Origin of the sequence: uncultured Comamonas sp. (genome assembly GCF_964277875.1) — a bacterium.
GTDB classification, from domain to species: Bacteria; Pseudomonadota; Gammaproteobacteria; order Burkholderiales; family Burkholderiaceae_C; genus Comamonas; species Comamonas sediminis.
Window position 1 is genome coordinate 113,713 of record NZ_CAXYJV010000044.1, and the last position, 55,189, is coordinate 168,901.

At 65.3% G+C, this 55,189-nt stretch carries 54 protein-coding genes (2 of these 54 running past the window's edge); 27 read left to right on the forward strand and 27 right to left on the reverse strand.

Annotated elements, in window-relative coordinates; all coding sequences use genetic code 11:
• A protein-coding gene (locus ACHWUQ_RS18105) for a sigma-54-dependent transcriptional regulator (protein ID WP_394681975.1) crosses the window boundary here: on the forward strand, positions 1-2 show a 2-nt sliver of it. Its footprint begins 1,450 nt before the window's first position; just 2 of its 1,452 coding nucleotides fall inside the window; the start codon falls outside the window, past its left edge; the stop codon is cut by the window's left edge — 2 of its three bases fall inside, at positions 1-2.
• A 54-nt stretch (positions 3-56) separates the two neighbouring features.
• Here ACHWUQ_RS18105 and ACHWUQ_RS18110 read toward each other — a convergent pair whose 3' ends face one another.
• Genes ACHWUQ_RS18110 through ACHWUQ_RS18130 form a run of 5 tightly spaced genes read right to left on the reverse strand, consistent with a single transcriptional unit; the run spans position 57 to position 4,613 of the window.
• Positions 57-1,049: a glycosyltransferase family 4 protein gene (locus ACHWUQ_RS18110; protein ID WP_394681976.1), complete on the reverse strand. Its 993-nt coding sequence runs from the start codon at positions 1,047-1,049 to the stop codon at positions 57-59.
• Positions 1,027-2,178: a glycosyltransferase family 9 protein gene (locus ACHWUQ_RS18115; protein WP_394681977.1), complete on the reverse strand. Its 1,152-nt coding sequence runs from the start codon at positions 2,176-2,178 to the stop codon at positions 1,027-1,029. The genes ACHWUQ_RS18110 and ACHWUQ_RS18115 overlap by 23 nt, the downstream gene beginning before the upstream one ends.
• Positions 2,175-2,735, reverse strand: coding sequence for a D-glycero-alpha-D-manno-heptose-1,7-bisphosphate 7-phosphatase (locus ACHWUQ_RS18120; protein ID WP_394681978.1), 561 nt, complete (start codon positions 2,733-2,735; stop codon positions 2,175-2,177). Before ACHWUQ_RS18120 ends, ACHWUQ_RS18115 begins: the two co-directional genes overlap by 4 nt.
• Complete coding sequence (locus ACHWUQ_RS18125) at positions 2,732-4,084, reverse strand: glycosyltransferase family 1 protein (RefSeq protein WP_312462295.1); 1,353 nt, start codon at positions 4,082-4,084, stop codon at positions 2,732-2,734. Before ACHWUQ_RS18125 ends, ACHWUQ_RS18120 begins: the two co-directional genes overlap by 4 nt.
• A 34-nt stretch (positions 4,085-4,118) precedes the next feature.
• Complete coding sequence (locus ACHWUQ_RS18130) at positions 4,119-4,613, reverse strand: hypothetical protein (RefSeq protein WP_239812480.1); 495 nt, start codon at positions 4,611-4,613, stop codon at positions 4,119-4,121.
• A gap of 96 nt (positions 4,614-4,709) precedes the next feature.
• Here ACHWUQ_RS18130 and ACHWUQ_RS18135 point away from each other — a divergent pair, with 96 nt between their 5' ends.
• On the forward strand, positions 4,710-5,537 hold the full coding sequence (locus ACHWUQ_RS18135) for a L,D-transpeptidase (RefSeq protein ID WP_394681979.1): 828 nt from the start codon (positions 4,710-4,712) through the stop codon (positions 5,535-5,537).
• Positions 5,538-5,938: 401 nt separating this feature from the next.
• On the opposite strand, the gene ACHWUQ_RS18140 is transcribed toward ACHWUQ_RS18135, so the two are convergent.
• Positions 5,939-6,871, reverse strand: coding sequence for a hypothetical protein (locus tag ACHWUQ_RS18140; protein WP_394681980.1), 933 nt, complete (start codon positions 6,869-6,871; stop codon positions 5,939-5,941).
• Between the two features lie 338 nt (positions 6,872-7,209).
• Between ACHWUQ_RS18140 and rpoN the strand changes: the two genes are divergently transcribed.
• A complete protein-coding gene (gene rpoN / locus ACHWUQ_RS18145; RefSeq protein ID WP_394681981.1) occupies positions 7,210-8,586 on the forward strand; it encodes an RNA polymerase factor sigma-54 in 1,377 nt (458 codons plus the stop codon).
• A 70-nt stretch (positions 8,587-8,656) separates the two neighbouring features.
• On the opposite strand, the gene ACHWUQ_RS18150 is transcribed toward rpoN, so the two are convergent.
• From ACHWUQ_RS18150 to ACHWUQ_RS18160, 3 genes are read right to left on the reverse strand one after another with little or no spacing between them, the layout of a single operon-like run.
• A complete protein-coding gene (locus ACHWUQ_RS18150; RefSeq protein ID WP_394681982.1) occupies positions 8,657-9,679 on the reverse strand; it encodes a hypothetical protein in 1,023 nt (340 codons plus the stop codon).
• A gap of 12 nt (positions 9,680-9,691) precedes the next feature.
• Entirely contained in the window at positions 9,692-12,508 is a 2,817-nt protein-coding gene (locus ACHWUQ_RS18155) for an ATP-binding cassette domain-containing protein (RefSeq protein WP_394681983.1), read from the reverse strand.
• Positions 12,501-13,328 (reverse strand): mechanosensitive ion channel family protein, encoded by an 828-nt coding sequence (locus ACHWUQ_RS18160; protein ID WP_239812486.1) that lies wholly within the window; start codon positions 13,326-13,328, stop codon positions 12,501-12,503. The genes ACHWUQ_RS18155 and ACHWUQ_RS18160 overlap by 8 nt, the downstream gene beginning before the upstream one ends.
• Positions 13,329-13,526: 198 nt before the next feature.
• On the opposite strand from ACHWUQ_RS18160, the gene ACHWUQ_RS18165 reads away from it, so the two are divergent.
• The 4 genes from ACHWUQ_RS18165 to ACHWUQ_RS18180 are packed head-to-tail and all read left to right on the forward strand — an operon-like array spanning position 13,527 to position 16,602.
• On the forward strand, positions 13,527-14,270 hold the full coding sequence (locus tag ACHWUQ_RS18165) for an SDR family oxidoreductase (RefSeq protein ID WP_239812487.1): 744 nt from the start codon (positions 13,527-13,529) through the stop codon (positions 14,268-14,270).
• Complete coding sequence (waaF, locus tag ACHWUQ_RS18170) at positions 14,261-15,442, forward strand: lipopolysaccharide heptosyltransferase II (RefSeq protein WP_394681984.1); 1,182 nt, start codon at positions 14,261-14,263, stop codon at positions 15,440-15,442. Before ACHWUQ_RS18165 ends, waaF begins: the two co-directional genes overlap by 10 nt.
• A gap of 21 nt (positions 15,443-15,463) precedes the next feature.
• On the forward strand, positions 15,464-15,955 hold the full coding sequence (locus tag ACHWUQ_RS18175) for an adenylyltransferase/cytidyltransferase family protein (RefSeq protein WP_239812489.1): 492 nt from the start codon (positions 15,464-15,466) through the stop codon (positions 15,953-15,955).
• The gene (locus ACHWUQ_RS18180; RefSeq protein WP_394681985.1) at positions 15,952-16,602 is read left to right on the forward strand and encodes an SIS domain-containing protein; all 651 of its coding nucleotides are present in this window, start codon (positions 15,952-15,954) and stop codon (positions 16,600-16,602) included. Before ACHWUQ_RS18175 ends, ACHWUQ_RS18180 begins: the two co-directional genes overlap by 4 nt.
• Before the next feature lie 21 nt (positions 16,603-16,623).
• Here ACHWUQ_RS18180 and galE read toward each other — a convergent pair whose 3' ends face one another.
• The 4 genes from galE to ACHWUQ_RS18200 form a co-directional block, all read right to left on the reverse strand.
• A complete protein-coding gene (gene galE, locus ACHWUQ_RS18185) occupies positions 16,624-17,688 on the reverse strand; it encodes a UDP-glucose 4-epimerase GalE (protein ID WP_394681986.1) in 1,065 nt (354 codons plus the stop codon).
• 215 nt (positions 17,689-17,903) lie between these two features.
• A complete protein-coding gene (locus tag ACHWUQ_RS18190; RefSeq protein ID WP_312461324.1) occupies positions 17,904-18,383 on the reverse strand; it encodes a YetF domain-containing protein in 480 nt (159 codons plus the stop codon).
• A 19-nt stretch (positions 18,384-18,402) separates the two neighbouring features.
• Entirely contained in the window at positions 18,403-18,972 is a 570-nt protein-coding gene (locus ACHWUQ_RS18195; RefSeq protein WP_239812492.1) for a cysteine hydrolase family protein, read from the reverse strand.
• Between the two features lie 16 nt (positions 18,973-18,988).
• Positions 18,989-19,597: a hypothetical protein gene (locus ACHWUQ_RS18200; RefSeq protein WP_394681987.1), complete on the reverse strand. Its 609-nt coding sequence runs from the start codon at positions 19,595-19,597 to the stop codon at positions 18,989-18,991.
• A 406-nt stretch (positions 19,598-20,003) separates the two neighbouring features.
• On the opposite strand from ACHWUQ_RS18200, the gene ACHWUQ_RS18205 reads away from it, so the two are divergent.
• The 6 genes from ACHWUQ_RS18205 (at position 20,004) to ACHWUQ_RS18230 (ending at position 25,546) form a co-directional block, all read left to right on the forward strand.
• Complete coding sequence (locus ACHWUQ_RS18205; protein ID WP_256460976.1) at positions 20,004-20,840, forward strand: STAS domain-containing protein; 837 nt, start codon at positions 20,004-20,006, stop codon at positions 20,838-20,840.
• 10 nt (positions 20,841-20,850) lie between these two features.
• Entirely contained in the window at positions 20,851-21,225 is a 375-nt protein-coding gene (locus tag ACHWUQ_RS18210; RefSeq protein WP_239812494.1) for an STAS domain-containing protein, read from the forward strand.
• A complete protein-coding gene (locus ACHWUQ_RS18215; RefSeq protein ID WP_239812495.1) occupies positions 21,203-21,619 on the forward strand; it encodes an anti-sigma regulatory factor in 417 nt (138 codons plus the stop codon). Before ACHWUQ_RS18210 ends, ACHWUQ_RS18215 begins: the two co-directional genes overlap by 23 nt.
• Entirely contained in the window at positions 21,610-22,626 is a 1,017-nt protein-coding gene (locus ACHWUQ_RS18220; protein ID WP_239812496.1) for an ATP-binding protein, read from the forward strand. The genes ACHWUQ_RS18215 and ACHWUQ_RS18220 overlap by 10 nt, the downstream gene beginning before the upstream one ends.
• 65 nt (positions 22,627-22,691) lie before the next feature.
• The gene (locus tag ACHWUQ_RS18225) at positions 22,692-23,567 is read left to right on the forward strand and encodes a sensor histidine kinase KdpD (protein ID WP_239812724.1); all 876 of its coding nucleotides are present in this window, start codon (positions 22,692-22,694) and stop codon (positions 23,565-23,567) included.
• A gap of 5 nt (positions 23,568-23,572) precedes the next feature.
• Positions 23,573-25,546 (forward strand): response regulator, encoded by a 1,974-nt coding sequence (locus ACHWUQ_RS18230; protein ID WP_394681988.1) that lies wholly within the window; start codon positions 23,573-23,575, stop codon positions 25,544-25,546.
• 34 nt (positions 25,547-25,580) lie between these two features.
• On the opposite strand, the gene ACHWUQ_RS18235 is transcribed toward ACHWUQ_RS18230, so the two are convergent.
• Both ACHWUQ_RS18235 and ACHWUQ_RS18240 read right to left on the reverse strand, forming a co-directional pair.
• Complete coding sequence (locus tag ACHWUQ_RS18235) at positions 25,581-25,952, reverse strand: response regulator (protein WP_239812498.1); 372 nt, start codon at positions 25,950-25,952, stop codon at positions 25,581-25,583.
• Between the two features lie 199 nt (positions 25,953-26,151).
• Positions 26,152-26,895 carry a sulfite exporter TauE/SafE family protein gene (locus ACHWUQ_RS18240; protein WP_394681989.1) on the reverse strand — a complete coding sequence of 248 codons (744 nt, stop codon included), beginning with the start codon at positions 26,893-26,895 and terminating at the stop codon, positions 26,152-26,154.
• Positions 26,896-27,349: 454 nt separating this feature from the next.
• Here ACHWUQ_RS18240 and ACHWUQ_RS18245 point away from each other — a divergent pair, with 454 nt between their 5' ends.
• A complete protein-coding gene (locus ACHWUQ_RS18245) occupies positions 27,350-27,493 on the forward strand; it encodes a hypothetical protein (protein WP_239812500.1) in 144 nt (47 codons plus the stop codon).
• A 180-nt stretch (positions 27,494-27,673) separates the two neighbouring features.
• Here ACHWUQ_RS18245 and ACHWUQ_RS18250 read toward each other — a convergent pair whose 3' ends face one another.
• The 7 genes from ACHWUQ_RS18250 to ACHWUQ_RS18280 form a co-directional block, all read right to left on the reverse strand.
• Positions 27,674-28,114 carry a DNA-directed RNA polymerase subunit alpha C-terminal domain-containing protein gene (locus ACHWUQ_RS18250; protein ID WP_394681990.1) on the reverse strand — a complete coding sequence of 147 codons (441 nt, stop codon included), beginning with the start codon at positions 28,112-28,114 and terminating at the stop codon, positions 27,674-27,676.
• Positions 28,115-28,724: 610 nt separating this feature from the next.
• Complete coding sequence (locus ACHWUQ_RS18255) at positions 28,725-29,954, reverse strand: hypothetical protein (protein ID WP_394681991.1); 1,230 nt, start codon at positions 29,952-29,954, stop codon at positions 28,725-28,727.
• Positions 29,947-31,584, reverse strand: coding sequence for an AMP-binding protein (locus ACHWUQ_RS18260; protein WP_394681992.1), 1,638 nt, complete (start codon positions 31,582-31,584; stop codon positions 29,947-29,949). The genes ACHWUQ_RS18255 and ACHWUQ_RS18260 overlap by 8 nt, the downstream gene beginning before the upstream one ends.
• Positions 31,571-32,323 (reverse strand): SapC family protein, encoded by a 753-nt coding sequence (locus ACHWUQ_RS18265; protein WP_394681993.1) that lies wholly within the window; start codon positions 32,321-32,323, stop codon positions 31,571-31,573. Before ACHWUQ_RS18265 ends, ACHWUQ_RS18260 begins: the two co-directional genes overlap by 14 nt.
• A gap of 6 nt (positions 32,324-32,329) precedes the next feature.
• Entirely contained in the window at positions 32,330-33,571 is a 1,242-nt protein-coding gene (locus ACHWUQ_RS18270; RefSeq protein WP_394681994.1) for a cytochrome P450, read from the reverse strand.
• Positions 33,572-33,588: 17 nt separating this feature from the next.
• Positions 33,589-33,837 carry an acyl carrier protein gene (locus ACHWUQ_RS18275; protein ID WP_239812506.1) on the reverse strand — a complete coding sequence of 83 codons (249 nt, stop codon included), beginning with the start codon at positions 33,835-33,837 and terminating at the stop codon, positions 33,589-33,591.
• Between the two features lie 65 nt (positions 33,838-33,902).
• On the reverse strand, positions 33,903-35,114 hold the full coding sequence (locus ACHWUQ_RS18280) for a hypothetical protein (RefSeq protein ID WP_394681995.1): 1,212 nt from the start codon (positions 35,112-35,114) through the stop codon (positions 33,903-33,905).
• 288 nt (positions 35,115-35,402) lie between these two features.
• Here ACHWUQ_RS18280 and ACHWUQ_RS18285 point away from each other — a divergent pair, with 288 nt between their 5' ends.
• On the forward strand, positions 35,403-36,767 hold the full coding sequence (locus tag ACHWUQ_RS18285; protein WP_394681996.1) for a DUF6923 family protein: 1,365 nt from the start codon (positions 35,403-35,405) through the stop codon (positions 36,765-36,767).
• A 5-nt stretch (positions 36,768-36,772) separates the two neighbouring features.
• On the opposite strand, the gene ACHWUQ_RS18290 is transcribed toward ACHWUQ_RS18285, so the two are convergent.
• Complete coding sequence (locus ACHWUQ_RS18290; RefSeq protein WP_394681997.1) at positions 36,773-37,348, reverse strand: DinB family protein; 576 nt, start codon at positions 37,346-37,348, stop codon at positions 36,773-36,775.
• Positions 37,349-37,590: 242 nt separating this feature from the next.
• Between ACHWUQ_RS18290 and ACHWUQ_RS18295 the strand changes: the two genes are divergently transcribed.
• Complete coding sequence (locus ACHWUQ_RS18295) at positions 37,591-38,889, forward strand: PLP-dependent aminotransferase family protein (protein WP_394681998.1); 1,299 nt, start codon at positions 37,591-37,593, stop codon at positions 38,887-38,889.
• A 205-nt stretch (positions 38,890-39,094) separates the two neighbouring features.
• On the opposite strand, the gene ACHWUQ_RS18300 is transcribed toward ACHWUQ_RS18295, so the two are convergent.
• Positions 39,095-39,316 carry a hypothetical protein gene (locus tag ACHWUQ_RS18300; protein WP_394681999.1) on the reverse strand — a complete coding sequence of 74 codons (222 nt, stop codon included), beginning with the start codon at positions 39,314-39,316 and terminating at the stop codon, positions 39,095-39,097.
• Positions 39,317-39,622: 306 nt separating this feature from the next.
• On the opposite strand from ACHWUQ_RS18300, the gene ACHWUQ_RS18305 reads away from it, so the two are divergent.
• From ACHWUQ_RS18305 to ACHWUQ_RS18330, 6 genes are all read left to right on the forward strand, one after another.
• Positions 39,623-40,660 carry a DNA topoisomerase IB gene (locus tag ACHWUQ_RS18305; protein WP_394682000.1) on the forward strand — a complete coding sequence of 346 codons (1,038 nt, stop codon included), beginning with the start codon at positions 39,623-39,625 and terminating at the stop codon, positions 40,658-40,660.
• Between the two features lie 132 nt (positions 40,661-40,792).
• Entirely contained in the window at positions 40,793-41,098 is a 306-nt protein-coding gene (locus ACHWUQ_RS18310) for an excalibur calcium-binding domain-containing protein (RefSeq protein WP_239812517.1), read from the forward strand.
• A 112-nt stretch (positions 41,099-41,210) separates the two neighbouring features.
• Positions 41,211-41,903: a LuxR C-terminal-related transcriptional regulator gene (locus ACHWUQ_RS18315; protein WP_394682001.1), complete on the forward strand. Its 693-nt coding sequence runs from the start codon at positions 41,211-41,213 to the stop codon at positions 41,901-41,903.
• Positions 41,801-43,747: an ATP-binding protein gene (locus ACHWUQ_RS18320; RefSeq protein ID WP_394682002.1), complete on the forward strand. Its 1,947-nt coding sequence runs from the start codon at positions 41,801-41,803 to the stop codon at positions 43,745-43,747. The genes ACHWUQ_RS18315 and ACHWUQ_RS18320 overlap by 103 nt, the downstream gene beginning before the upstream one ends.
• 5 nt (positions 43,748-43,752) lie before the next feature.
• Complete coding sequence (locus ACHWUQ_RS18325; protein WP_394682003.1) at positions 43,753-44,019, forward strand: HEPN domain-containing protein; 267 nt, start codon at positions 43,753-43,755, stop codon at positions 44,017-44,019.
• A 469-nt stretch (positions 44,020-44,488) separates the two neighbouring features.
• Positions 44,489-48,475, forward strand: a complete 3,987-nt coding sequence (locus ACHWUQ_RS18330; RefSeq protein WP_394682004.1) for a DUF1566 domain-containing protein — start codon at positions 44,489-44,491, stop codon at positions 48,473-48,475.
• Positions 48,476-48,720: 245 nt separating this feature from the next.
• Here the strand turns inward: ACHWUQ_RS18330 and ACHWUQ_RS18335 are convergent, their stop codons facing one another.
• Positions 48,721-49,176, reverse strand: coding sequence for an Lrp/AsnC family transcriptional regulator (locus ACHWUQ_RS18335; protein ID WP_394682005.1), 456 nt, complete (start codon positions 49,174-49,176; stop codon positions 48,721-48,723).
• A gap of 104 nt (positions 49,177-49,280) precedes the next feature.
• On the opposite strand from ACHWUQ_RS18335, the gene ACHWUQ_RS18340 reads away from it, so the two are divergent.
• Both ACHWUQ_RS18340 and imm45 read left to right on the forward strand, forming a co-directional pair.
• Positions 49,281-49,901 carry a LysE family translocator gene (locus tag ACHWUQ_RS18340; RefSeq protein ID WP_394682006.1) on the forward strand — a complete coding sequence of 207 codons (621 nt, stop codon included), beginning with the start codon at positions 49,281-49,283 and terminating at the stop codon, positions 49,899-49,901.
• A gap of 121 nt (positions 49,902-50,022) precedes the next feature.
• Entirely contained in the window at positions 50,023-50,430 is a 408-nt protein-coding gene (gene imm45 / locus ACHWUQ_RS18345) for an Imm45 family immunity protein (RefSeq protein ID WP_394682007.1), read from the forward strand.
• A gap of 49 nt (positions 50,431-50,479) precedes the next feature.
• Here imm45 and ACHWUQ_RS18350 read toward each other — a convergent pair whose 3' ends face one another.
• A complete protein-coding gene (locus ACHWUQ_RS18350; RefSeq protein ID WP_394682008.1) occupies positions 50,480-50,917 on the reverse strand; it encodes a hypothetical protein in 438 nt (145 codons plus the stop codon).
• Positions 50,918-51,030: 113 nt separating this feature from the next.
• Positions 51,031-51,984, reverse strand: coding sequence for a LysR family transcriptional regulator (locus tag ACHWUQ_RS18355; RefSeq protein ID WP_312461214.1), 954 nt, complete (start codon positions 51,982-51,984; stop codon positions 51,031-51,033).
• 143 nt (positions 51,985-52,127) lie between these two features.
• Here ACHWUQ_RS18355 and ACHWUQ_RS18360 point away from each other — a divergent pair, with 143 nt between their 5' ends.
• From ACHWUQ_RS18360 to ACHWUQ_RS18370, 3 genes are all read left to right on the forward strand, one after another.
• Positions 52,128-53,339, forward strand: a complete 1,212-nt coding sequence (locus ACHWUQ_RS18360) for a muconate/chloromuconate family cycloisomerase (protein ID WP_394682009.1) — start codon at positions 52,128-52,130, stop codon at positions 53,337-53,339.
• 96 nt (positions 53,340-53,435) lie between these two features.
• Positions 53,436-54,371: a catechol 1,2-dioxygenase gene (gene catA, locus ACHWUQ_RS18365; protein WP_313333061.1), complete on the forward strand. Its 936-nt coding sequence runs from the start codon at positions 53,436-53,438 to the stop codon at positions 54,369-54,371.
• A 133-nt stretch (positions 54,372-54,504) separates the two neighbouring features.
• A protein-coding gene (locus ACHWUQ_RS18370) for a Rieske 2Fe-2S domain-containing protein (protein ID WP_394682010.1) crosses the window boundary here: on the forward strand, positions 54,505-55,189 show its 5' portion. Its footprint extends 680 nt past the window's final position; only the first 685 of its 1,365 coding nucleotides appear in the window; its start codon is at positions 54,505-54,507; its stop codon lies beyond the right edge, outside the window.

The following is a 55,189-nucleotide window of genomic DNA, read 5'->3' on the forward strand; positions in this document are numbered from 1 at the left end:
GAGCGCGCTGCACAGGGCGGGTGGCCTGTCCGCGTGGCCGGGTAACCGCCCCCCGGTCATGCGGTCACTTCCTGCAACACCCGGCTCCAGTCGCTGGCAAAGCGTTCGATCGCAAAGCGCTCGCGCGCCAGCCGGCGGCCCTGGCTGCCCCACTCCGCCGCCAGGCCACGGTCGAGCAGCAGGAGCTGCATGGTCTCGACCAGGCGGTCCATCCGGTTGTCGATAAAGCCGTTCTTGCCACTGGTGATGACCGTGGCCAGCTCGGTGGTCGCCAGCCCGACGACCGGCAAGCCCATCATCATCGCCTCGATGACGGCCAAGCCCAGGCTGGTGTAGCGCACGGGATGGAAGAAGAAGCGGTGGCGCGCCATCAGTTCGGGCAAGGCCTGCTGCGCCACCTCGCCAGCGCCTCCCACTTCCTTGCTGCCCATGCCCACCAGACACAAGGGCACCTGCGCTGCAGCCTGCTGCCATATATCCAGCCCCAACCGCCTGCCGCGCCGCCCGATGTTGTTGACCACCACCAGCCCCTGGGCCAGCTCGCCGCTCCAGACATGCTCGGCCAGCGGCTTGACGCCGTGCTCCACCACCCGGAAAGGCGTGACGCCGTTGTCCCACATCAGCGCATTGAAATGGGTCACATGGACCAGCAAGGCCTGCGGGTCCTGGCACCAGTGCAGCGTGTTGGTAGGGCTGTCCTGCGGCGGGTCATGCTCCAGCACGATGCGGGGCAGGCGCTGCTGCGCCGCGCTCAGCAGATGGCGGTCCGTCTCCCAGGCCTGTCTGGACTGGTACAGCACCACGTCGAACTCCATCGACTGGATCTGCGCCAGCGGCGCTTCATGGACATCCGGCCCCCAGGGCAAGCTGCCACTGCGGCCACTGTGGTGGGTGCTGCGCGCCGTATCGGTGACGAGCCAGAACGCGTGCGGCACCTGCGTCAGGTTGTAGAGATAGTTGCCGTGGACGTGCCAGGTCAGCACCCGCAGTTTTCTGCGCGGCTGCAGCAGTACGGGCACGGTCCGCTCAGCGGAGAGTTGCATGCTCATGGTGTTCCTTGTAAGGCCAGGCGGGCACTTGCGGTGCGCCTGGCGAGGGGCCGGTGTGCCATCGGCCGGTGGTGAGCAGCTCCAGAGCGGACCGCGCCACCGTATCGGCCGACAGCCCCCAGGCACAGGGATGGCCGATGGGACAGACCCGGTGCGCACAGGGCCGGCACTCGAGCGCATGGGCCAGCACCCGATGGCGGGAACGGTCCAGCGGCGCCCAGCGGCCGGTGTCACTGCCGCAGGCCGCCACGACGCTGGGCGTCTGCAGTGCAGCGGCGATATGGGAGACGCCGGTGTCATTGCAGACCAGCAGCGCGGCGCTGTCGATCAACGTGCCCAGGGTCCACAGATCGGTCTGGCCGCAGAGGTTGGTGCACGGCGCACGCATCAGCGAGGCCACCGAGGCGACCAGCTCGCGCTCGGCCGCAGTGCCGGTCAGTACGACCGGCCAGCCCACCTCGGCCAGGCGGTCGGCCACTTCTGCAAAATAGCCGGCCGGCCAGCGGCGCGACGGCAGTTGCGAGCCCACATGCACGATCACGTAGCGGCGGTTGCGCGGCACCAGCGCATGGGCGCGCTGGTAGTCTCCCGCGTGCAGCGGGAAATCCAGGTCGCTGCTGGTGGCTGGCAGGCCCAGGTGCCGGGTCAGCGCCAGCAGGCGCTGCAGCTCATGGCCCTGGTCCGGCCAGCGCAAAAAAAGGGCTGCATCCGGGGCATCCGGCGCATCCCGCCCGCCCGGGCAGGCCCCCTCTTCGCAGAACCCGGCCAAGCGGCCGGCCTGCCACTGGGCCAGCATCGCATTGACGATGCCGCCCGAGCCGTGCAGTTGCAGCACCAGGTCAAAATGGCGCGTGCGCATGCGCTGCAGAAACCGCTCGCGCTGCTGCAGCGTGGGCTCAGCCACTTCGGGCAGACCGGGCCAACCGGCAAAGGGCTCAAAACGATCGATGCTGTCCAGCCGGTCGGCCAGCGCCTCGGCCCAGGGCAGCCCCACCAGGGTGATTTCCGCCTGCGGCCAGGCCGCGCGGACAGCGCGCAATGCAGGGGTCGCCACCAGCATGTCCCCCAGCATCAGCGCCCGGAACACCGCCACCCGGCGTGGCGCCAATGCGCCAGAGGCCGAGGTCATGCCGGCTCCAGAATGATGCGGACGACCTCTTCCCACGCCGTGCAGCGCGCCGAAGGCGCGCGCCCGGGTCCTGGCTTCCAGACGGTCTCCCCGCCGGAGTCGTAAAGGATGGTGCGGCAACCGGCGCCGCTGCCCGCTTCGACATCGTCCAAGGTATCTCCGATCATCCAGGAACGCGCCAGGTCGATGTCGTAGAGATCACCGGCCTCCTCGATCATGCCGGGCAGAGGTTTGCGGCACACACAGACCGGCGCCCCATCCGGGCTGGCCTGGTGGGGGCAGAACTGGAAACCACGCAGCTGCACACCGGCTTCCTCGCGCAGACGCCGGGCCAGCGCATCGCGCAGCACGAGCAGCTCTGCTTGCGAGAAATAGCCGCGGGCCACGCCGCTCTGGTTGGTCACCACCACCAGCTCATAGCCCTGCTGCGCCAAGTCGGCCATGGCCTGCAATGCCCCCGGGCGGAACTCCAGCAGCTCGGGGTTGACGTTGTAGGGCACGTTTTCGACCAGGGTGCCGTCCTTGTCGACAAAAATCGCGGGCTTGCGGCCGGTCATCGCTGCCACCCCGCATAGCCCCCCTGCCCCAGCGCGGGAGTTTGCCAGGGCGGCGCAGACAGCGCGTTCCAGGGGCCCGGCGATGCCGGGGCTGCAGCCCCCAGGCGCCCGCCGGCGGACGACAGGCGCTGGAACACAGCAGCGAGGTCGCGCGCAATCTGGCCCCAGGTGAAATGCTTGTGCACGCGCTGCATCCCGGCCAGCCCCATCGCCCGGGCCAGGCGCGGCTGCGCATGGAGCTTCTGCAGGGCCTGCGCCAGCGCCTGTGGTTGCTTGGGCTCGACGAGGTAGCCCGTCACCCCGTCACAGACGGTATAGGCAATGCCGCCCACCTTGCTGCCGATCACCGGGGTGCCGCATGCCATCGCTTCCAGCGGCGTGATGCCGAACGGCTCGTACCAGGGCGTGGTGACGAATACATCGGCCGCCAGGTACCAGTCACGCAGCTCCTCACGATCGCGGCGGCCGGCAAAGCTCACCCGCTCGCTGATACCCAGCGAATGCGACAGGCCCATCAACCGGTCCAGCTCAGGGCAGGTCTCGGGGTCCGGAATGCGCTGCTCGCCACCGACCACCACCAGCCGGGCGGGCACCGTGCGCGGCAACAGCGCCAGTGCGCGGATCACGTTGTCAATGCCCTTGCGTGGCACCATGCGCCCCAGCTGCAGCACGATGAATTCATCCTGCACCAGTCCGAGCCGCGCCCTCGCCTCGCTGCGCGAGCCGGGACGGAACAGCTGGGTGTCGACCCCGCAGGCCACCGTGTCGATATGCGACGGCATTGCGCCATAGAGCCGGATCAGGTCGCTGCGGTCCTGCGGGCATTCGGCAATCAGCCGGTCCGAGCCATGGACCAGCGCCCGCTCGATGGTCTCGCGCTCATTAGGAAACCCGTCGGCCGCGCCCTGGTGTTCGCGCCGGACCAGCCCCAGCGCATGGAAGGTCGTCACCAACGGCGCACGCAGCGCACTGCGCAGGGCCATGCCCACCCAACCAGACATGAAAAAGTTCGCATGGATCGCGTCATAACGGCGGCGGGGCTCCAGCAAGCTGCGCGCTTGCTGCGCAAAATCAGGCATCCACTGCAGCAATTTTTCCTTGGGAATGTGGTGTGCAGGGCCTGCATCGATATGCAGCACCCGCACGCCAGGCGCCATCTCAACCTCGGCGGGCAGATCGGGGTCGTCGCGGCGCGTCAGCACATCCACCTGGTGGCCCATCTCCCCCAGGCAGCGGGCGACGCTGTCCACATAGACATTCTGGCCCCCGGCATCGGTGCTGCCGGTCAACGCAAGGGGCGAGGCGTGCTCGCTGATCATTGCAATGTTCAAACGCTTGTCGTCATCCATCACTCGCTCCTTGCTGTTGGATCGCTGTACCGGTTCAAGACTTCACTGCCAGTACCCCGGCAATTTCCATACCCGTGGAGCGGTCCAGCGCAATCGCACGCAAGTGGGCCGCCACCATCAGCGAGCAGGCCTCGTCCCAGCTGGACAGGGCGCCACTGGCCGCGACCACCAGGCCGTCCAGCCAGACGCCGCCCCAGAGCAGGGAGTCGTCATGGGCCAAACGGTGGGGCTCCATCAGGATCAGCTGGCGGCCCCCCATGCGGTGGCGCCAGCACAGCCGCGCCTTGTCGCGGGCAAACTGGGCGTAGTCGGCATCCCAGTGCGCGCGCGGGCCCACCGAATGCTCGTAGAGCACCGCTTCATCAAACGGGCAGCTGCCATGGGGGCGGCCGGGGTCGAGCACCACCAGATGCAGCACATGGCAGGCGCTGACGCCGGGGCATTGCAGCAGTTTCTCGATGGACGGCAGCGCCAGCGCAACGGCCGCGCGGGCCGCATCGTGGTCTACAAAATGGCTATGGGGTTTCATGGCCGGTATCGGGCAATCGGCATTCCTGCGGGCCACGCGCAGCGGCATCGGCACAGCATTTGCCCTGCCAGCGCCACCCCCAGCGAAGGAATTCGTATGCAACCACCGCCACAGCGGCGAACCGCCGGCTCTCTGCGCTGCAGTGCAGCGCGGGCGCTGATGCCCGTTCTGGTACTGCTGGTGCCCACCAGCCAAGCGCAGGTGGCGCAGCCCTCAGCCGAGGCGGCCAGCATGCAGCACTGGATTGTGCGGACCGGCGACCACCGCGCGCGCCCGTTCGTGATCGTCGACAAGCGCGAGGCCCGGCTGTGGATCTACGATGCGCGCGGCCAGTTGGTCGAGAGCACGGCGGTGCTGCTGGGAAGTGCCAGAGGTGATGCCTCAGTGCCCGGCATCGGTCAGCGCCCGCTCGGCCAGATTCGCGCTGATGAACGCACGACACCTGCCGGGCGCTTCTGGCTCGAGCCGGGACGCAATCTGGCGGGGGAAGACATCTTGTGGCTGGACTATGGTGCGGCCGTCTCGCTGCACCGGGTACGGCCCGGCGGACCGCAGGATCGGCGGCTGCCGCGGCTGATGACCCGCTCGGCCGCCGACAACCGTATCTCCTACGGCTGCATCAACGTGCCGATCGCCGTTTACAACCGCAGCCTGCACGCTGCATTTTCCAGCGGCGGTGGCTACGCCTATGTGCTGCCGGAGGTGCAAAGCTTGCGGCAGGCCTTTCCGTTCGTGCAGCCCTTGGCAGCGCGGGCTGCGGCTGCCAGGGCGCAGGGGGGCGTGGGGGGCGCTCAGCCCCGGTCGGCGCGTGCAGGACGCGTGTTGCCCATGGCGCCATTGCCGCTGCTGCTGCCACCGGTGGCACCGCTGGCGTTGCCATTGGTGCCGCCGGTGCCGCCCGTGCCCGCGCCTCCGGTGGACTGACGGTCCGTTGCGGTACTGCCTGCACCGCTCGTACCGCCTGCATTGGCGGGCGAGCTCGGAGCGCCCGGACGGTTGGAGTAATCCCCTACCGGTGGCGTCGCTGTGCCGCTGCTGCCGGTGGCGCCGCTCGTGCTGCCGCTGGCGTTGCTGCCACCCTGGCCAGTGGCGTTGGCGCCGGATGACGCGGGCTGGGTCTGCTGGGCGTCGGCATTGCCGGACATGCCCGTCGAGGGCGTTTGCGCATGGCTGGCGGCCAGAGGCATGAGGATGCAGGCGGAGATGGCTACCAGGGCCGAGGTATGGAACGAGTGCATGGTGTGCTCCTGTGACTGTGGTGACGGTCAAAGGCGACCGCCTCCCGGTTCGGCAAGGTCCATGCCCAGCGGCCGTGGGACAAGGGCTTAAGTGGCTGCCCGCAGCGGGCTCAGCGCCTGGGGCAGCAGTACCCACAGCGCCACCCGTCCACCGGGCTCCTCGCGCAGGCGCGCATGCCCCCCCTCGAGCGTCACCAACTGGCCTAGCAACTGCATGCCGGCGTCGTCCGCTTGCTGGGCAGGCACCCATTGCGCATCAGGCCGGGGCCCCTCGCCTACCGCGCCGGGCGGCACCACACAGAGCATTTGCAAATGCAGGCCCACATAGGCGCCGGGCGGGATCGGCCAGCCTTCTGCGGTCTCGAGCTGGTGCACGCTCAGGCCGACACGGCTGCCAGGTTCCAGCTTGGGCCCTATGCCGGACAGCAGGCTCGCCATCGCCAGCTCCAGCGCATCTGGATCGATGCAGATCTGCAGGGCTGCAGGCGCGGCATGCAGGTCGAGGCTGGCACGTTTGCCCAGCGCCAGCGCCATCACATCCTGCAGGCTGGGCAACCAATGGCTGATGTCCATGGTCTGCCCCGGCCTACCCTGGCTGCTGCTGAGCCGGTACAGGTGAAAGCCCAGCTTGCTCGCACAGTCGGCCGCCCGCAGCATGGCCTGCACCGGCATGTCCAGCCGGGGGTCCTGCGAGCGCCGCTCGATCAGGTAGGCGCTGTTGCTCATGATGCCCAGCTGGTTGTTCAGCTCATGGGAAAAGCGGTCGGCGACCTGGCGGTAAGCGGCTGCCCGCAATCCCGGGTCTACTGCCGTGGGCCGGCTGGCAGTTGCCGCCGCCCGCCAGCGCCAGCCCAGCAGCACGCCCAACGCCACGGCCAGCCACAGTGCCAGCCAGCCGGCCGCAGCGCGGCTGGATGTGCCTGCACCCCAGCGGTCCACCAGTGCCATCGCCGCCGCCGCACCGGCAGCGGCGGCGACGACCAGCAGACAGACGAGCCCCGGTTTCAATGTGCTGTCCATGCTGTGTCCTGCCCGCTTTTGCCGCCGCAGTGGGTGCCGCTGCGGCTATCGCCCGTTCTTGCCGGGCCTGGCCCGCTGCTGTTGTGCATGTCTGTACCTCTTCCTAGCTTTGCTGCGCTGGCAGAAATTGCCGATGGAACCGCCATCAGACGGAAAGATTTTCTGCAAATACGGGCATCCGGATCTGCGCTGCGGGCCGTTTTCGCCGCAACCACCGCGCCGGTCCCCACTGCCTCTGCAGTTTGCGCTCCCGGCGGCATGCAGGCCCGCCCCCACTGCGCCACTGGGCATGATCATTGCATTGACGGCTGTGTTTAGCTTCACCACAAGGAATGCACATGGGCTCCATGCTATTGCGCGCCGACACGCACCAGTCCCAGACCCTGTCACCACGGCTGCAGCGGGCGGTGCAGATGCTGCAGATGTCGTCGCTCGAATTTTCGGCGCTGCTGCGGCACAAGATCGACGAAAACCCGTTTCTCGAAGAGCCCGATGACAGCGAGGAACAGGAGCCCAGTGTGGTGCTGCATGATGCGGCGGCCGACGACCGGCTGATGTGGACCGCTGAGCCGGGCCTGGGCGCCCAGGTCAGTGCCGGGCTCGAGCCCTCGGCGATGGACCTGGCCGCCAGCGCGGTCAGCCTGGCGATGCACCTGCACAGCCAGCTCAACGTGATGCCATTGAATCCCAGAGACCTGTGTGCGGCGCGCGCCATTGTCGAGTCGCTGGACGATGACGGCTATCTTCGCACGCCGCTCGAGGACCTGTTGGCGCTGCTGCCCGCCAGCCCTGCACTCGAGATGGACGAGCTGCTGGTGGCACTGCGCCTGGTGCAATCGCTGGAGCCCGCCGGCACGGCCGCCCGCAATGTTGGCGAATGCCTGGCGCTGCAGTGCGAGACGATTGCCGATCCGGAAGTACGCGCGCTGGCGCTGGCCATGGTGCAGGACCATCTGCGCGCGCTGGCTTCCCATGATGTGGCCAAACTGTCCCGGCAGCTGAAAAAAGGCCGCTGTGACATCGAGCGGGCGATGGATGCCATCAAGCGCTTCAACCCGCACCCCGGCTGGGCCTATGGCGCCCAGCAGGTGGACTACATCGTGCCGGATGTGATCGTGCAGCGCAGCGGTGCGCACTGGCATGTGCAGCTCAACCCCGCAGCGATGCCCCGGGTGCGGATGAACCGGGTCTATGAAAGCCTGTTCCAGCGCCACCGGCAACGCGGCCATGCCGATCTGGGCGAGCATCTGCAGGATGCCCGCTGGACCTTGCGCAATGTCGAGCAGCGCTGCGCGACGATCCTGGATGTTGCGCAGGCGCTGGTGCGGCGCCAGCACCGCTTTCTGGAGTTTGGCGCGATGGCGATGAAGCCGCTGATGCTGCGCGAAATTGCGCAGGAGCTGGGCATCCATGAATCCACCGTCTCGCGTGTCACCAACAACAAGTACATCGCCACGCCCCAGGGCGTGTTCGAGCTCAAGCATTTTTTCTCTCGCCCGTTGCTGAGCGCCAGTGGCAAGACCTGTTCGGCCACCGCGATCCGCGAGGTGATTGCCGAGTTGATCGCTGCAGAAAACCCGTTGCAGCCGCTGTCGGATGCCGACATCACCCGCCAATTGGCCGCGCAAGGCCTGGTCGTGGCCCGCCGCACCGTGACCAAGTACCGGCAGCTGCTGCGGCTGGAGCCGGTGGAAAAGCGCCGGCGCCACAGCTGAAGCGGCAATAGGAATGGCAATGCCCCCGCCCATCAGAGGCGGGGGCAGCGTTCAGACCGCGAAGCCGGGTTTACTTGCTGGTCTTGCCGCCGGACGCCGAGCCGCTCTGGCCGGTCGACAAAGTACCGCTGTCCTTGCCGCTGCTCGTGCTGCCACCGGCACTGCTGCCGGCGCCAGAGTCCGCGCTGCCACTGGTGCCCGTGCTGGAGCCGCCACCGGTGCTGGCGCTGGTGTTGCCCGCGGTGCTGCCGCTGCCGGTATTGCCACCCCGTTGGCCGCCCTGGCCTGCGCGCTGGCTGCGCCACTGGGAGAACTCATCGGAGAACTTCTTGTAGCGGTCGTTGCGCCAGGAGCGGTAATCCTCGTCGAGGGCGTGGAGTTGCTCATCGCGCCACTGGTGGTAGTCGGGGTCGTAGTGCTCTTGCTGGTGGCGCCCACCTTGCTGTCCCTGGCGGGAGTACGTCTGCCCGCCCTGACCCTGGTTGTCGTAGCTGCGGCCAAAGTCCTGCGGGCCGCCGCCGGGAAAACCGCCCTGGTAGCTGCCCTGCGAGCCCCCTTGGTAGCCGCCTTGGTAGCCACCTTGGTAGCCGCCCTGCGAGCCCTGGTAGTTCCCCTGGTAGCCACCCTGGCCCTGGCCACCCTGGCGCCCGCCGCGTGAGAAGTCCTGGTCGTCATAGAAGCCACGCTGGCCGGAGCTGGAGCCATAGCCTTGCGAATAGCCACCGCCGCCCGTACTGCCCTGGTAGCCCCCGCCCCAGGCCTCGCCGCCTTGACCGCGCCCTGGCTGGCCGCGCCCCTGCGGACCGCGTCCATAGCCACGGTCATAGTCGTCCTGGTAGCCGCCTGAAGCGCCGCGTCCATAGCCGCCCTCACCGCCGTAGCTGCCGCCTTGCTGCTCGCCCCGGTAGCCGCCTTGCTGCTCGTTCTGGTAGCCGCCTTGCTGTTGCTCGGACCGCCAGTCACCCTGGCCGCTGCCACCGGATGGGCGGCGGTAGTCTTCCTGGCTGCGCCCACCGCCTTGCTGCCGGTCTTCCATGTCCTGCTGCATCTGGCGGCGTGCACTTTGGCGGCCGTTGTCGTCATGCTGTGTCATTGCTGAGTCCTTTCATGTGACATCAGGCCTCGGAGCGGGCCTGCCTGGTTCATCGGGCAATCCGCGTGCCTGCGCGGTCCCGGTGAGCTGGGCCAGCATCGGCACCAGCGCAGTAGGCAGCGCCGCCTTGGGCAGATGCGTCTGAAAGCCGGACATCAGCGCCACCAGCCGTTCGCTGGGCAGGTCTGCGCCGGTCAGGGCCACGGCGAACATGCGCTGCTCCAACGGCAGGCCGCGCTCCTCCTCCAACGCCCGAATTTGCCGCAATACCTGCCGTCCATCCTCCTCGCCCAACGATATATCGCAGAGCAGTGCCTGCGGCCAAGGCGCGCCATTCGCCCCACCCCGGCTTTGCAGCCAGCCGAGCGCTTGCGCGCCGTCGGCAAACAACGCGGCCTCCGCGCCCTCCTGGCCGAGCAGTTGCGCCAGTGATGCGCGGGCGCTGCCGCTGTCATCGACGACCATCACCTGCAGCGCCCCCAGGCGCTGGCCGGGCTGCTGCTGCGCCTGGGGCGTGGCATCGGGGGCTTCCTCCGGCGCCCGCAGCGGCAGCTCGACCAGGTAACGCGCGCCCCGCAGCGCCGTGGGCAGCTGTATCTCGAAGCGCCCGCCCTGGCGCTCAAGGGCCGAGGCCAGCACCAGCGGGTCCAGCCTGGCCTGCCCGGGGGTCGGGGTTTGGGACGGCGCTGGCGCGCGGTGGCTGCTGTCGCTCAACAGGATGCGCGCACGCTGCTGCACACGCTCCAGCCGGATTTCGATACGCCCGCCCGGCGGGCTCGCCTGGATGGCATGCAGCGCAATGTCGGTCAGCGCCTGCGACAGCACCGCCGGGTCGCCACTGACATACAGCGGCTCGGACGCCAGATGGGTGTACAGCTGCACCCCGCGGGCGTCGAGCGGAGCGCGAATGCCATCGACGACATTGGCCAGCAGCACCGCCAGCTGGAGCGACTGGCGCAACAGGCGCCGCTCAGCCCGGTCGAATTCCTGCTTTTGCAGCTGCAGCTCCCACAGCTGCGCATACAGGCCGCGTTGCGCCAGCAGCTCGTCGTGGCGCCCCTGCTCGACGATGCGGCCCTTGTCCAGCACCAGGATCTGGTCGGCATCGACGATGGTCGAGAGCCGGTGCGCGATCACCAGCGTGGTGCGCTGCGCCGAGAGCCGGTCCAGCTGCACCTGGATGGCCTTTTCCGATCGGGTGTCGAGCGCCGAGGTTGCCTCGTCCAAGATCATGACCGGCGCATTTTTCAGGAACGCCCGCGCAATCGCGATGCGCTGCTTTTCGCCGCCCGACAGTTTCATGCCCCGCTCGCCTACCGGCGTGTCGTACTGCTGCGGCAGCGTGCGGATCAGCGCATCGATCTGGGCCGCCTGTGCGGCCTGGACGATATCGGCCATGCCCGCGCCCGGGCGGCCATAGGCGATGTTGTAGGCCACGCTGTCGTTGAACAGGCTGCTGTCCTGCGGAACAATGCCGACGGCCTGGCGCAGACTGGCCAAGGTGGCCGTGCGGATATCGGTGCCATCGACCAGCACCCTGCCCTGCTGCGGATCGTAAACACGCAGCAGCAGCCGTGCCAGCGTGGATTTGCCCGAGCCGCTGCCGCCGACCACCGCCAAGGTCTGCCCCGCAGCGATGCGAAAGCTCACATCCCAGAGCACCTGCCGGCCGGGTTCATAGGAGAAATCCACATGCTCAAACACCACCTCGCCATGCGAGACCGGCAGTGGCTGCGCCTGGGGACTGTCCTGCACCTCGGGCGGCCAAGCCAGCAATTGCCGCAAGGTCTCCAGATGGGTCTGCGCGTCTCTCGCCTCGCGGAACAGAAAGCCCAGCGCATTGAGCGGCAGGCAGATCTGGATCACATAGGCATTGAGCAGCACCAGATCGCCCACCGTGATGTGCCCCTGCAGCGCCTGCAGCCCGGCAAACACCATGACCGCGCCGACACCGGCGGCGATGATCGCGCCCTGGCCCAGGTGCAGGGCCGACAGCGCCTTCTGGCTCTCGACGCTTTGCGCCACCCACTGCAGCCGCGCGCTCCCGTAGCGTGCCACTTCCTGCGCTTCATGCGCATGGTTGCGCACGGCCTCCTGGTTCACCAGGCTGTCCAGCAGCAGGCCGCTGGCCCGGGAGTCCATCGCATTGACCTGGCGCTGGCGCGCCACGCGGCGCCGCGTCATGACTGCGGTGTAGGCCGCATAGGCGACAAAGGTGGCGCCGATGATCGCGGTGAACCAGGCGCTGTAGGCCATCGCCAGAATCGCCACCACCGCAGCGATCTCAACCACCGTGGGCAGCAAGGTGAACAGCGCCGCCGCCAGCAAGAAACCGGCCGCTGCCGTGCCCCGCTCCACATCGCGGATCAGCGCACCGGTCTGCATCTGCAGGTGAAAGCGCGGCCCCATGCGGTGCAGATGCGCCAGCGCGCGCTGCGCAAAATCGGCCACCGTCACCAGCGTCACCCGCGCAAAGCACAGGTCACGCAGCTCGGTGAACAAGGTGCTGCAAAAGCGCAGCAGCGCGTAGCCGGCCAGCAGCAGCAATGGCAGCACCAGCACATGGCCGCCGCCGGGCAACAACGGCGAGGTGCCGGGCACCACGTCGCTGACCAGGCTGCCCGGGGTGCTGAACAGGTCGATGATCTTCTTGAACACCAGCGGCACCGCCACGCTGGCGAGCTTGGCCAGCACCAGCAGCAGCACGGCCAGCACGGTACGCCCCCGAAAACGCCAGGCGGCCTGCCACAGCTGCGCCGCCAGCGCCCAGCGCTGCGGCGGCGGCGCCTCAGCGGCAGCAGCCGGGCCTGGCGTTGCGGCCTCAACCATGAGCCGCCTCCAGGCGCGGCACGTGCTCGGCGAAAGCCGCCGCCAGCTCGCTGGACAGCTGCTCGCGGCTGGTCGATTCGGGCCAGTACCAGGCGGTCAGCTCCCACTGCGGGCTGCCGCCGGGGTTGCGCAGCAGCAGCGCGGGCGCGGGCTCGGCCAGCACCTTTGCATGGGCGCTTGCCACCTGGCGCCACAGTTGCAGCAGTGCAGCCCGGTCCGTGGCCGGCGGCACACCGGCAGTCAGCCGCAGGCGTACCGGCTCGCCCAGGTACGCGGCATTGCTGACATTCTCGACAATGAAGCGCTGGTTCGGTATCAGCACCGCGATGTTGTCCGCCGTGACAATCGTCGTGCGCCGGGCCGATATCTCGCGCACCACGCCCTCGACGGCGCCCACTTCGACCCGGTCGCCGACCTTGATCGGGCGCTCCAGCATCACGATCAGCCCGCTGATGAAGTTGCTGACGATGTTCTGCAGACCAAAACCCACACCGACACCCACGGCCCCGGCGACAACGCCCAGCGCCGACAACTTGATGCCGACGTTCTGCAGGATCAGCACCATGCCCAGCACCAGCACCAGGTAGCGCAGCACCGACGCAATCGCGATGCGGGTGCCCTCGTCCACATGCCAGCGCTGCGGCATATGGCGCACCAGCCAGCGCTGCATCGCGCCAGCAAACCATACCAGCAGGGTGACCAGCAGCAGCAGTTTGGCAAGGGTGCCGACGGTGACCCGGAGGTCGCCCATCTGCACCAGCACAAAGCCGAAGATCCTGGAAAGCCAGGCCGATTGGGAAGTCAGGGTGTCCAAGAGCATGCCAACCGGGGGCAAGCGGCGTACCTGCCAGCCACGCCGCGCCGGGGGTGCTGGACGATGCTGCGGCAGCATTTACCGATGGCATGGCAGCGTTGCGGCATCGCTTACCCGCAGCCCAGCCGGCGCTGCGGCAGCGGTGGGCAGCGTGCGGGCATGGCGATTGCCCAGGGACGGGAAGACTATCAATGGGAACCCAACATGCATGCTTTGCACAACAAGATTGCGCTGGTCACCGGAGCGGCCAGCGGCCTGGGCGCTGCCATCGCCAAGCAGCTGGTGGGCGCTGGTGCCCGCGTTGCGCTGGCCGACCTGCCCTCGGGCCAGGGCGGCAAAGTCGGCAAGGTGGCGCTGTGCTCCGACGGCTGGGGCACCGCAACGATGTCCTTGCACTTTGATGTCAGCAAGCCCGCCGAAGTGGCCGAGGCCATGGCCGCGTTGCAGGCGCAATGGGGCGGCCTCGATATCCTGGTGAACAACGCCGGCACCGACCATACGGCATCGATTGACGAGATCGGCGAGCAGGAATGGCGCCGCGTGGTGGACACCAACCTCTATGGGCCGTTTTTGCTGACCAAGGCGGCGCTGCCGCTGCTGCGCCAATCGGACGCGGGCCGGGGCGGGCACATCGTCAACGTCGCGTCGACAGCCTCCTTGCGGGCCTGGCCCAATGCCAGTGCCTACCACGCCAGCAAATGGGGCCTGCGGGGCCTGAGTGAAGCGATGCATACCGAGCTGCGCGCGCTGGGCATCCGGGTGACCACGCTGTTTGCTGGCGGCATGCGCACCCCTTTTCTGCTGGAGCGCTTTCCGGATATCGACCAGACGCTGCTGCAGGACCCGGACAACGTGGCCAGCATGGTGCAGTTTCTGCTGGGCATGCCGCGCGGCTCGGTCGTGGCCGAAGTGATGGTGCTGCCCGACCAGGAGACCTCATGGCCATGAACAGCCGCTGGGCCCAGGCCCGCAACATCCTGGCGGTGCGCCTGGACAACATGGGCGATGTGCTGATGACCTCGCCGGCACTGCGTGCGCTGCACAGCGGCCACCCCCAGGCACGCGTCACCTTGCTGACCTCGGCCGCCGGCGCGCAGGCGGCCCGCCGCATCAAGGCGGTCGACCGGACCCTCATCTATGACGCGCCCTGGTCTGGCGGTCCTGGCAGCCAAAGCCGCTCGGCGCAGACCGATCTGCGCCTGATCGAGACCTTGGCCCGGCACCAGTTCGATGCAGCCGTGGTGTTCACGGTCTGTACGCAAAGCGCGCTGCCGGCCGCGCTGACCTGCAGGCTGGCGGGCATTCCGCTGCGGCTGGCCCATGCGCGTGAGAACCCCTATGCGCTGCTGAGCGACTGGGTGCCGGAGACCGACACGGCGATCGCCGTGGCACGCCATGAGGTGCAACGGCAGTTGGACCTGGTGCGCCATGTGGGCTTCGAGACCCGCGACGAGCGCCTGCAGCTGCAGTACAGTGCGCAGGATGTGCAGCGCATGCGCGAGACGATGGCCGCCTTTGGCGGCGATGCCAGCCGCCCCTATCTGGTGGTGCACCCCGGTGCCAGCGCCGCATCCCGGCGCTATCCGGCGGCGGCCTTTGGGCGTGCAGCTGCGCAGTTACAGGCACACACGGGCATGCAGATCATCTTCAGCGGCGCGCGTGATGAGATCGGCCTGGCCATCGAGGCCACGGCCCAGATGCCGCAGATGCCGGTCAACCTGATGGGCCATCTGAGCCTGGGTGAGCTGGCCGCGCTGATTGCCGGTGCGCGCGCCCTGGTCTGCAACAACACCGGGCCGGCGCACATCGCAGCGGCGCTGCAGACGCCGGTGGTCGTGCTCTATGCGTTGACCAACCCGCAGCACACGCCATGGCAGGTGCCTTCGCGGGTGCTGAGCCACGACGTGCCTTGCAGGAACTGCCTCAAAAGCCTGTGCCCGCAGCTGCACCACCACTGCCTGGAGCTGATCGAGCCGGAACGTGTGGTACACGCCGTACTCGACCTGCTGGGACTGCCGGTGCCAGCGCCATCGCCTTCAGTGGCGCAGCCGTTGCCCTCGCGCGCCCATGCACCCCTGATCACCACCCCGATGCCAGCGCTGCTGCGCGGCATTCCCTGACCATCACAGGCCTCCCATCCTATGTACACCGACAAAATCTGCCCCCGCCCCGATATGCCGCAGCGTGCCCGGGCGCTGCCCCGCCCGCTGGTGTTCACCAATGGCGTGTTCGACCTGCTGCACCTGGGCCATGTCGAATGCCTGGAAGCGGCGCAGCAGCAGGGCGCGTCGCTGGTGGTCGGCATCAATACCGACCGTTCGGTCCAGATGCTGGCCAAGGGCCCCGGCCGGCCGCTGAACCCGGAAGCCGAGCGTGCCGCACTGATTGCCGCGCTGGAGTGCGTGTCACTGGTGGTGCTGTTTGACGAAAAAACCCCGCTGGCCCTGATCGAAGCGCTGCGGCCAGACATCTACGTCAAGGGCGGCGACTACCACGAAAGCACCTTGCAGGAAGCGCGCCTGATGGAGCAATGGGGCGGCATCACCGCCATCCTCGACTACCTGCCCGGCCACTCGACCACCGCGCTGATACGCCGCGCCCACCATATCCAAACCATGGGGATTTCCACATGAGAGCCTTCAAGAACCTGCCCCTCCCGCCGCTTCCGCTCAGCGCCGAAGAGCCGCGCTCCTATGCCGTGGCACTGCGCGAGCACCTGAGCCTGTTTGACACCTTGGACAGCCTGCAGGCCGACGTGCAGAACGCGGCCGCGATGGTGGTGCGCACCCTGAGCAGCGGCGGCAAGCTGATGCTCTGCGGCAATGGCGGATCGGCCGCCGACAGCCAGCACATTGCTGCCGAGCTGACCGGCCGCTTTGTGCAGGACCGCCGTCCCCTGGCGGCCATCGCGCTGACCACCGACAGCTCGGCGCTGACCTGCATTGGCAACGACTACGATTTCAGCGAGGTGTTCTCCCGCCAGGTCATCGGCCTGGGGCGCCCCGGTGACTGCCTGTTGGCCATCTCCACCTCGGGTACTTCGGCGAATGTCGTCAAGGCGGTCGAGGCCGCCCAGCGCCTGCAGATCAGCACGGTCGCGCTGTCCGGCCGCGACGGCGGGCACCTGCGCAGCCTGTGCGATGCGGCGATCGTCGTGCCTTCCGCGACCACGGCCCGCATTCAGGAAGCGCATATCTTTGTCGGCCACGCGCTGTGCGCGCTCATTGAAGAGGGCCTGTACAAAAACGGCCAACTCAGCACCACCGCGCCGCTGCACTGAGCCGGGGCACCGGGCGGCGCCTTACCGGCAAGCGCCCAGCGGGCTCCCGCAATGCCGCTCGGTGTAGCCGTCGGGGTTGTCGCGCTGCCAGCGCCAGCTGTCCACACACATGTCGTGCAGGCTGCGGGTGGCACGCCAGCCCAGCAACTGCCTGGCGCGCGTTGCGTCGGCAAAGTAGGCCGGCACATCGCCCGGCCGCCGCGCCTCGATCCGGAACGGAATGCGCAGGCCGTTGGCGGCTTCAAAGGCGCGCACCATCTCCAGCACCGAATAGCCCCGGCCGGTGCCCAGGTTGACGGTGACCATGCCCCCTTGGCGCTGGCCACGCAGGTACTGCAACGCAGCCATATGGCCCTCCACCAGGTCCATCACATGGAGGTAGTCGCGCACACAGGTGCCATCGGCCGTGGGGTAATCTGCCCCAAAGATGGACAGCCGGGCGCGGCGCCCACTGGCGACCTGGCTGATGAACGGCATCAGGTTGTTGGGCACGCCGATCGGGTGCTCCCCCAGCCGCCCGCTGGCATGCGCGCCGACCGGGTTGAAATAGCGCAGGCAGGCGATACGCCAGTCCGGCGACGCCGCCTGCAGATCGGCCAGGCAGCGCTCCACCATCCATTTGCTGCTCGCATAGGGGTTCTGCGTGTTGCCACAGGGAGCCGATTCGGTCAGCGGCAGGTGCTCGGGCAGCGGCGCGCCGTAGACGGTGGCCGACGACGAAAACACCAGGGTCTGCACGCCCTGGGCCTGCATCGCTTCCAACAGCTGCAAGCTCCCGGCGACATTGTTGGCGTAATAGTGCACCGGCAGGGCCACCGAGGCGCCTGCGGCCTTCAGTCCGGCAAAGTGCAGCACCGCATCCACCTTGTGTGGGCCCGTCAACGCCTGCTGCAATGCGCTGCCATCGCGCACGTCGCCAACCACCAGGCGCAATTTGCGCCCTGCCATCTGCTGCACGCGGCGGAGCGCCTCTGGGGCGCTGTTGCAGAGGTTGTCGATGACCGTGACGTCATCGCCGTGTTCGAGCAGGCGCAGGCACATATGCGATCCGATATAGCCTGCGCCGCCAGTCACCAGCAGGTGCATGCGCGCTCTCCGTGGGCCTCGCTCCCCAGGATGGAGGTCAGCGCACCCGCAGCACGGCAGGTGCCCCTGACATGGAGCGATACCAGCCCCGGCGGCAATCGCCATGCCTGCATGGGCATGGCGGGGCGGTGTGGCGTGGGCGCAGTGCCTTGCACCGCAGCCGCGCCCGGGTCCGCGCGGCCGCGTCAGCGGTTGCTGCGTCAGCGTTTGCGGCGTCAGCGTTCGCTGCGCGCGGACGGGATTTTTTGCACCGTGATCTGGCCATCGGCCTCCAGAAACATCGACTGCACCTGGTCCATCTCGCAGTCGCATGCCCGCAAGGCGGTGTTGATCTCGTTGCGGGAGACGCGGTGGCGCTTTCTGACGGCGTCGAACAGCACCCCGTCGCGGCCCAGCAGCACCGCCTCTCCCTCCAAAATGCGCTCGGCCGCGCCGAAGTGGGTCGTCACCAAGGCCACCAGGGCATTGACCAGCAGCAGCACTGCGCAGACGATCAGCCCGCCCCACAGCGACTGGTCCTTGCCGACCATCGAGGGCCCCGCCGCCTCGCTCAGCAGCATCACCACCAGCAGATCAAACGGCGTGAACTGGCCGACCGTACGCTTGCCGCTCATCCGCATCAGCAGCAGCAACACGACATAGACCACCGCCCCTCTGGCGATGAGCTCCCACACATCCAGATCCATTTCGAACATGAACACCTCTTGGGACGTTTCAGCGGCCTTTGGCCGTGGAGCAGCCAAACGCGGTTTTCAGCTGCGCGAGTGCGGCGCACTTGCGCTCGGCCGTCACGCTGGCAGTGCAATCCGACGGAACCGCCACCTGGTAGCCCAGCATGCAGGCATCGGTCGCCGTCGTGAACACGCACATATCGGTGATGAAGCCGACGACGACGACCTTCTTGACCCCCATCTTGGACAGCAGATGCTGCAAAGGGGTCGAATGGAAGCCCGAATGCTGGGGTTTGAGAACGCGCAGGTCCTGCGCGTGCGGTGCCAGCATTTGTGCAACATCGCCGCGCAGCCCCGGCAACGCCTGGCAGTTGCCCAGCACATCGCTGAACTCACTGTGCCAGGTGCCGTAGTTGTCGTTGGCATAGACGGCGATGGCCCCGCGCTGGCGCATGCGGCGCTTGAGCTGCGCGATGGCGCGTGCTGCCTCCAGAATGTCCGGCAGCATGCGGTCGGCTCCCGGAAACTGGAACGGGTTGATCACATCCACCAACAGCATCGCCACCTGGCTGCGAGGCAGCCGCGTGGGCTGCAAGGACGGCTGGGCAGGCATGGGCAGACGCCCCTCCTCAGAGCATGCGCTCGCGCTGCTGCTCGGCCCGGGAGGCACCGATCGCCGTCTCGACGTTCTTCACTTCTTCAGGCGGCGGCAGCACCGCTGGCATGCCCATGCGCGCGATCGACAGCTCACGGCACCAGCCCTGGGTGTGGTAGAGGTGGTGGTCCTCGTCCTTCTCCACCTGGCTGTGTGCCTCCTTCAATGCCTTGGCCGTATCCCCCTTGGCCACGTCTGCCACCTTGCCAAGCAGCTCCCAGTTCGCATGGTCCTTGGTTTCGGCATGGACCACGCATTCGCAGGCGACCACTTCGGCTGCCTGGGGATCGCCGCCGGCCTGGGCCAGCTGCATCGCCTTGACCAGCGACAGGCCAATGTGCTTGACGACCTGGCGCGACGGGGCCGCCTCATCGGCGTTGATGCCCAGCCTTTCACAGGTGGCGCGCACGATTTTCTGGTGGGTCAGGGTTTCGTCCAGGTATTCCTGCCATTCCTTCTTGAGGTCTTCGTTGACCGCGCAGTCCAGTGCAGCGCGGTAGACCTGCTCACCCCCGAGTTCAGTCTCCATCATCTGCAGCAGCAGGTCTTTCAAGACGGCTTCGTCATAGCGTGGTTTGGTCATCGTGGACTCCTGTGGGTGGAAAAGATGCCCTTGATGGTGGCCTTCCTCCTCGCAGGTTCCAAGTAGGAGTTGGCGTATAGCGCTGTAGCCGCCGATCCAAAAAACCAAAATTGAACTTTTTTACATGGATTCATGGGCTTGAAGGGCGTGCCAGGCACGCTGTTTGCCATGCCCTCCTCCGGTGCGCGGACACATATTCTGGCGGCTGGCCTGGGGCCGGGCGCGATCTCATCGGGAGAAGCGCAAACGCCTGTCGGGCAGGGGGTCCGATCCCCCACAGCCCTGTCCGTTGTGTAGGCCAAGGCGCCGACATGCAGGCAGAACCCTGCTGACGGGGCCAGCCGCAGTGGCGCTGCACCATAATTCTTACAGGTGTAAACATATTGACGTTCACAAAGGGGTTGCCGTGCGCACTCATCAGCAGTTATTGGTCGGGTTGTTGGAGCGCGAGAAATCCGCGCTGGTCGATTCTTGGATGCTGGCTGCCAGCGGTCCGCAGGCCCCGGAAAAAGCGCGAACCGAGGCCGCAGAAATCCTGACGGCCTTGCTGCCTGCGGTGGCCTCCGGTGATCTGCAGAACTCCGGCTCTGCCGCATGGCAGCCGGTCAAGGCAGCGTTGGAGCGCCTGTCCGCCTCGCGCGCGGCGCAGGGCAGCACGGCAGGCAGCACCAGTGCCTTTGTGCTGGCGCTCAAGCAACCGATCTTCGAAGCCTTGCAGCGGGAGCTGGCCACCGACTCGCATACGCTGGTCGAGGCGATTGCACAGGTGACGCGGTACGTCGATGCACTGGCGCAATGGACGATGGACGCTTACCAGCGCACACGCGAGCAACTCATCTCCCGCCAGCAGGAGGAACTGCTGGAGCTGTCCACCCCGGTCATCAAGCTGTGGGAGGGTGTGCTGGCGGTACCGATGATCGGCACACTCGATTCGAGCCGGACGCAGCTGGTGATGGAGTCGCTGCTCCAGCGCATCGTGGAGACCGAGTCGGCCTTGGCCATCATTGACATCACCGGCGTGCCGACGGTGGACACCCTGGTGGCCCAGCACCTGCTCAAGACCGTGACCGCCATCCGCCTGATGGGCGCCGATTGCATTATTTGCGGCATCCGTCCGCAAATTGCACAAACCATCGTGCATCTGGGCATCGACCTGCAGTCGGTGACGACCAAGGCGACCTTGGCCGATGCACTGGCGCTGGCGCTCAAGCGCAACGGCTATACCTTCACAAAGACCAAGTAGGCCACGCACCATGTACCGCATTCCTATTTTGCGCATGGGGCAGACCTTGCTGGTCACCATCCAGATCGATATGGAAGACCAGACTGCCATGGCGCTGCAGGATGACCTGGCCGAGCAGATCTCGAAGACGGGCGCCAGCGGCGTGCTGATCGACATCTCCGCCCTGGAAATCGTCGATTCCTTCGTGGGCCGCATGCTGGCGGCGATATCGGGCATTGGCCAGATTCTGGATGCCACCACGGTGGTTGTCGGCATGCAGCCGGCGGTCGCCATCACGCTGGTAGAGCTGGGCATGTCGCTCGACGGTGTCAAAACCGCACTGAATGTGAGCCGCGGGATGGCGCTTTTGCAAGCCCGCGCTGATGGAGATGACTTTGTCGCATGAAACCCAGGGCTCCGTACCCTTGCGCAGTGAGGCTGACATCGTCGCCAGCCGCCAGATGGTGCGCAAGCTGGCCGTTCAGCTGAAGTTCTCGCTGGTCGACCAGACCAAGATGATCACGGCTGCCAGCGAGTTGTCGCGCAATACGGTGGTCTACGGCGGGGGCGGTGACATGGAATGGGAGCTGCTGGCCGATGGCCTGCGCCAGGGGCTTCGCCTGCGCTTTCGGGACCAGGGGCCGGGTATCCCGGACCTGGGCCTGGCCCTCAAAGATGGCTGGACCTCGGGCAAGGGCATGGGGCTGGGACTGTCGGGCAGCAAGCGGCTGGTCCATGACTTCGAGCTGGAATCAACGGTGGGGGTTGGCACCTGCGTCAGCGTGACCCGATGGAAATAATTCAGGGCACGACCCACCGCGCCTTTTCCGTCTCCGACCCCAGTTGCGTGGGCGAAGCCAGGCGCCATGTCGCCCACTTGTCGCGCACGCTGGGCTTTGACGATGTGCTGGCTGGCCAGGCGGCGATTGTCGTCAACGAGCTGGGCAACAACCTTTGCCGGCATGCGCAGCAGGGGCAGCTGTGGATCGCCACCCGCAGTGGCGATGCGCCCGAGCTGGAGATCCTGTCGGTCGATGAGGGGCCCGGCATTGCCGATCTGCCGCAGGCGATGCGCGACGGGTACTCGACGGGAGGCACGCCAGGCACAGGCCTGGGCGCCGTGGAGCGCCTGTCGGCGGATTTCGACATCCACTCCGAGCCTGGCAAGGGCACCGTGGTGCTGGCGCGCTTTCGGCCCGCGACCACGCAAGCCGCGCAGCAGCGGGCATTTCGCGTGTCGGTGATGGCCGTGCCGGCGCCGGGCGAAACCGTCTGCGGCGATGCCTGGGCGCTGGCACTGGATGGCCCGCGCGCTGCGCTCCTCGTGGCCGATGGCTTGGGCCATGGTGTGCGCGCGGCCGAAGCCTCACAGGCGGCAGTCGAGGTTTTTTTGAAGCAGCCGTTTGGCGATATCAAGGCTGGCCTTGAAGATGCGCATGCCGCTTTGCGGATGACACGCGGCGCTGCGGTGACCTGCGTGCAGCTCGATGGCGAGGCCGGCACACTGCTGGCTGCCGGTGCCGGCAATGTCGCCATACGGCTGGTGAGCGGCGTGTACAACCGGTCGGTCTTGGTGCAACACGGCACCGTCGGGGTACAGATGCGCCAGGTGCAGGACATTTGCATGGACTGGCCCGCGCATGCGATGGTGGTGTGCCACAGCGACGGCCTGCAATCGCGCTGGCCCCCAGAGGCGGTGACCGCGCTGCTCGGCCGTGACCCGGGCCTGGCCGTTGCGGTACTGGTACGTGACTACGGGCGCGGGCGCGACGATGTGACCGTGCTCATCGTGCGCCGCACAGAATGAAAGACACCATGAACCACGTGACCCCACCGCCTAGCGGCGCAGCGGGCCCGGCGGCTCCCGCTCCGATGCCCGCGGACGAGATGGCCCGGACGCTGGCCGCCACCCAGGCCGAGCTGGAGGCCCTGCGTGCCGAGCTCGACGAGACCAACCGCGGCGTGTTGGCGCTCTACGCCGAGCTCGATGCCCAGGCCGAGAACCTGCGCCAGGCGACCGAGTTGAAAAGCCGTTTTCTGGCCTATATGAGCCACGAATTCCGCACGCCGATCGGCGCGATACAGAGCATTGCGCGCATTCTGCAGGACCGGGTGGACGGCCCGCTCACCGACGAGCAGGAAAAGCAGGTGCGTTTCATCCAGACCACATCGGCCGAGTTTGCCGACATGGTCAACGACCTGCTGGACCTGGCCAAGGTGGAGGCCGGCCGCATCGAGGTGTCGCCGGGCTGGTTCGAGATGGTCGATGTGTTCTCCGCGCTGCGCGGCATGTTCAAACCGGTGATCACCAATCCCGACGTGGTGCTGATCTTTGAAGAGCCGCATGGCGTGCCCAAGCTGTTCTCGGACGACCGCAAGCTCGCACAGATCCTGCGCAATTTCATCAGCAACGCGTTGAAATTCACACAGCACGGCGAGATCCGCGTCAGCGCGAAGCGGGTGTCGGACCAGGCCGTGCAGTTTGCCGTGGCCGACACGGGCATCGGGATTGCCCCGGAGTTCCACCACGCGATCTTCCAGGACTATTCCCAGATAGACTCCCCGATCCAGAAACGGCTGCGCGGCACTGGTCTGGGCCTGTCGCTGAGCAAGCGGCTTGCCGAACTGCTGGGCGGCGAAGTAGCATTGGAGAGCGAAGCGCACAAGGGCTCGACTTTCTATGTCACGATCCCGATCAGCGTGGCGCCTGCGTCCGCGCATGTTTTTGATGAAAGCTCACCCTCCTAAGCGCCATGCCCTCTGTCTCAGCCCGGCTCAATGTCAGCATCGACCGCTCGAAGCACACGGTGCTGGTCGTCGATGACAACCCTGCAACCTGCTATGCCACTGCCCGCGCCCTGCGGGCGGCCGGCTTCAAGACGGTCGAAGCAGGCACCGGACAGGAAGCCCTGGATCTGTCGCTCGGTGATATCTCCGCCGTCGTGCTGGATGTCCACCTGCCTGACATCGGCGGTTTCGAAGTCTGCGCGATGATGCGGGATCGGGAGCAGACCATGTCGCTGCCGATCGTGCATCTGTCTGCGGCCTTTGTCGCGGACACCGACAAGGTCGCAGGCCTGAACGCCGGCGCCGATGCCTACCTGACCCACCCGGCCGAGCCGGCGATGCTGGTGGCGACCATCCAGGCACTGGTACGTGCCAGAATGGCCGAAGTGCGGGTGCACCGCAGCGAAGCCAAGTTCCGCTCGATCTACGAGCAGGCCCAGAGCGGCATTGCGTTGATCGACGACGACGGGTGCTTTGTGGATGCCAACCCGGCCATGCTGGAGATGCTGGGCCGCAGTGCCGCAGAGGTGCTGGGCCGTCCGGTATCGGCCTTTGCCGCACCCAGCCATCAGGCCCGCATCGAGGCGATGTGCGCCCCCCAGAGCAGCCAGGCCCTGTGGCGCGAGGAAGTGGTGCTGCTGGACGCCACCGGCCAAGCGCTGCATGTGGAGTGGAGCATGGCCGCGCGCGTCAACGGCGAGCTGCGCGTGGCCGCCGTGGCCAACGTCTCCAACCGCATCCAGCTGGAGCTCGAGCGCAAGCAGCTGCTTGAGCGTGAGCAGGCGGCGCGCGCCACCGCGGAGCGCTACAGCCGCTCCAAGGATGACTTTGTCGCCGTGCTGTCGCATGAGCTGCGCAACCCGCTCAGCGCCATCATGATGAATGTGCACCAGGTGCTGCGCAAATCACCGCCGCCGGAGTTCGCGAAAAACCTGGACGCGATCAAGCGCAATGCCAGCACGCAGGCGCGCATCATCAGCGATATCCTCGACGTCTCGCGCATCAATTCCGGCAAACTGACGTTGGAGCGGGAATGGGTGGACCCGGCGGCACTGATCACCTCCTCGCTTGACTCGCTGAAGGCGGCGATCGATGCCAAGAAGCTGGTTCTGCATGTGGCGATGGACACCCAGGGCCGCAAGGCACTGGTCGATCCGGCGCGGTTCCAGCAGGTTTTCTGGAACATCCTGAGCAATGCCGTGAAGTTCTCGCAGGATGCAGGCCTGCTCGAGGTGGCGCTGGCCGTGCAGGACACGCAGCTGGTACTCAGCGTGCGCGACCATGGCAAGGGCATCGAAGCGGCCTTTCTGGAGCGCATATTCGAAAAATTCACCCAGGCTGCCAGCCCCGGCAGCCGCCCTGCCAGCGGCCTGGGCCTGGGCATGTCCATTGTCAAGCACCTGGTCGATCTGCATGCCGGCACCATCACGGTGGCCAGCGAAGGCCTGGGTCTGGGTACCTTGGTGACGGTGAGGCTGCCGCTGGGCCATGGCGCCCCAAAGGAGCTGCCCAAGCACGAATCTGCGGGCTCTGCCCAGGATGGCGGGCAGGATGAACTGGGCAGCATCCGCATCCTCGTCGTTGAAGACGATGCGGAAGTCGCCAATCTGCTGGTGCTGATCCTGCAGGAGCGTGGCGCCAGCGTTGCGCTCGCAGGAGACTTTGACAGCGCGCTGGCGTCGCTGCAATCGTCGCAAGCCGACATCGTGGTCAGTGACATCGGCCTGCCCGGCAAGGACGGTTATGCGCTAATGCGCCATATACGCGCTGCGCAGGACCGCTTTTCCCGCGTTCCGGCGATTGCGCTGACGGCCTTTGGCCGCGAAGAGGACCGGCAGGCTGCGCTTGCCGCAGGCTTTGATGTCCATATGGCCAAGCCGCTGCAGCCTCAGAAACTGGTGGCGCTGATCAAGTCATTGAGCGACAACCCGCGCGCCTGACTGCGGAAGACACGCATGGGCGGTCCGTTAGCACCTATTGGCGCTGGGCGGCCAGCAGCGTCTCGATGTTCGTCAGCATCGCTTCCAGGTCCTCGGGCTCGCAGCTTTTGAGCAGGGCCCGCACGTTGGTGCCGATATTGGTCAGACCCTGCTTGAACTCATAGCCGGATATCAGCAGCACATGGCGTTGGCTGTCATTTACCAGCCACTGCCGGGCCAGATCGCTGCCTGACATACCCGGCAGGCTCACATCGGTCACCAGCACATCAAAGCGTTCGTGGCCATCGAGCGCGAGTGCAGCTTCCGCATCGGCCACGCCAACGATCTTGCGGTGCGGCGCTTCCATCACGGCCATAAAGCCTTCGCGGATGTCTTCGTCATCCTCTACATACAGATAGGTGATCATGGCTTCCATCGTTACAGCATGCTCCGCCGCCGTTGCGGCTGGGAAAAAGCATCTTTAGCCATTCTGCGATCCACAGCCCGCTGTCTCTGCCGGAGCGGTCTGCTTGCAGTGTGGGACAGCGGCCACACCGGCCAGCCATTGGCGCGCGCGTCAGCCTGGGAGTTGAAGGCGTCTGCCAGCTGGCATAGCCCGCCTGGCCTCAGAAGAAGGGCCTCGCAGCAAGCTCCAGTCCCAATACGACCAGGAAAAGAAGGAAGCACTGCCGAAAACGTCTGGGGCTGATACGCGCTCTTATGCGGGTGCCCAGCCACATCCCCGCCAACGCAGGCAGCACGCTCAGCGCCGACAGGCCCAGCTGGTGGACGCGAAACACGTCATTCAGCAGCAAGCCTGCCGCAAGGGCCAGGGTCGACACGGTAAACGACAGCCCCAGTGCTTGCACCAGCTCGTTCTTTGGCAGTCCCAGCGCGCCCAGGTACGGGACGGCAGGCACCACAAAGACACCGGTGGCGCCCGTCACCAGCCCCGTGACAAGCCCCACGGCCGGGGACAGCCATGGTTCGGTTCCGCGCGGCACGGACAGCGCCGGTGCCCATAATGCATACAGCGCGTAGACGACCAACGCCGATCCGAGCGCCAGGCCAGACCAGGCGGGGTCGATGTACACCAGCAGCGCGGAGCCACCCACGGTACCGAGCACAATGGCCACCAGCATCGGCCATAGGCGCCGCACGAGCCCTGCCACAGCGCCGCCGGAAAAGAGCTGCCAGACATTGGTCACCAGCGAAGGCATGACCAACAGCGACGCCGCCATCGCCGGGGGCATGACCATGCCCAGCAGCCCCATGGCCACCGTAGGCAGCCCCATGCCGGTGACGCCCTTGACGATTCCGGCAACAACGAAGGTAGCGGTCAGCAACCCGTGGAAAAGCAGATCATTCATTCCAAACCTTGAGGCAGCCCTTTGCACAGCCCTCGCTACAGGGGCCGCACACCGGTCCGTGATACACCAGGCGAGTCGTGCAGCGGGGTCCATGGCCAGCAAGACAACGCGGCAGCCCCCCGGCGGTCCCAACCAGCCAGCGGGCTTGCAGCGCAACGCCATAGGGTGCTATTGGACGGGTTCGCACACCGCAGCACAATTCGGAATTTGCGGTCCTTGCTTCGGCCCATCCTGAGGATGGCCGCCACCGCGCCCGCAATGGCAGCGGATGCGCAACGCTACCGTCGTCGCACGGGCGGCTGGCACGGCCCGCGAGGCCAAGACCGTTGGCAGGCGGTAGGGTTGGCTGCCAGCGGCCCGGACTGCTTCGCCGCAAAGCAATGGCGAAACAATGATTTACCGCCACACGGGGCCAAGCTTATAAACTTAACCTCTGATCACTTCAGGTAGTTCTATGAAAAAGCTTTTTTCACTCGCTGCGCTGGCCTGGATGCTCAGCGGCTGCGCGGTCTACAGTGACGGCTACTATGACGACGCCGGCAAAAAACCGCATCCCCATGGTTGCCCGCCCGGCCAGGCCAAAAAGGGGAACTGCTGATGGGCAAGCCGTGCGCCGCTGACGGCAGCGGCCACGGCAGGCGCGGGCAGCGACAGGCGCATGCAGCGTGGAAATACAGGGCCTGGAGCGGGCTGCCAGCGACGGGCTTCTGCGATGCAGTGCTGGGGATCGCCCCCCGACCCCCCCTCTTCGGCTGCGACAACGGAACGGAGACCAGGATCAGTTACGCGTCCTGGGCTCGGCCGGCGGCAGCACCTGAAAAGCGCCCTCTACCTCCTGCATGGCCGTTTTCCCGAATCCGGACAATTGTTTCAGGCGATCGGGGTAGGCCGCCCGCAGCTGCCGCACGGTCTCGATTCCGTTTCTTCTGAGCGTACGCAGCACCCGTGCGGAGACCAATCCGTCGAGCGAGCCATCTTCCAGCACCCGCCGCTCGGGGGACTCCGGTGCCGCGGGCTCATAGTGCTTACCCGGGAACAGATACTGCTCCAGTTGCCGGAAGCTGATTTTCCCGACATAGTGCATTCTCCATAGTTTCTCTGGATAGAGGGATTCCAGCTGCTCCAGCGTGGTAATGTCGTGGCGGGCGAGCATACGCCACAGATGCAAAGGCAATATATCTTTGAGCAGCCTATCCGCCACCCAGATTCTGGTATTCATAGATACTGTTTATTGATTATTCAGCACAGCACAAATCACGAACACCAGGGCCCCTATGGCAGGCTTTCCTTGATGGCAAGCGCCTTGTCAGCGCAGTCCGGAACGCGCTCTGCAAGGGCAGCAGCCATTGCTGGACCGGATACCCCGCCTGCCACACGCGATCGGCCCAACCAGGCGCTGGCCACCGAGCGGTTCCTGGTTAATAATTTCTATAGATCTGGCTGAAACCAAAAAGCAATGACAAATCTAGCAGATCATTTGCATATTATTGTTTGCTTAAATTTAAAATAATTTGATTAAGCTGCAAAAACCTATTTTTCTATCGTCTCTCTCAGCCGCATCCATCCGGTAAATGCCAACCCGCATTCCCACACCACCCGCTTTGATAATCTGCCGTGCATCGCCGGCTACGTCTGCTGCGCTGACGGGCCGGCCGCACCAGGCGGGGCGGGATCTGCGTGTTCGCTGCAGCGCTGCGCTGGAGCCAGGGCCGCGATGCAATGGGGCGGCCGGCCCCAGGCCGACCGCCCAACGCCCTCGCGTGACCGCAGGTGTCACTCCTTGGGGTCTGGTAATGCCAGGTGCATCGCCCACCTGGCACCGGACCCAGTCACTCCTGCGCGCGGCCGGGCGAGAAACTTCCGCGTTGCGGGCGCAGGGACCGGTCCCGGAACGTGGAGAAGACCACCACATCCTGCCGGCTGCCGCCGACCACGCATTCCTGGCGCAGCACGGCCTCCAGCAGGAACGTGTAGTTGTGCGCCAGGGTCAGCAGCATCCTTCGGTTGGAGACCAGCACGTTGCCGGTGATCTTCTCTATCGCGAAGCGCTGAAAATAGCTGTCCGTCAGCGGGGTGATGGTGTCCACCATGGTGTGCGAGGCTGCCGCTTGCGCAGGATGGATTCCGAGCGCGAGATGGGCGTGCCGCGCAGCCTCGTTGACCGACACCGTGTAGAAACCGATGAGTTCTGCCGTTTCCTGCCGGAAGATGCCAATGAACTGGTGCAGATGGCGGTCAAAGCTGGCGAGCAGCACACGGGCGCTTGCCAGCGTGAAGCGAAAGCGCGGCAGGTTCATGCTGGCGGCAAGCTCCGGGGCATTGAGAAACTCCACCAGCCGGTCATTGACATCCTTGGCACCCAGGGTGCGCAACTGGTAAGGCGGAGTGTCGATCAGCGTGCTGCCGCGCGCCGTCGATTCGGGCAGCGGTGCGCTGGGTGGCAATGCAGCCCAACGGCCAAAAAAGCGCTGCCCCGACGCTCTGGCATGCTCGCTCAACCACAAGCTGCCGCGTTGCGGCCGCATGTCGGCTTGCGCAAGCGCCGAGAGGATGAACAGGTCTTCATACCGTTGCAGGCCGGGCTGCCATTGCTGGCGCAGCCGCCCCTCCAGAAAGAACCGCGTATTGCGCCGCAGCAGCGGCCACAGCCGCCTGCATGCGCTGGCCAACAACTGAACCGTCACTTTCTCGCTGCCGCCCGACAGCAGCAGGTCGGTCAGCTGCGCAAAGCTGCGGCCCAGCAGCGCCAGCCCGGCAGCGCCCGGCAGTGCAGCCCAGGCCACGCGCGTCACCCGGTGCTGAACGTTGTCGGCGCACAGGTAGACGCCCTGCCATTGACCGGCCACCTCGACCGCCCAGGCTCGTACATCCGCACGGGCCAGGATGGCGGGCATCTGCTCGCCCCCGGTGAGCGGGATCACCGTACCCAGACTGGCGCGGGCTTCAGGGCCGAGCCAGGACCAGTCTCGGGGTGGGTCCGTGCGCTTCAGACGGACAAGCCGGGGCAGCAGCCCGGCAGGCGCAGCGGAGGTGGCAGAGGAAGAAGCGCGATCAGTCATGGGCTCTCGCCAATTGGTCAATGGTGCTGCGCCTGGCCACCTTTCCCGAGGTGGTCAGCTTCACCGTGCGGGGCGGCACCAGACGGACGTCCGCTGCATTGCCGCAGGCAATGAACACGGCCTTGCGGGCGATGGACCGGCACTGCTCGCGCATCGCCTCGTCCTGCAGCGCACACTCGACCAGCACTGTCAGCACCGAGGCCGACGAAGCTGATGACGCAGCCGTGGCATCCTGGAACGCCATCACCGTGCCATGGGGCAGTTGCAACGCAGCGCCGACTGCGGTCTCGATGGCCTCGGCCTGCACATTGCGTCCGCGCAGCACCAGCAGTGACTGCTGCCTGCCGGTCACCACCAACGCGCCAGAGCGCGCTAGATAGCCCAGGTCATCGGTCTGGAACCAGTCACCTGGCGCCACCGGCTGCCGCTGGCCGCCCTGCCAGTAACCGGTCATCAAGGCATTGCCCTGTATCTGAATACGCCCGATCTGCAACGCGGGCACGCTGGCGCCGCTGTCATCGACAACCCGGACCTGCCAGCCCGGCAAAGGCCGGCCGCACGCCAGGCGGCCTTCCTCATCGACATGCACCGGCCCCATGCACACGGCCAGCGTGGCCTCTGCCAGGCCATACGAAGGCTGAAATTGCCCGGGCGCAAAGCCGCTGGCGGCAAATCGCGCGGCAAAGCGGTTCAGGTCATCGGTCCGCACAACATCGCCGCCGACGCCTGCCACCCGCAGACGCAGCTGCAGCTGAGCGGCTTCGTGGGGCGCGGTTCTGTCGGCGGCGAGCCGCCAGGCAAAGCTGGGCGCAAAGCAGACCGTGCTTTGCAGCTGCGCCATGAGCCTGGGCCACAGTTGGGGCCGGCGTGCAAAGGCCTGTGCAGGCAGCAGGTCCAGCGGAACGCCGCCCATGACCGGTGCCAGAAAGAAGCCGACCAGCCCCATGTCATGGTTGAGCGGCAGCCAGGAAAAAGCGCGATCGCCGGCATGGATGCGCAGGCCGCCATGCAGAATGCTGTTCAGGTTGTTGCATATCGCCCGTTGCGAAATCTCAATGCCTTTGGGAGCGCTGGTGGTCCCCGACGAAAACTGGATATAGGCGCCTTCATCGGGTTGGAGCGGCTGCAACGCGGCGGTCTCATCGGCAGGTGGCAGCGCGCAGACCGGCACCACGGGCAGTTGGGTGGTTTCTGGCGTCTCCAGCGCGCTGAAATGGCTCTGCAACGGGCTGTGCAGGTCATCGAGCAACAACGCGCTGGCCTGAACAGCGGCCAGCATGGCGCGGATGCGCCGGGCATAGGGACCGATCCCCTGACCCACTGACGGCGGGGGCAGCGGGCACGGCAACATGCCCGCCCACTGGCAGGCCATGAAGTTCACCAGAAACGGCCAGTGCGTCTGCGCAATCAAGCCCACCACGGTGGGGACCGGGCCCCTTCTGGCCAGGCCGCGCAGTTGCGTGGCCCGCGCACGCGCTTGCAGCAGCAGCTCGCGGTAGCTGGCCTGCGTCTCCAGCTCGCCCTGCCCGTTGAAGATCCGCAGCCCCTGCGTGCCCGCCGCAGCGTGCGCAAGCGCCTGGGCCAGGCTGGAAGCTGGCGGAGCGGCCGCGCCCGGGTCAATCGGCGGCATGGGATGCGCAGGCGGACGCGGCGATGCGCGCGTGTTGCCTCTCGAACAGCTGGACCCAGCGCTGCAGACTAGCCAGATGCAGCGCGATGGCATCGGTCCAGCCCCGGCGAAACCACCGGTCCAGCTCCGCCGTGGGCAACTGGCGGAACTTGGAGCCATCGACGCTCCGAAAGCTCCGGGTCCGGTGGCTCGTCCCGTCGGGCGTGCGGATGTCGGCATGCATCTGCACCAACAGGCCCCTCTGCTGCAGCGCCTGCCCCAGCGCAGCGGCCTCCTTCAACGCGGATGCATGGGCCGAGAGCCGTTGGGTGATCGACGCCAGCGTGGGCGATGGCTGGCCGTCAAAGGTGAACAGGGGCTGCGCCTCCTCATCTTCTTCCAGCGGCACAAGCCGCTTGTCCTGCACATCGACCAGCACGACAGAGCGCTGGCTGTCTGATGCATCCAGCGCCAAGGAGAACGGATGGAGCTTGAGCACGGTCGCAGGCTGCAGGTACGCAGGCCATTGGCCGCAGCGGTCCAGATAGTCATTGCTACCCTGCTGCGCGCCCAGCACTGCCATCGGCACCGGCACGCTCCCTGCGGAAAAAACGATGGGATGCCAGCCCGCCAGGTCGGCAAACTCCGGCAGCGCAATCGGTACGGCATCCAGCGTCCTGCAAAACGCCCAGTCCGCCGAGGAACGCAGCCCGAGACCCAGATGCTGGTCTGCAGAAAGAGGCTGAAGGTGAGGAGCCATAAAGAATTACCAAGCTTGTATACGAAGACGGTGTCCACCACGCCGAACCATCAGGGAACACCATTGCATATCGAGCGGCTGGTCGGGCGGCTCGTGGGCGATGGGCTGCAAGCGCGCGCTCAGCAACAGCTCCTGCACCAGCGTACGCATTTCAGTGATGGCAAAGAGCCTGCCTCCGCAGACGCGCTCACCGAGGCCGAATGCGGTGCCAAAGCTCCGCTCGGTCCTCTCAGCGGATCGAGAGGTTGCCGGTGCAAGCTGCCAGGGCCTCTGGCCGGTGCCTGCCTGCGTCTGCAGCCCCACCAATGACACGAGCGCCACATCACCGGGCAGCACCGCTCCTGCGCTCAGCCTGTCCTCGCCCAGCGCGTACCGCGCCAGGATCGGGTTCGCAGGAAACAGGCGCATGGTTTCGCTGAGGAATGCGTCAAGCAAGGCCGATCCCGCCGCAGGCCGGCTTGCTTCATCGCGCAGCTGTTCCTGCACTTGCGGATGCTGGGCCAGCAAGTGGCAGGCCCAGCCGAAGGTGCTGGCGCTGGTCTCCGAGCCCGCTGCCAGCAGCGTGATCAGCTCCTGCTCCAGGACGAAGCGATCAGGCAGGTGGCGGCTTGCGGCCTCGGCAGCGAGCATCTCCCGGATCACCGGCTTGGACGCATATTCGGCGCTGCGGAAAATCCGCAAGTCCTGCATGAGCCGCGCCTTGGCCGCATTCAGCAGGCGCAGGTGCCGGCGCCGCGTGTCGCCTGCAAGATCACCGGCAGGTACGAACGCATATTGCGCGCTCAGCTCCAAAAGCTCAAACAGATGCTGCGGGTCCACTCCGGTCTGGCGAAAGTCGATGTCAAAGAGCACTTCCGACAGCACCTGCAGCGTCATCGTACGCAGCAGCGCATCAGGCAAGGGGCCGCTGGCGGTGTGCGCAATCAATGCAGGCAGCGTCTGCCTGAGCGCGCGGCGCGCGGCATCGGCGGTTTTTTCCGCGTCGTAGTGGTTGAAATGCGGCTGCGTCAATGAGCGCCGCGCCATCCAGCCGCTGCCGTTTTCCGACATGCGCGATGGACCCAGCGTCTGGCGCATCCAGGCCATGTGCTTGGGCCAGTTACCCGCATGGGCTTTGAGAATCCACTGGGCGTCTTGCTGGTTCTGCACGACCCATATCCTGCGGCCGCTGTGGTGGTCCAGCAAAGTCTCGCCTGGCTGCGTACGCGCGAGGCGGTAAAGCTCATTGCAGATATCGGATGGATTCATCAGGCCCCGCGCAGCGCTCAGCCCGGCAGGCTCAGGGATTGCCCATCCAAAAGCTTGGCGACGTCGCGCACGGTTCGCAGCTGCAACAGGTCCATCACATCCACTTCGGTGCCGATGGTGTTTTCAATCTCGATCACGATGCCCTCGAACATGAGGCTGTCGACATCGCGCAAATCGCCTACCTCTGCGTCGTCTTCGATGTGGTCTACAGGAATCAGCAAACAATGCGAAAGCAGTGTCTTGGCGCGCAGCAGGCTGGTGGTCATGGTCAGAGGGTGAAAAAGCGGCAAGCGGTCGCCTGCCGCTGGTGAACGTCGTGCTGATGGCAAGCTCAACGCCTGCGCACTGCACGGCTGCGTAGAGCGGCGGCGCCTGCCATCAACAGCCCCAGCAGACCCAGGCCCGCTGCATTCAGCGCCGGCACCGGGGTGGCAGGTTTGGGCTCAGGATCGGGCGGTTGGACCACCGGCTTGTCCAGTACCACCTTGAAATCAACGGCGTTGGTCGCAGAGGTCTGGGTATAGACACCGGCAGTACCCGGGGGCACCAGATTGACCAAGGTTGAAGGATCCAATGACGTGGCGACCGGCAGTGGCGTGGTCTTGATGAGCACCGGGCTGTTCACGATATTGAAACCATCATGGCTCACCGGAGTCACGGTGACCTGCGAGCCCGGCAAGATATCGGGAATCGGCACTTGAACCGAGGTGGCACCCGCAGGAATCGTCACCGTGATCGTCTGGGGCGTCGTGTATGCGGGCTGTTGATAACCCAGCGCCTCCGGATCATAGACCGTGTCGTACGACTGCGGATCGGCTTGCACCGTGAACGTGATGGTGGTGTCCGTCGGTTGCGGCTGCGTCAGCGCGTACTCGACCGTCGCAGACGTGGTCTTGCCATTCATGAACAGGTTCGTCGTTACCGGCGCACTGTCGGTGATCGGGCCCGATTCCAGCCCGGTTCCAATGCCGTTGCCGGTATACGGGTCGTTCAAGAAGATGGTGTTGGAGCCGAAATTAGTGCCCGCCGAATAAGCCAGCTGCCAGCCGGCTGGATCCTCATTCGCAAAGATCCCAGACACCCAGCCATCACGGATGCTGGCATTGACGTCGTACGCAGGCCCTTCTCCCGAGCCGGGATTGAAACTTGTCGGGATCGGCGCCAGCGCGCAGTTGGCGGTTCCGCCGGGCGTATCCGGCGTGACGGTCACTGCTGCGCTCGAAGGCGACGCGTAAATCTGGCTGAATTGAACAAACGCACGGCGGTAAGGCGCGGCTTCCAGGCCATAGACACCCGAGCTCGGCGTGATGGTGCCATCGGTGCATTCCACCGTGGTGCCAAATAAGGTGGCGCTGTCTGGCGGTGTCCAACTGAACACCGGCTGGGAAGGCGTGCCGGTGGTTTGCTTGGGCGTGAAGTTGATATTCCAGGTGGCCGCCCAGGCACTTTGGGCACCCAACAGCCCTACGAGCACCAGTGACTGCACCAGAGGACTGCGGATCCTGAGCGGCGATGGGAGCGAGCGATCCAAAAATGCGTTCATGGCGTGATTCAAAGTTAACCGATGCGCCGAAGTTTAAATACCGAAGCCGCGATACGCAATCATTTAATACGATTATAGAAATACAAAATGACTGTTTAAAACTCGCTAGTTTTTTATTAATTTTTTGCTATTTATTAAATATCTTTGTTTTTTCACCGACACCCCTCTCCAACCCACTCGATAACCCTTAAAGCTGGATTTTAAATACCGAGACTTTGTGGTGAAACCACCACGAAGCAAGCATTTACACGGCGGGTGCGGATAATATTTCCGAGCGCATACCATGGTTTGCGTTTTGCCTGGTCCGTTCCGTTCACATCTGATGTAGGTACACCGATGATTTCTCGTTCAATCGCCGTACAGCGCGGCAGCCACAAAGCCAGGAAAATGATCTTGGCGCTTGGTTTGATAGCGCCCGCCTTCGCCATGGCGCAGTCCGCTTGTGATGGAAAACTGTTTCTGTCCCAGGGCTCCCCCACCAAGCTCAATGGCGTGTCAACCGAGGCCAATCCGCTGGTCTTTACCGATATTGGCACGACCGCCGCAGAGGGATACAACGCATTGGGTTATTCGGCGAGCAACGGCACGCTCTACGCGATGCGCACGGACAGCAACGGCAACCACCTGCTGGCCATCAATCAGACAACCGGCGTAGTCACGGATACCGGGGCCGTCACCGGCCTGCCTGCAACGCCGGTTTATAACTCGGGTACCGTGGGCAGCAATGGGGTTTACTACGTGAAACCCCTGGGCAATACCCAAGTGGTATATGCCATCGACACGGCGGCAAATACCGCCACCGCCATCAACCTCAGCCTCGCATTCACCACGTCCGACCTGGCGTGGGTGGGCGGCGCCTCGGGCGGGCTGTATTCGGTATCGGATACCGGGCAGCTCTACGCGATTAACGTGGGGGACGGCACGGTAACGGCCTTGGGCACCGCTGATAATACCGGCGGCGTACTCGGGGCACAGTTTGGCGCGACCAATGGGATGTTTGGCTCTGCCAACAACGGCAGCGGCTTTTACCAGATCAATCTGCTGACCGGCGCCAAGACCCTGATTTCAGGTTCGCCCGGCTCCGGAAGCAATGACGGTGCCAATTGCCCCGACGCTCCGATCCGTTTCCCGGCCGATCTGGCCATCACCAAAACCAACAACCAGACCACCTACAGGCCGGGAACCAATGTGGTGTATACGATCACGGTGACCAACAATGGCCCCTTCACCGCGACCGGTGCCCAGGTGACCGATGCGCTGCCAGCGGGCGTCACTGCAGCCACTTGGTCATGCACCGCCTCATCCGGCGGCAGCTGTACCGCAAGCGGCAGCGGCGGGATTGCAGACACCATCACGCTGCCCAAGGACGCCACCGCCACCTACACCTTGACGCTGTCGGTACCCGCCAGTTTCAGCGGCGATCTCGTCAATACCGCCACGGTGCAGGCCGATGGCACCAGCGCCAGCGCCATCAATACCAACCCCGATCCCGATCCTTCCAATGATTCGGCGACGGATACCGACACCCCAGCCACGGTGCCGCCCGTGGCAGCACCAACGCCTGTGCCTGCCACCAGCCTCCTGGGCCTGCTGGCATTGTCCTCGTTGATGGGCTTGGCGGGTGTGGGCGGCTTCTTCAGGCGCCGCAGCTGAGGGTGTCAGTACCGCCCCTGGACATGGTCGCGGAGGAAGACCGGCAGATCGTTCGACGGTGGCATGAACGGCACCTGGTACATCATGTCGCCGACAAAGCCACGGTGGTAGGTGCCGTGGTTGACGACATGCAGAACGATCTGTTCGCGGGTCATCGCGCCTTGTCCACCGCCGACGAACGCAAAACGGACGACCTTCGCAAGATCGTCGTTCGACCAGGTATCGACCAGATCGATATACCAGGCATCCATCTCCTGGACAGACGCCCATAAAGCGTCCAGGGCGGGCGTGCCATCGGTATTGCGCGCCGTGTAGCCGTGCTTTTTTCCCAGCAGATGGTGGCGGAAGATATCGTCGACGACGTAGACATGGTTCAAGGTGTGCACCATGTTGCCAAAGCGCGTGGGCTGCTGGCCCAACGCCTCCCCTTCAGGGAGCTCGCGCACACTGTCGAATGTCAGCCCATTGGCCCAACGCTTGTAGCGCACCAGCATCCTCAAGGTGTGGATCGCCGAAGCCGGGCTGCCCGGGCCATCGCCGGGCAGGGTGGGAACGGATGCGTTCTGCAAGCGGGTTGTCATGACCGAGATCCTTCTATGCTGTCAAAGGCCGCGCAACGCGCCCACGACATGGGTGCGGGTTTGACCGCCGACCCACACCTGCTGGGCATCGTCGCGGGCCAGGTAAATGCGGCCTTGCCGGCCTAGGCAGGCGCCCTGGGTGGCCACGTAGTCGTCACCGATGAGACCGGTACCGAACAGCCATTGCGCAAATGCGCCGTTGAGGCTTCTGGATTCCCCATCTGGCCAGCAAAGGGGCCACCGTGGCCGAACAACTGGCGCTGGCTTTGGCCGATGACATTGTTGAAGGGCAGCTGGTCGCAGGCGATCGGCTGCCAGCCCACCGGGACCTCGCCAGGACCCTGCAGATCGGCTTGGGGAGCGTGACCAAGGCCTACGCACTGCTGGAGCGGCGCGGCCTGACGCGCAGCGTCCAGGGACGGGGCACCTTCGTGGCGATCCAGCAGGCCCATGGCCATCGGCATATCGATCTGTCCAGCAACGCGCCGCCGGCAGCGCTGGGCGCGCGCCTTCTGGCGCGCACGTTGGTGGCGATTGCGCGCAGGATTGATGCAGACCACATCAATCTGTACGCACCGGCGGGCGGCCATGACGAACACCGCCGCGTGCTCGCCCACTGGCTGAGCCTGCTGGGTCTGAACGTGAAACCCGCGCATCTGTTTCTGACCAGCGGCGCCCGCCAGGCATTGGCGCTCGCTTTCGACCTGGTGTGTGACCGGCAGGGCCTGATCCTGACCGAAAGGATCACCTACCCCGGTGCCATCGCGCTGATGCGGCGCAAGGGATACCGGGCGCAAGGGGTGGAGATCGATGCCGAAGGGATGGTGCCCGAGGCACTTGCTCAAGCGCTTGCAAGGCGCAAGCGCCATCCTAATCCCGTGGTGTACGTGACGCCGACGCTCCACAATCCGACCACGGCCTCGATGGGGATCGGGCGGCGGCAGGCCATTGCCGATATCTGCCGCGAGGCAGGCGCCTGGATCATTGAAGACGGCGTGTACGCAGCCTCGTCTCCTGGCTTGCCGCCCATCGCGGCCCTGGCGCCCGACATCTGCCTGCATGTGAACGGGCTCTCCAAATCGCTGGGCCCGGGGCTGCAGATCGGCATGCTGGCCTTGCCCGCAAGCCACTGCCCCGCCGCGCAGGCGCTGCTGGCCGAGATGCCGATGGCGCCATCCGCGCTGTCCTGTGCCGTGGTCGATGACTGGCTGGCCTCTGGCGCCGTGGCGTCGATCCAGCAAGACTTGCGCCATGAGGCGCAGCGCCGCACCCAGCTGGCCGTCTCACTGCTGGGTTCGAGCGGCCTGGTCGCGCACCCGGATGCCTACAACGTCTGGCTGCCGATGCCACGCGACGCTGCCCAGGCCCTGGTGGCGGCAGCAGCGGCAAGGGGCGTGCAACTGACACCGCCCGACAGCATGGTGCTCAGACCCAGTGACAGTGCGCGTGGCTTGCGCATCTGCCTGGGAGCAGCCAGTTGGGACGATCTGAATGCCGCATTGGCATTGCTGGCAGCCCTGCTGAGCGCAAGCGCGGCGTGAAGGGACGCGCCAGCGAGCCGAGGCAAAGCGGCAGCCCGGCGCCCCGGCCACCACCGGGATGTGCCGCTTGCAGGGGCCGGAGGGCGGCAAGCTCCCCGCCGGGGCGTTGTACGGTGCCTGCCGCTTTTCAAAGACGCATTGCCGCGCATCCCGGCCCGCATCCACCCTCTTGAGCGAAAGCCCTCGACGGCTGTACTGGGGATTTCTAGCCGGCACAGCCTGGAGGCATCCGTTCGTGCGCTGCAGGCTGGCTGCCACCGCGCGGCAGCCGCTGCGTCACCTCGGCGATCTCGGCGTCGATCCAGGCCAGACGTGCATGGTCGCTGCTGCCGGGCACCGGCCTGCGTGCCAGCAATTCGGCGCCCTCTTCTCTCAATGCCGTCAGCCTCACCCCCGGGTCCTTCTGGTCATCCGCATGCGTTGACATTTGGTTTTCATTGTTTTTCTTTGGAAAATTGAATATTCATATTTATGGGGCAAAAACTATCAGCCGGGGCCTGGACGACAAGAACGACAGTCCTGCGCCTACACACCCGTGCATCCCGCCTGTGGCGCTTGCACCGCATGCGGCCTGGCTGCAGCGCTGCACCGGCAGGCCCAGCGCCCGGCTCCGTCCGAAACACAAATGCGCGCAAACGAGCCGTCGTCGCAAGCTGCGCTCTGACAGCACCGCGCCTCGGCGCCCGCTAATCTCAGCGCATCACCCCCACCGCGAAGGCACAAAGGCACACCCATGGTCAAACTCCCCAGGCCGCTGGCCTATGTGACGGACGCAACTCCGGGGTGGCAGCGCATCCCGCAGGGGGATGGCTTTGTCTACAAGAACCAGCGCGGTCAGGTAATTCGCAACGCCGGTCACCTCGATCGCATCCGCAAGCTGGTGATACCGCCCGCCTACACCGATGTCTGGATCTGTCCGGATCCGCAAGGCCATCTGCAGGCCACCGGCCGCGATGCACGGGGGCGCAAGCAGTACCGCTACCACCCGCTGTGGCAAGAGCAGCGCAAGCAGACCAAGTTCGACCGCATGGCGGCCTTTGCGGCCAAGCTGGGCCTGATCCGCCGGCGCATTCAGCGCGACCTGAAAGCCGGAGACACCACGCAGACCTCGGTGTCGGCCGCCGTGGTTCGGCTGCTGGACACCACCGCACTGCGTATTGGCAACGACAGCTATGCGCGCGAGAACGGATCGTTTGGGCTGACGACCCTGCGCAACCGCCATGTGAAGATGCGGTCATCGCGCATACAGCTGGCCTTCAAAGGCAAGAGCGGCGTGGAGCAGCGCGTGGAACTCGAAGACCCCCGCGTGGCCCGCATCGTGCGGCGCTGCCAGGATCTGCCGGGCCAGCGCCTGTTCCAGTACCTCGATGACGACGGCCAGCGCAAGCAACTGCGCTCCGAGCATGTCAACGCCTACCTGCACGAGATTGCAGGGGAAGATTTCAGCGCCAAGGACTTTCGCACCTGGCATGCCAGCGTGCTGGCGCTGTCGCTGGCCTTGCAGTCGCGCAGCAGTGATACGCCGCTGACAGCGCCCGACATCGTCAAGCAGGTGGCCCAGCACCTGGGCAACACGGTCTCCGTCTGCCGCAAGTTCTACATCCACCCGCTGGTGATGGAGGTGTGCGAAGGCCCCGAAGCGGGGGCCCGTTGCGACGCGTACGCCGGCAAGCTGCGGGGCAGCTCGGGATTGCATGCGGCCGAACGTGCGCTGATGGCTTTTTTGGCCCGCAGTAAGGGTAGTAAAAGAGGCGCCAAGCAAGGCCAGTGATCGCGGCAGCCATGGCGCTGCCGCAGGCCCGGCAACGGATGCCCACCAAGTTCAAGGGCTTCCCCCCCCCCAGCGTGCACAGCACTTGGGCTAGAGTAGTTACACTCACTAACACTCAACAAAGGGGAGACCGTGTTCAGGCCCGTCATCTGTCTGCTGATTGCATTGGCCGCATGGGCGGTGTACAGCCGCTATGCGCATCAGCAGGCGGCGTCGCTGCAGGGCGATTCCGAGCCGGTGCTCTCCGAGCCGGATACCCCGCGCCCCAGCGCTGCCCACCCGCTGTTCAAGTGCGACGGCCGCACCCGGTGCTCGCAAATGACCTCCTGCCAGGAGGCCACCTTTTTCCTGCAGAACTGCCCTGATACCCAGATGGACGGCGACAACGACGGCGTGCCTTGCGAGCGTCAGCTATGCACCGTCAACAAACGGCCGTAGCGGGCGTCGGCTGGCCCTCTCCGTCTGCTCTGGCAATACCATGCAGCGGCAGCCCGCCCATTTACCGTAAATGCGGGATGGCAGACCATCCGCTTTGCGTCAAAATGTAGCGATGGCTGTTTCCCCCCTCCCCGTACTGCTGGTTGATGACGATCCGGACATGCTGGCCCGGCTGAGCGAAGTGCTGGGCTCGGTGGGCGTGGGGCGCGAGCAGCTGCTCGGGGCCGGCTCGCTGGCGGAATGCCAGCGATGGGTGACCGCGCCTGACGGCGGCCTGCAGCCGCTGGTAATGGCGCTGATCGACCTGGGCCTGCCCGATGGCAATGGCATCGACCTGATTGGCTGGCTGCGCGCGCGCAACCCCCAGCTGCCGATTCTGGTGGTGTCGGCCTGGAGCACCGAGGAAATGATCCTGGGCGCGCTGCGTGCAGGCGCCAACGGCTATGTGCTCAAGGAGCGCGACGACCTGGAGATTGCGCTGTCGGTGCGCAATGTGCTCAAGGGAGGCGCGCCCATCGACCCCTTCATTGCCCGGCGCATTCTCGACCTGGTGGGCCGCCCGGCCGGCCGCCCCGCCCCCCCTTCGCAGCCACCCGACCCCGCGCTGCGCGAGGCCCTGACCGAGCGCGAGCGGCAGATCCTGGACCATGTCGCCGCCGGCATGAGCAACCGCGAAATCGCCGAATGCCTGCACCTATCCCGATGGACCATAGACACCCATATCCGGCATATCTACGACAAACTGGCGGTAAGCTCGCGCACGCAGGCCTTGCGGCGTGCGCGCGAGCATGGCTTGCTGCACTGATCGGCCTGGCGGCGCTGTGCCTGGCGCTGCCCGCGCAGGCCCAGGCCCAACCCTGGCCGGGCACGGCCGAGGCTTCGCGCTCGGACTGGGATGCCAAGCAGCCACCCGCTAGCGGCTGGGTGCCGGTGAAGGTGCCCAACGACTGGAACCAGCAATGGCCCGGCTACAGCGGCGTAGTCTGGTACCGGCTGCGCTGGGAAATTGCCGGCGAGCCGCAGACCCAGGGCCTTTACATCCACTACCTGATGCAAGCTGGGGTCATTGCGGTCAACGGCGTCGAGTTGCAGCGCGACCCGCAGCTCACCGAGCCGATGACCCGCGCCTGGAACACGCCACGCTACCTGGTGCTGCCGGCGCCCCTGCTGCACAGCGGCAGCAATGAGCTGCTGATCCGCGTGAGCGGCTACTACGCCTACCAGCCTGCGCTGGGCCCGGTCGAGATCGGCCCACCGGAGCTGCTGCGCACGGCGCAGCAGCACAGCTACCTGGTACGGCACAACCTCAACTGGCTGCACCTGGGCGTGGGGGCAACCCTGGGCTGCTTCTTCCTGGTGCTGTGGCTGATGCGCCGGCAAGAGGCCGCCTATGGCTGGTACGCCGCACGCCAGGCCGCCTGGGTGGGCTTTACCGTGAACTTTGTCAGCGCTACGCCCTGGCCCTTCCACAACCTCAACACTTATGCGGCCATGGTGTCGGTGGCCTATGTGCTCTACCACGGCTGCAATGCCATGTTTGTGCTGCGCTTCATGGGCCGCCGCTGGCCCAGGCGCGAAGCAGGCATGTGGCTGGCCATTGCCGTGCTGTCGGCCGCCACCTTGCTGGTGCCCGAGGCGCAGCTGAGAGACATGCGCAACGTGATGGCCTGGGCCTCGTCGGCCCTGCTGTTCACCACCGCTGGCGTATTTGTCGGCCTGGCCTGGCGCAACGGCAACCAGGCGCAGCGCCTGCTGTCACTCACGGCACTGGCCAGCGCCCTGGCGATGGCGCATGACCTGCTGGTCTTCACCCGCATCGTGGACGACAACTTTTACCTGGCCACCTACACCGAGCCCCTGGCCACGGTGGGCATTGCGCTGACCCTGGCCTGGACCTTTGTCCAGAACACCCGGCGCGTCGAGAGCTTCAACGACGAGATGCAGCACCATGTGGCCGAGGCCCGCGCCGAGCTGACCGAATCGCTGGCTGGCCGCCATGAGCTGGAGCTGCTGCAGGCCCGGCTGGGCGAGCGGGTCAACATCGCCCATGACCTGCACGATGGCCTGGGCGGCATGCTGATCGGCAATATCACCACCTTGGAACGCACACGCGGGCCGCTACCGCCCGACCAGGTGCTGGGCATGCTCCGAGGCATGCGCGATGACCTGCGGCTGATCATCGACCTGGCCTCTGCCCAGCACTATGGCGAGCTGTCGCTGGGCGAGCTGCTCGCCCCCATGCGCCACCGCATGAGCCAGCTCTTCGAGGTGCATGGCATCGAGGTGCACTGGCAGCTGAGCCATATCGAGCACTTGCACCTGCCCACCAGCGCCAGCCTGGAGGTGCTGCGGATTCTGCAGGAGGCCCTGACCAACGCCTTCAAACACAGCCAGGCCAGGCGCGTGGACGTGCTATTGGCCCGCGAGGCCGGCCAGCTGCTGCTGCAGGTGCAAGACAACGGCGTAGGCCTGCCTGCGGCCCAGGCAGCCAACACCCCCACGCACGGCACCGGCCTGCGCAGCATGCAGGCCCGGGCGCAGCGCCTGGGCGCGCAGCTGTCGGTGGGGTCGCCAGGGGGGCGGACGATGGTGGAGCTGCGGGTGCCGCTGCCGGCTGAGGCTGAAGTGCGGGATATAACTGAAGCCTGACTCACTTGCAGGCCGATGTGACCGCAGGATGGAAATGGCTTCCCTACGATACTGCGCTAGCAAAAAAGACGCTGGATCATCTCATCAGCCGCCGTGGAGATGTGGTTCATCGCTCGAAACCAGTAACCGTTGGGGCACCCGCGCCTCATCTGGTCAAGCGTGATGACTTGGAAAAAGCCATCCGTTTTTTAACGGGCCTTGTCACTGCCACGGAACATGCTCTTGAGGGGGGAGTGATCGTACAAGCGTCGAAAGGCAAACCGCTTACCTAGCCGCCGCTGCCAAGCCAGCCCTGCTCTAGGGTCTCGTCACCCTGCCCTCCTGCACTACCTCCACCTCTGCTTATCCAAAGATCTCGGCACAAGGCTCCTGCAATGCACGATGGCCCGGCGCCGCTACCAGAAGGCGCGGTGACCACCACTTGCAACGGGGTCAAGGTCACAGCGCCAGCGTCGTTAACGTCACCGCTGCAGCCGACGGACGCGTCCTCTCTCACTAATTTACGTGATTCGCAGCGTCGATGATTTCAGTAGCATCACCGCGCAACCACTCAGAACCTGCGTCTGGCCTCCAGCGCTGCGGCAGTGAGGCCGCCCCTGCTGGTGCAAATAGGGGGCAGCTGGGAATGGCGCTGTCGCGTCTGGGTGCCATGTTGAGGGGTGGAGCAGCAGAGAAGGCGTGACGAAGAAAAAGCTCCGACCACGCCGGGCCCCATTCCATTTTTATAAGCGGGGGGAGTAGATGTTGAACAGCATGTCAAATGGCTTGCGCGCCAGCAATGGCGAAGCGCCAGATACCAAGGTCCTCCATAAGCCGCAGCTTTTGCTAAAGCTGCGCAGCTGTGGCATTGCTACCGGCCTGAATACCTTCTTACGCCCGTGCTTCATCTTGCGCCATGCACACCGCCCTGACCTTGTGGCAACCGCAGCCGATGCCGGAGGTCCCCCAATGAAAAACTCTGTTCTGCTTCGTTTCATCACCGCACTCGCTGCGCGGCTGGCTGTGTTGTGCGCGGGGCTGGCATGTGCCGTGGCGCACGCTGCCGGACCGTTTGTTTTTGACCCGCAAAATCCCGCATTGGTGACCGATGGAAGCACGGGCCTGATGTGGCAACGCTGCATCGAAGGTCTGACCTGGGACGCGCAGGCCAATACCTGTACCGGCACCGTGCGCGACTGGAGTCTTGGCGAGGCCTTTGATGCCGTGCGCGCCGCCAACGCGCAAAACGCAGGAGCCGGGCGTGATGGCTTCAACGACTGGCGTTTGCCGGGCCGTGATGAGCTCTATGCACTGGCCACTGGCGAGCCTGCTACATCGGGAGCGGCGTTTCCCACCGTGCCCTGGCTCAACTCGCAGCGTCGCGTGTGGTCGAGTTTGCTCTCTGACGGCGACAACACCTGGCTGGTGGATTTTCGCAGCGATGATGCAGGTTTTATGGCGCCAGCCCGCTTTTCAGGCATGGTGCTGCTGGTACGTTCGCCTGACCCCTCCCGGGTGGCGCATATCAATGCTGTTGTCACGGGTCCTGGGGGCGCAGCGGTGCCGTCGCGCTTGCCTGTAGCCTTTGGCGGTGAAGGCAGTGGTGCCCGGTTCGATATTGAGCCGGAGCTCGGCTATCAACTCGACACTGCCACGACCACCTGCCCGCTGCGCCGGATCGACGGCAACCGGATCTATGTGATGGGCATGCCCAACGCCGACTGCGACTTGAACATCAGTTTCAAGGCCTTGATGATCACTCTCAATGCCGTTGCCGAGCCGGGCAACGGCGGGGCCGTGGCCTGTTCGCCTAACCCACTGCGCCAAGGCACGTCCACCACTTGCGCCGCCACGGCAGCACCGGGCTACCGGCTTTACCGTTGGGGCGGCATCTGTGCGGGCACCGATACCGCCACGGCCTGCAAGCTCGATACCGTCATGGGCTCGGGCACCGTGTTGGCCAACTTCGAGCCGGTGGCAGAGGCGCAGCCTGGAACGATTACCGTCACCAGCGCGGGCGATATCGGCCCTGGTGATGATCTGGGACGCGCGCAGTGCAGTGCCGACAGTGGCGATCGCCGCTGCAGCACGTTGCGCGATGCCATCAACAGCGCTCGCCACGGCGAGAAGATCGTTTTTGCGGCCGAACTTGACGGACAGACCATCTCGCTCACGCGCCATACCAATTGCCTGAAGCTCAATCAGGAAGCTGGAGCCACTTGCCTGCCGCCTTCCCAGTGGCCGCTGGTGCCAGGGTCGTTCACGCAGCGGCATGTCACGCAGTTTGGACCGAGTGCATTCTTCATCAGTGGAAAATCGATCACCATCGACGCCACGGCGGGACTTACCCAAGGCGTAGTGCTGTCGGCAACCGCAGCCAATGCCGGTTGCTCGGCGGGTTCATGCTTTCGCCTCTTTGACATTGATGCCTCCGTTGGCAGCGGCCTGACCTTGCGGGGCGTCACCCTGACAGGCGGTGTGGCCTGGGGGGGCGGGGGCTTTGCGGGTGGCGGTGCACTGGGGGCGGGTGGCGCCATCTTCAGCCGTGGCGTGCTGGTGGCAGAGCGCAGCAGTTTCATCGCAAACCAGGCCACAGGCGGGTACAGCGGGAGCTTCAGCTATGCCGTTGGCTCCGCAGGCGGAGGCGTTGGCGCATCTGCCAGCGCAGATGCAGCGACCGGCGAGCACTTCAGCGGCGGCCCCAACAGCGGTGCCTCGGCGGAGGTGTCCTGTTATGTGGGGCCAGACGGAAAGCCCGTTTGCATGTCCAACGGCGCCGGCGCCTCAGGGGGATTTGGTGGTGGCGGTGGTTACGGCACCGGAAGCAACTGGGGCGGATTTGGAGGCGGGGGTGCGACATCGGTTCCCCGCGGCTTTGGTGGAGCAGCCGGCGGCGGCGGTTTCGGTGCCGGTGGCGGCGGCTATGGAATCGTCAAGGTGGGTGATACAGAACCAAAACCGACCTACCCCCGGGGAGAGGCCGGTGGTTTTGGTGGAGGGGTTGGAGGCAAGGAGGGAGGAGCCGGCGCCGGCATGGGCGGTGCGGTTTTCAACGATGCTGGCACGGTGACGCTGCTCAACGTGAGCCTGCATGCCAACCAGGCAGCCGGGGGACAAAGCTTTAGCTACGGCGCTGGGGGTGCCGGCTATGGTGGTGCGCTGTTCAACTACGCAGGCACACTGCGGCTGGACCATGTCACGCTGTCGGACAACGCGGTTGTCGCTGGCGCCGCTCCTGCTGACAACGGAGCCAACCTGCCATTTGGACGCAGCTCGGATCCGCAGCGCCCTGCACCGGGCGATGCCGACGGCGCCGCCGTCTACAGCCTGGGCGATGCCCAGTGCACCGCTGGCACCAACCCCTGTGCAACAGGCGGCGTAGCGGCGTTGGAGATCCATCGTTCTGCTGCAGTGGGCGCGGTAAGCGGCACGGCGCAGGTGGTGGTGGACGCCATTCGAGACGGAAGCAGTACAAGCCAAGGCACGGGCAATCTGATGAGCAGCCAGCGAGGTTTTGCCGGAGGCAGCACGTCTGTCGCGGCTGCGCGGCTCGCATCTCAGCCGTCCGTGTTGCACGGCGGCATGGCCGATGTGCTGGTACCCGAACCGGATAGCCCCTTGCTCGACGGTGTCGGCTGCGAACCAGGCATGACCATGGACCAGCGCGGCGTATCGCGGCCACAGGGCACGCGCTGTGATGTGGGTGCGGTGGAGCGGCGTGTCGGTCTGCGCACGCTGGTCGTCAACGTGTCGGGCGCTGGTGTCGTGACCGGTGTGCCGGTTAGCCCCCATCTGCCGGGCTCGGGTTCACTGGCCGAATGCACAGCCGACCACCCCTGCAGCGCTGAATTTCAGAGCGAAAGCGATCCCGTCAACGTGACGCTCACGGCCCATTCTGATGATGCCCATGTCTTCGTTGGGTGGGATGGGGCTTGTTCCACGGCGGGTGCATCGCCGGTCTGTGTGTTCGAGCCGCAAGGGCAGCAAACGGTCACAGCCCGCTTTGAGGCCAAGGCCTATTCCATTTCCGTCGTGGCCCAACCCACGGCGGGTGGCACCGTCACTTGTAGCCCCAACCCGGTGCCACATGGCGCTGACGCCCATTGCACGGCCAGCCCAGCCATTGGCTTTACGTTGGCGGGTTTTGCGCAGGATTGCAGCGGTTCTGATTGCAACCTGTTGAATGTTCAAGCCCCGCAGAAGGTCACCGCGAAGTTCGTTCCAATCACCACCTTTAGCGGCATTACCATTTCGCCGGATGCCGCCGGTGGCGAGGCCACGGCGCATTTCACCGGTGGTGGTGATACCTGCCGGGTCGATGCCGCCAACACCGCCTTCATGGCCGCACCAGTTGCTCCGCCTGCCGGCCAGCTGTTGCCCATGGGCATGTTCAAATTTCAACTGATGGGCTGTGACACCACCCCCGTCACGGTCAGCATCGACTGGCCGCAACCCGTCGGCGGACTGACCAAGTGGGGGCAGGAAAGCGCTGGAGCACCGCCCAGCTATTTCGCACCGAGCAACCTGAACGTGAGCGGCAACACCACGACATTCACCGTGATCGACGGGCAGAAAGGCGACGACGACTGGCAGGAGAACGGCACCATTGTCGACCCGGTAGCGCCGACCGCCGTTCAACCGGCCGCAGTACCGGTACCGGTTCCGATGCTGGGGCAGTGGGCGAAGCTGGTATGGATGCTGATGACCATTGGCATCGGGTTCGCAGCTTGGCGGCAGCGAAACGCCTAGGGCATGCTGTTGAAGGTGTCTGCGCGCCTTCAGCCGCGCCGCTTGCCAGCAGTGGTCAGACAAGCACGCCGATCCGGCGCTGCCACTGGTCCATGGCGCAATGGCAGGCTCAAAAAACACCCCGCGCCAGATGGGCCGCACGGCGCGCATCGCCCCATTCGCGGTGCAGCCTAGCACGCGGCCAGCGTTGAATTTGCAATCTGGAGGGTGGACCAGGCTTTGGGTGCCGTGCCTGGCGGCGCCGATCAACCCAACGCCGAGGTCAGCGGTCGGTTGATCACCACATCCTTCATGACCAAGGTCGATGTCATGCGCTGCATCCCCGGCAAGGCCGTCAGCTTCTCGTCGTAGAGCTTCTGAAAAGCAGGCAAGTCCCTGACGACGATCTGCAGCAGATAGTCTGGGTCACCAAAGAGCCGCTGGGCCTGGATCACGTTGTCCAGCTCGGCGACCGCTTTTTCAAAGTCGCGCACGACCTTGCTGCTGTTGAGCGTGACAAACACGATGGCCGCAAATTCCAAGCCCAGTGCCGCAGGTTCCAGATCGGCACGGTAGCCGCGAATGGCCCCCGCCTCCTCCAAGGTGCGCACCCGCCGGTGGCAGGAGGACAAACTCAGCCCCACCTGCGCGGCCAGGTCGGTGAGGCTCAAGCGCCCATCCAGCTCCAGCGCTGCAAGAATTTTCCGATCCAGTGCATTCATTCTGTAATAGCTTCCACTTTTCTGTCATTTATCGGAATTTATTGAGAGCACATTCTGCTACATCTTGCCTATCCTTCTCTCCTTTGCTTGACGAGAGAAGTACTGTGCCTTTGACCGCTGTAGCCGCCTTCTGGGCGGTGTCGTTTGCGTTGGTGATCACCCCGGGTGCCGATTGGGCCTATGTCATTTCTGCAGGCCTGCGGGGGCGCCGCCTGGCTTGCGCAGCGGTCGTCGGTCTGGCCTGTGGTGCCTTGCTGGCCACTGCGGCCGTGGCCGCAGGCGTTGGCGCGCTGGTCGCCCGCCACCCCGTGGTGTTGACGGTGCTCACAGTGGCCGGCTCCGCCTATCTACTCTGGATGGGCGTGGCCATGTTGCGCAGCCCTGCAGCCGCAGTCAGTGCGCAATCCGCGCTGGTGGGAGGCGGATGGAAATGGGCATGCAAAGGCGCAGGCATCAGCGGCTTCAATCCCAAGCTTATTCTCCTGCTGCTGGCGTTGCTGCCGCAGTTTGTGCACGCCGAAAGTGCATGGCCTGTCGCACTGCAGATCATGGTGCTCGGTGCCGTGCATGCGCTGAGCTGCTGCGGCGTGTATCTAGCGGTTGGTTTTACAGCGCAGCGCGTGCTGGGCACGCGCCCAGGCGCGGCACTGGTCGTATCTCGTGTGTCAGGGGCGCTGATGGTCGGTATCGCGTTGTTGCTGCTGGCTGAGCGGGCGATGCATTGAGGGAGGGATTGGCTGCCGATGGCCAGCAGCAGCACATTCGTTTTGCGGACCCCCTGGATTTTGCTGCTGCTTATTGGCCGTTCAGTATCGGGCAGCGACAGAAGGTGTAGAGTAAAGTGTTATGAGCGCAAAAGGACCTGCTATCGGTGGAGCAAAGGCAAGTTGGAGCCCACTTTCGAGTTGGCCGTCCCAGCTCATTTATCGAGGTACGGTGTTTCGTTGCCTCAAGGCCGTTTGGCCTTATGAGAACGTCGTCGACTTTATGGTGGTGGTCGATCACGAATCACCATGCGGCTTTGCATTCATCGTCACCACAGGCTACAAGGCCGGCCACATTCTTGTGAAGCCGCCCGTAGATGCCAAGGCGCCGAATGCACAGGCTCTTTCTACCGATTGGATCATCGCCAGCTGGGCGCATTGGATTTATCCGGAGTGCCCAGTTGAATGCGTTCGGGTGATAGAGAACTACCCGTCCGAGGTTCAGATTGAAGACACTGCGCTGTCAACATCCCGCGATCTTCAAATGTAGTAAGGGGCCAGAAGCAGCCGGCCGCTTCACCAGCCCAGAGCTGCCAATCTTAGACATGCCGCTTGATTTGAATAGCAATGAAATCCCCTGCATCTTCTCTACATACGTCGTCTGCTTGTGGGTGCAGCAAAACCTTCTGAAGTACTGCTATCCAATAATTTACTTTTGAGCGATCTGTCTCGCCGTTTGCGCGCCGGTAAGCCATCCCAGTGGTGAGTCCCGTGGGCTTGCGACTGATGGATTCCTCAAGGGCCTGAACATAGTCATCCTGCTCCTCGATAAAAAGCCGAAATGGCTCATCATCGATAAGGTATGGGTGATTTTCCTCAGCCCAACGAAAAATGATCGGTATCACTTGGCGAGGCTGCTTCAGTAGCCGTATTTTGTCTACGACTTCATAAATGTTAGCTACAACTTCGTCTCCGTCCGCAGACTGAATTTCTTCAGCGATGAGCTGTTGCAGGTGTGCCGTAGTTTCTATTTTCATCGCCGCATGATAAAGCTAAGCCGCCCGTCGGCGGGTTCGCTTGAGCGCTTGGTGAGCCGCAAGCTATCAGCAAATCAACGGCCGCAACAACGGAGAGAGCGCAGCACTTCCCCTCACCGCTTCCCAGCAAGCCCATAGCTATCCCCCGCCGGAAACGCATTCGTCTCAAAATCCAGCCAGGGCGGGTTCTGCGCGTACATCTCGGCCGTCAGCTCCTTGATCGCCGCGATGTACCAGGAGTCGTCATTGACCCGGTGGCTCAGGATGATCGGTGAGGTGGCGCGCTCGTCGTCGATCAGGCGGTAGACCAGGTCCGAGCGCAGCCGTGCCGCTGCAGGCACGATGCAGACACCCATCTCGGCGGCGACCAGGCCCAGGCCGGCCTGCAGTTCGCGCACCTCATGCACCTCGGCGGGTTGTATGCCCTGGTCATGCAGGAGGCCCAGCACATGGTCGGCAAAGCTGGGGCGCGGGTCCTTGGGGTAGACGATGAGGCGCTGGCCTGCCAGCGCGGGCAGGCGGATGCGGCCGGTGTCGGCGGCCAGCGGGGTGCCCGGCGCAATGGCCAACACCAGCTTTTCTTCGCGCAACACGGTGCGCGCGACCGAGGTGTCATTGGTGCGGATGCGGCCAAATCCCAGGTCGATGCGGCCCGAGCGCAGCTCCTGGATCTGCTGGATCGAGCCCATGTCCACCAGGTGCACGTCGGTATCCGGGTAGCGCTTGCGGAACATGCGCACCAGCATCGGCAGGCCGCCGTACAAGGTGGAGGCCACATAGGCGATCGAGATCGATTGGCGCTGGTTCAGCCCCACCTGGCGGGCGGCGCTTTTCATCTGGTCCACCCGCTGCAGCACCTGCAGCGATTGCTCATAAAACAGGCGCCCTGCTTCGGTCAGGCGCACCGGGCGGCTATTGCGCTGGATCAGTTGCACGCCCAGCTCGTCCTCCAGCTGCTGGATCTGGCGGCTGAATGGCGGCTGCGCAATATGCATTTGCTCGGCCGCGCGGGTGAAGTTGCGGGTAGTGGCCACGGCCACGAAATACCGGATATGGCGCAGATCCATCAGGGAAAACCATAGATATGGGAATGCAGCGATTTTAAGTCATTGTTTTTTAATACTCAAACCCATCACCATACCTGCAAGGTATGAAACAAGACAAATTTGGTGTTGGATCAAGTGCGGGCCTGCGTCGTTCAATAGCACCTATGCAAAACACACACCAGCACCAAGACAGCGCCCGACCTGCGGCATATACGGCAGCAGGCTCCGTTGTCGTCGAACAGGTGGAGACCTTGCTGGTCGATCTGCCCACGATCCGCCCCCACAAGCTGTCGATGGCCACGATGAACGGCCAGACCCTGATGCTGGTGCGCGTGCGCTGCTCCGATGGCACGGTGGGCATCGGCGAGGGTACGACCATTGGCGGCCTGGCCTATGGCGCGGAATCGCCCGAGGGCATGAAGCTGGCCATCGATACCTATTTTGTGCCGCAGATGGTGGGCGCCAACGCCAACCGCGTGCCAGCGCTGATGGCGCGGCTGAATCAGGCCATCCGCGACAACCGCTTTGCCAAGTGCGCGGTCGAGACGGCGCTGTTCGATGCGCTGGGCCAGCGCACCGGCCTGCCGGTGTCCGAGCTGCTGGGCGGCCGCCTGCGGGACCGGCTGCCGGTCGCCTGGACGCTGGCCTCGGGCGACACCGGCCGCGACATCGAAGAAGCGCAGCGCATGCTGGAGACGCGCCGCCACCAGATCTTCAAGCTCAAGATCGGCCGCAAGGCAGTGCGCGATGATGTGGCCCACGTAGCGGCCATCAAGAAGGCGCTGGGCGATCTGGCCTCGGTGCGGGTTGATGTGAACATGGCCTGGAGCGAGCTGGAGGCGCACCACGGCCTGGCCGGTCTGGTGGATGCCGGCTGCGAACTGGCCGAGCAGCCGGTGGCCAGCGCCGATGTACTGGCCCGCCTCAAAGGCCGCTACCCGATTGCGATCATGGCCGATGAATCGCTGACCGGCCCGGCCTCCGCCTTGGCACTGGCACGCGTGGCCGGCGCCGATGTGTTTGCGATCAAGACAGAGCAATCGGGCGGGCTGCAGGCGGCGCAACAGGTGGCGGCCATTGCCGATGCAGCCGGCATCGAACTGTACGGCGGCACCATGCTCGAAGGCGGCGTGGGCACCATCGCGTCGGCCCATGCGTTTTCCACGTTCCGCGCGCTGCAATGGGGCACCGAGCTGTTCGGCTCGCTGCTGCTGACTGAAGAGATTCTGGCCACGCCGCTGGAGTACAAGGATTTCCACCTGACGGTACCCACGGCACCGGGCCTGGGCATCACACTGGATGAAGACCGCGTGCGGCATTTCCGCAGGGACCGCGGCAGCATCACCGTGCCGGTCGCCGCGCCAGCCGCCGCCTGACGCCGCCGAGACGGACACACGGACACACGGACACACGGACACACGGACAGACGGACAGACGGATTGACCCCAAGAATTCATGACAAGGAGACTACGATGAGCGCCCCTATCTTCCACACCCCCGACGTGCAGGATTTTCTGCGTCTGGCCAGCGGCCTCAACCAGGACGGTGGCAACCCGCGCACCAAGCAGATCATCCACCGCATCCTGTCCGACCTGTTCAAGGCCATCGAGGACCTGGATATCACACCCGACGAATACTGGGCCGGCGTGGCCTACCTGAACCAGCTCGGTGCGCGCGGCGAGGCCGGTCTGCTGTCGCCCGGCCTGGGGCTGGACCGCTACTTCGACATGCGCATGGATGCCGAAGACGCCGCGCTGGGCGTGGCCAACGGCACGCCACGCACGATTGAAGGCCCGCTCTACGTGGCAGGCGCCCCCGTGGTGCACGGCCATGGCCGCCTCGATGACGGCAGCGACACCGCCGGCCATACCCTCATCATGCACGGCACCGTCTACGGCGCCGATGGCCAGCCGCTGCCCGGGGCGCAGGTCGAGGTCTGGCATGCCAACACCAAGGGCTTTTACTCGCACTTCGATCCCACCGGCGAGCAAAAGCCGTTCAACATGCGCCGCACCATCATTGCCGATGCGCAAGGCCGCTACAAATTCCAGAGCATCGTGCCCATGGGCTACGGCTGCCCGCCCGATGGCCCCACGCAGGCCCTGCTCAACCAGCTGGGCCGCCACGGCAACCGCCCGGCGCACATCCACCTCTTCGTCACGGCCGATGGCCACCGCAAGCTCACCACGCAGATCAACATCGATGGTGACCCGCTGGTGTTCGACGACTTTGCCTACGCCACCCGCGAAGGTCTGGTGCCGCCGCTGACCGAGCGCAGCGACGAGGCCAGCATCCGCGCCCACGGTCTGAGCGGCCCGTTTGCAGAAATCGTCTTCGACATCCGGCTCAGCGCGCTGGTGGACGGTGTCGATAACCAGATCGTGGACCGCCCGCGCCTGGCAGCCTGATCGCCTGACGCCACACGGCCGGGGTGCTGCCGAGCAGGCAGTGCCCCAGCGCCGAGACCCATCCTCCCGCCCCTTGCCTGTCGCGCCGCACTCTGCGTAGCGAGGCGGAGCTGTACCCCCAGGAGACCTCACCATGACCACGATTGCCTCTGCCGACCGCTTCGGCGCTGTCGAACAGCTGCTGGAGACGGCACTGCAAGACGACAAGGAAGCCGGCGTTTTCCGCTGCCGCCGCGACATCTTCACCAACCCCGAGCTGTTCGAGCTGGAGATGAAGTACCTGTTCGAGTCGAACTGGGTCTACCTGGCGCACGAGAGCCAGATCCCCGACAACAACGACTACTACACCACGTCGATCGGCCGCCAGCCCATCATCATCACCCGCGACAAGCAGGGCGAGCTGCATGCGGTGATCAACGCCTGCGCACACAAGGGAGCGATGCTGTGCCGCAAAAAGCACGGCAACAAGGGCAGCTTCACCTGCCCGTTCCACGGCTGGACCTTCAGCAACGCCGGCAAGCTGCTCAAGGTCAAGGACGAGAAGACCACCGAATACCCGATCACTTTCAACAAGAACGGCTCGCACGACCTGACCCGGGTGGCGCGCTTCCAGAACTACCGGGGCTTTCTGTTTGGCAGCCTGAACGCGGATGTGCAGCCGCTGGAGGACTACCTGGGCGAGACCCGGGTCATCATCGACCAGATCGTGGACCAGGCGCCCGAAGGCCTGGAGGTGCTGCGCGGCAACTCCAGCTACATCTATGACGGCAACTGGAAGCTGCAGATGGAAAACGGCTGCGATGGCTACCACGTCAGCT

Excerpts from the sequence above, each read along its gene's own strand:
- imm45 (WP_394682007.1), top strand. The coding sequence starts at position 50,023 with ATGAGCGCAAAAGGACCTGCTATCGGTGGAGCAAAGGCAAGTTGGAGC.
- ACHWUQ_RS18350 (WP_394682008.1), bottom strand. The coding sequence starts at position 50,917 with ATGAAAATAGAAACTACGGCACACCTGCAACAGCTCATCGCTGAAGAA.
- ACHWUQ_RS18270 (WP_394681994.1), bottom strand. The coding sequence starts at position 33,571 with ATGAATCCATCCGATATCTGCAATGAGCTTTACCGCCTCGCGCGTACG.
- ACHWUQ_RS18305 (WP_394682000.1), top strand. The coding sequence starts at position 39,623 with ATGGTCAAACTCCCCAGGCCGCTGGCCTATGTGACGGACGCAACTCCG.
- ACHWUQ_RS18245 (WP_239812500.1), top strand. The coding sequence starts at position 27,350 with ATGAAAAAGCTTTTTTCACTCGCTGCGCTGGCCTGGATGCTCAGCGGC.
- catA (WP_313333061.1), top strand. The coding sequence starts at position 53,436 with ATGAGCGCCCCTATCTTCCACACCCCCGACGTGCAGGATTTTCTGCGT.
- ACHWUQ_RS18330 (WP_394682004.1), top strand. The coding sequence starts at position 44,489 with ATGTTGAACAGCATGTCAAATGGCTTGCGCGCCAGCAATGGCGAAGCG.
- ACHWUQ_RS18240 (WP_394681989.1), bottom strand. The coding sequence starts at position 26,895 with ATGAATGATCTGCTTTTCCACGGGTTGCTGACCGCTACCTTCGTTGTT.
- ACHWUQ_RS18130 (WP_239812480.1), bottom strand. The coding sequence starts at position 4,613 with ATGAAACCCCATAGCCATTTTGTAGACCACGATGCGGCCCGCGCGGCC.
- ACHWUQ_RS18175 (WP_239812489.1), top strand. The coding sequence starts at position 15,464 with ATGTACACCGACAAAATCTGCCCCCGCCCCGATATGCCGCAGCGTGCC.
- ACHWUQ_RS18155 (WP_394681983.1), bottom strand. The coding sequence starts at position 12,508 with ATGGTTGAGGCCGCAACGCCAGGCCCGGCTGCTGCCGCTGAGGCGCCG.
- ACHWUQ_RS18290 (WP_394681997.1), bottom strand. The coding sequence starts at position 37,348 with ATGACAACCCGCTTGCAGAACGCATCCGTTCCCACCCTGCCCGGCGAT.
- rpoN (WP_394681981.1), top strand. The coding sequence starts at position 7,210 with ATGGGCTCCATGCTATTGCGCGCCGACACGCACCAGTCCCAGACCCTG.
- ACHWUQ_RS18300 (WP_394681999.1), bottom strand. The coding sequence starts at position 39,316 with ATGTCAACGCATGCGGATGACCAGAAGGACCCGGGGGTGAGGCTGACG.
- ACHWUQ_RS18235 (WP_239812498.1), bottom strand. The coding sequence starts at position 25,952 with ATGATCACCTATCTGTATGTAGAGGATGACGAAGACATCCGCGAAGGC.
- ACHWUQ_RS18335 (WP_394682005.1), bottom strand. The coding sequence starts at position 49,176 with ATGAATGCACTGGATCGGAAAATTCTTGCAGCGCTGGAGCTGGATGGG.
- ACHWUQ_RS18210 (WP_239812494.1), top strand. The coding sequence starts at position 20,851 with ATGTACCGCATTCCTATTTTGCGCATGGGGCAGACCTTGCTGGTCACC.
- ACHWUQ_RS18265 (WP_394681993.1), bottom strand. The coding sequence starts at position 32,323 with ATGGCTCCTCACCTTCAGCCTCTTTCTGCAGACCAGCATCTGGGTCTC.
- ACHWUQ_RS18180 (WP_394681985.1), top strand. The coding sequence starts at position 15,952 with ATGAGAGCCTTCAAGAACCTGCCCCTCCCGCCGCTTCCGCTCAGCGCC.
- ACHWUQ_RS18195 (WP_239812492.1), bottom strand. The coding sequence starts at position 18,972 with ATGCCTGCCCAGCCGTCCTTGCAGCCCACGCGGCTGCCTCGCAGCCAG.
- ACHWUQ_RS18225 (WP_239812724.1), top strand. The coding sequence starts at position 22,692 with ATGCCCGCGGACGAGATGGCCCGGACGCTGGCCGCCACCCAGGCCGAG.
- ACHWUQ_RS18255 (WP_394681991.1), bottom strand. The coding sequence starts at position 29,954 with ATGACTGATCGCGCTTCTTCCTCTGCCACCTCCGCTGCGCCTGCCGGG.
- ACHWUQ_RS18110 (WP_394681976.1), bottom strand. The coding sequence starts at position 1,049 with ATGAGCATGCAACTCTCCGCTGAGCGGACCGTGCCCGTACTGCTGCAG.
- ACHWUQ_RS18355 (WP_312461214.1), bottom strand. The coding sequence starts at position 51,984 with ATGGATCTGCGCCATATCCGGTATTTCGTGGCCGTGGCCACTACCCGC.
- ACHWUQ_RS18120 (WP_394681978.1), bottom strand. The coding sequence starts at position 2,735 with ATGACCGGCCGCAAGCCCGCGATTTTTGTCGACAAGGACGGCACCCTG.
- ACHWUQ_RS18280 (WP_394681995.1), bottom strand. The coding sequence starts at position 35,114 with ATGAACGCATTTTTGGATCGCTCGCTCCCATCGCCGCTCAGGATCCGC.
- ACHWUQ_RS18260 (WP_394681992.1), bottom strand. The coding sequence starts at position 31,584 with ATGCCGCCGATTGACCCGGGCGCGGCCGCTCCGCCAGCTTCCAGCCTG.
- ACHWUQ_RS18360 (WP_394682009.1), top strand. The coding sequence starts at position 52,128 with ATGCAAAACACACACCAGCACCAAGACAGCGCCCGACCTGCGGCATAT.
- ACHWUQ_RS18190 (WP_312461324.1), bottom strand. The coding sequence starts at position 18,383 with ATGTTCGAAATGGATCTGGATGTGTGGGAGCTCATCGCCAGAGGGGCG.
- ACHWUQ_RS18250 (WP_394681990.1), bottom strand. The coding sequence starts at position 28,114 with ATGAATACCAGAATCTGGGTGGCGGATAGGCTGCTCAAAGATATATTG.
- ACHWUQ_RS18140 (WP_394681980.1), bottom strand. The coding sequence starts at position 6,871 with ATGGACAGCACATTGAAACCGGGGCTCGTCTGTCTGCTGGTCGTCGCC.
- ACHWUQ_RS18315 (WP_394682001.1), top strand. The coding sequence starts at position 41,211 with ATGGCTGTTTCCCCCCTCCCCGTACTGCTGGTTGATGACGATCCGGAC.
- ACHWUQ_RS18320 (WP_394682002.1), top strand. The coding sequence starts at position 41,801 with ATGGACCATAGACACCCATATCCGGCATATCTACGACAAACTGGCGGT.
- waaF (WP_394681984.1), top strand. The coding sequence starts at position 14,261 with ATGGCCATGAACAGCCGCTGGGCCCAGGCCCGCAACATCCTGGCGGTG.
- ACHWUQ_RS18115 (WP_394681977.1), bottom strand. The coding sequence starts at position 2,178 with ATGACCTCGGCCTCTGGCGCATTGGCGCCACGCCGGGTGGCGGTGTTC.
- ACHWUQ_RS18160 (WP_239812486.1), bottom strand. The coding sequence starts at position 13,328 with ATGCTCTTGGACACCCTGACTTCCCAATCGGCCTGGCTTTCCAGGATC.
- ACHWUQ_RS18165 (WP_239812487.1), top strand. The coding sequence starts at position 13,527 with ATGCATGCTTTGCACAACAAGATTGCGCTGGTCACCGGAGCGGCCAGC.
- galE (WP_394681986.1), bottom strand. The coding sequence starts at position 17,688 with ATGCACCTGCTGGTGACTGGCGGCGCAGGCTATATCGGATCGCATATG.
- ACHWUQ_RS18125 (WP_312462295.1), bottom strand. The coding sequence starts at position 4,084 with ATGGATGACGACAAGCGTTTGAACATTGCAATGATCAGCGAGCACGCC.
- ACHWUQ_RS18275 (WP_239812506.1), bottom strand. The coding sequence starts at position 33,837 with ATGACCACCAGCCTGCTGCGCGCCAAGACACTGCTTTCGCATTGTTTG.
- ACHWUQ_RS18200 (WP_394681987.1), bottom strand. The coding sequence starts at position 19,597 with ATGACCAAACCACGCTATGACGAAGCCGTCTTGAAAGACCTGCTGCTG.
- ACHWUQ_RS18230 (WP_394681988.1), top strand. The coding sequence starts at position 23,573 with ATGCCCTCTGTCTCAGCCCGGCTCAATGTCAGCATCGACCGCTCGAAG.
- ACHWUQ_RS18220 (WP_239812496.1), top strand. The coding sequence starts at position 21,610 with ATGGAAATAATTCAGGGCACGACCCACCGCGCCTTTTCCGTCTCCGAC.
- ACHWUQ_RS18215 (WP_239812495.1), top strand. The coding sequence starts at position 21,203 with ATGGAGATGACTTTGTCGCATGAAACCCAGGGCTCCGTACCCTTGCGC.
- ACHWUQ_RS18150 (WP_394681982.1), bottom strand. The coding sequence starts at position 9,679 with ATGACACAGCATGACGACAACGGCCGCCAAAGTGCACGCCGCCAGATG.
- ACHWUQ_RS18135 (WP_394681979.1), top strand. The coding sequence starts at position 4,710 with ATGCAACCACCGCCACAGCGGCGAACCGCCGGCTCTCTGCGCTGCAGT.